The organism is Bradyrhizobium sp. WSM4872, from assembly GCF_055811715.1.
In genome coordinates this window covers 115,344-160,676 of record NZ_JBVVPT010000014.1, presented here as the reverse complement: position 1 = coordinate 160,676, position 45,333 = coordinate 115,344, and the positions used below count along the sequence as shown (strand labels likewise).

Annotated in this window: 40 protein-coding genes and 9 pseudogenes; 23 read left to right on the top strand and 26 right to left on the bottom strand. The window is 59.2% G+C overall.

Annotation, left to right across the window (positions count from 1 at the left end):
- Positions 1 to 283: 283 nt before the first annotated feature.
- The 4 genes and pseudogenes from AC0L3C_RS20400 to AC0L3C_RS20385 form a co-directional block, all read left to right on the top strand.
- Positions 284 to 415 (top strand): annotated as a pseudogene (locus tag AC0L3C_RS20400) (helix-turn-helix domain-containing protein); the annotation flags it as partial.
- Positions 416 to 895 (top strand): LysR family transcriptional regulator, encoded by a 480-nt coding sequence (locus tag AC0L3C_RS20395; RefSeq protein WP_473292093.1) that lies wholly within the window; start codon positions 416 to 418, stop codon positions 893 to 895.
- Between the two features lie 61 nt (positions 896 to 956).
- A complete protein-coding gene (locus AC0L3C_RS20390; RefSeq protein WP_473408811.1) occupies positions 957 to 1,406 on the top strand; it encodes a hypothetical protein in 450 nt (149 codons plus the stop codon).
- 241 nt (positions 1,407 to 1,647) lie between these two features.
- Positions 1,648 to 1,869 carry an SMEK domain-containing protein gene (locus tag AC0L3C_RS20385; RefSeq protein ID WP_456766219.1) on the top strand — a complete coding sequence of 74 codons (222 nt, stop codon included), beginning with the start codon at positions 1,648 to 1,650 and terminating at the stop codon, positions 1,867 to 1,869.
- On the opposite strand, the gene AC0L3C_RS20380 is transcribed toward AC0L3C_RS20385, so the two are convergent.
- Positions 1,864 to 2,196 carry a hypothetical protein gene (locus AC0L3C_RS20380; RefSeq protein ID WP_317245357.1) on the bottom strand — a complete coding sequence of 111 codons (333 nt, stop codon included), beginning with the start codon at positions 2,194 to 2,196 and terminating at the stop codon, positions 1,864 to 1,866. The two genes, AC0L3C_RS20385 and AC0L3C_RS20380, sit on opposite strands and share 6 nt — an antisense overlap.
- A gap of 1,482 nt (positions 2,197 to 3,678) precedes the next feature.
- Here AC0L3C_RS20380 and AC0L3C_RS20375 point away from each other — a divergent pair.
- Complete coding sequence (locus tag AC0L3C_RS20375) at positions 3,679 to 4,890, top strand: TlpA disulfide reductase family protein (RefSeq protein ID WP_473408810.1); 1,212 nt, start codon at positions 3,679 to 3,681, stop codon at positions 4,888 to 4,890.
- Between the two features lie 538 nt (positions 4,891 to 5,428).
- On the top strand, positions 5,429 to 6,724 hold the full coding sequence (gene dctA, locus AC0L3C_RS20370; RefSeq protein WP_317246483.1) for a C4-dicarboxylate transporter DctA: 1,296 nt from the start codon (positions 5,429 to 5,431) through the stop codon (positions 6,722 to 6,724).
- Positions 6,725 to 7,222: 498 nt separating this feature from the next.
- Here the strand turns inward: dctA and AC0L3C_RS20365 are convergent.
- Positions 7,223 to 7,500, bottom strand: a pseudogene (locus tag AC0L3C_RS20365) (IS256 family transposase); the annotation flags it as partial.
- 232 nt (positions 7,501 to 7,732) lie between these two features.
- On the opposite strand from AC0L3C_RS20365, the pseudogene AC0L3C_RS20360 reads away from it, so the two are divergent.
- Both AC0L3C_RS20360 and AC0L3C_RS20355 read left to right on the top strand, forming a co-directional pair.
- Positions 7,733 to 8,944 (top strand): annotated as a pseudogene (locus tag AC0L3C_RS20360) (IS110 family RNA-guided transposase).
- Positions 8,945 to 9,902: 958 nt separating this feature from the next.
- A pseudogene (locus AC0L3C_RS20355) lies at positions 9,903 to 11,123 on the top strand (tyrosine-type recombinase/integrase); the annotation flags it as partial.
- On the opposite strand, the pseudogene AC0L3C_RS20350 reads toward AC0L3C_RS20355, so the two are convergent.
- Positions 11,112 to 11,306, bottom strand: a pseudogene (locus tag AC0L3C_RS20350) (recombinase family protein); the annotation flags it as partial. The pseudogenes AC0L3C_RS20355 and AC0L3C_RS20350 sit on opposite strands and share 12 nt — an antisense overlap.
- 544 nt (positions 11,307 to 11,850) lie before the next feature.
- Between AC0L3C_RS20350 and AC0L3C_RS20345 the strand changes: the two are divergent.
- The 4 genes from AC0L3C_RS20345 (at position 11,851) to AC0L3C_RS20330 (ending at position 15,382) form a co-directional block, all read left to right on the top strand.
- A complete protein-coding gene (locus AC0L3C_RS20345; RefSeq protein ID WP_317245359.1) occupies positions 11,851 to 12,153 on the top strand; it encodes a hypothetical protein in 303 nt (100 codons plus the stop codon).
- Entirely contained in the window at positions 12,150 to 12,599 is a 450-nt protein-coding gene (locus AC0L3C_RS20340; protein WP_317245360.1) for a type II toxin-antitoxin system VapC family toxin, read from the top strand. Before AC0L3C_RS20345 ends, AC0L3C_RS20340 begins: the two co-directional genes overlap by 4 nt.
- Complete coding sequence (locus tag AC0L3C_RS20335) at positions 12,596 to 13,051, top strand: hypothetical protein (RefSeq protein WP_473292012.1); 456 nt, start codon at positions 12,596 to 12,598, stop codon at positions 13,049 to 13,051. The genes AC0L3C_RS20340 and AC0L3C_RS20335 overlap by 4 nt, the downstream gene beginning before the upstream one ends.
- A gap of 1,806 nt (positions 13,052 to 14,857) precedes the next feature.
- Positions 14,858 to 15,382 (top strand): DUF3037 domain-containing protein, encoded by a 525-nt coding sequence (locus tag AC0L3C_RS20330; protein ID WP_473408809.1) that lies wholly within the window; start codon positions 14,858 to 14,860, stop codon positions 15,380 to 15,382.
- A gap of 487 nt (positions 15,383 to 15,869) precedes the next feature.
- Here AC0L3C_RS20330 and AC0L3C_RS20325 read toward each other — a convergent pair whose 3' ends face one another.
- Positions 15,870 to 16,271 carry a hypothetical protein gene (locus tag AC0L3C_RS20325; RefSeq protein ID WP_438743000.1) on the bottom strand — a complete coding sequence of 134 codons (402 nt, stop codon included), beginning with the start codon at positions 16,269 to 16,271 and terminating at the stop codon, positions 15,870 to 15,872.
- Between the two features lie 54 nt (positions 16,272 to 16,325).
- On the opposite strand from AC0L3C_RS20325, the gene AC0L3C_RS20320 reads away from it, so the two are divergent.
- On the top strand, positions 16,326 to 16,544 hold the full coding sequence (locus AC0L3C_RS20320) for a hypothetical protein (protein ID WP_473408808.1): 219 nt from the start codon (positions 16,326 to 16,328) through the stop codon (positions 16,542 to 16,544).
- Positions 16,545 to 16,651: 107 nt separating this feature from the next.
- Here the strand turns inward: AC0L3C_RS20320 and AC0L3C_RS20315 are convergent, their stop codons facing one another.
- Positions 16,652 to 16,855, bottom strand: coding sequence for a hypothetical protein (locus AC0L3C_RS20315; protein ID WP_438742998.1), 204 nt, complete (start codon positions 16,853 to 16,855; stop codon positions 16,652 to 16,654).
- A gap of 135 nt (positions 16,856 to 16,990) precedes the next feature.
- Between AC0L3C_RS20315 and AC0L3C_RS20310 the strand changes: the two genes are divergently transcribed.
- The gene (locus tag AC0L3C_RS20310; protein WP_473255606.1) at positions 16,991 to 17,296 is read left to right on the top strand and encodes a hypothetical protein; all 306 of its coding nucleotides are present in this window, start codon (positions 16,991 to 16,993) and stop codon (positions 17,294 to 17,296) included.
- On the opposite strand, the gene AC0L3C_RS20305 is transcribed toward AC0L3C_RS20310, so the two are convergent.
- Positions 17,278 to 17,883: a methyltransferase domain-containing protein gene (locus AC0L3C_RS20305; RefSeq protein WP_473408807.1), complete on the bottom strand. Its 606-nt coding sequence runs from the start codon at positions 17,881 to 17,883 to the stop codon at positions 17,278 to 17,280. The two genes, AC0L3C_RS20310 and AC0L3C_RS20305, sit on opposite strands and share 19 nt — an antisense overlap.
- Before the next feature lie 156 nt (positions 17,884 to 18,039).
- On the opposite strand from AC0L3C_RS20305, the gene AC0L3C_RS20300 reads away from it, so the two are divergent.
- From AC0L3C_RS20300 to AC0L3C_RS20290, 3 genes are read left to right on the top strand one after another with little or no spacing between them, the layout of a single operon-like run.
- Positions 18,040 to 18,684 (top strand): hypothetical protein, encoded by a 645-nt coding sequence (locus AC0L3C_RS20300; RefSeq protein ID WP_438742997.1) that lies wholly within the window; start codon positions 18,040 to 18,042, stop codon positions 18,682 to 18,684.
- Between the two features lie 28 nt (positions 18,685 to 18,712).
- Positions 18,713 to 19,039, top strand: a complete 327-nt coding sequence (locus AC0L3C_RS20295) for a hypothetical protein (RefSeq protein ID WP_473408806.1) — start codon at positions 18,713 to 18,715, stop codon at positions 19,037 to 19,039.
- A gap of 43 nt (positions 19,040 to 19,082) precedes the next feature.
- Positions 19,083 to 19,292, top strand: a complete 210-nt coding sequence (locus tag AC0L3C_RS20290; protein WP_317245369.1) for a hypothetical protein — start codon at positions 19,083 to 19,085, stop codon at positions 19,290 to 19,292.
- 62 nt (positions 19,293 to 19,354) lie between these two features.
- Here the strand turns inward: AC0L3C_RS20290 and AC0L3C_RS20285 are convergent, their stop codons facing one another.
- The 8 genes and pseudogenes from AC0L3C_RS20285 to AC0L3C_RS20250 all read right to left on the bottom strand — a co-directional run bounded on the left by AC0L3C_RS20285 (position 19,355) and on the right by AC0L3C_RS20250 (position 26,576).
- Entirely contained in the window at positions 19,355 to 19,558 is a 204-nt protein-coding gene (locus tag AC0L3C_RS20285) for a cold-shock protein (protein ID WP_317245370.1), read from the bottom strand.
- A 109-nt stretch (positions 19,559 to 19,667) separates the two neighbouring features.
- Positions 19,668 to 20,342 carry a hypothetical protein gene (locus AC0L3C_RS20280; RefSeq protein WP_473408805.1) on the bottom strand — a complete coding sequence of 225 codons (675 nt, stop codon included), beginning with the start codon at positions 20,340 to 20,342 and terminating at the stop codon, positions 19,668 to 19,670.
- A 1,207-nt stretch (positions 20,343 to 21,549) separates the two neighbouring features.
- Entirely contained in the window at positions 21,550 to 21,855 is a 306-nt protein-coding gene (locus AC0L3C_RS20275) for a hypothetical protein (protein ID WP_473408816.1), read from the bottom strand.
- A 6-nt stretch (positions 21,856 to 21,861) separates the two neighbouring features.
- Positions 21,862 to 21,909: pseudogene (locus tag AC0L3C_RS20270) on the bottom strand (hypothetical protein); the annotation flags it as partial.
- Between the two features lie 372 nt (positions 21,910 to 22,281).
- Positions 22,282 to 23,628 (bottom strand): alpha/beta hydrolase, encoded by a 1,347-nt coding sequence (locus tag AC0L3C_RS20265; RefSeq protein WP_473408804.1) that lies wholly within the window; start codon positions 23,626 to 23,628, stop codon positions 22,282 to 22,284.
- Positions 23,629 to 23,639: 11 nt separating this feature from the next.
- Positions 23,640 to 24,794: a S1 family peptidase gene (locus tag AC0L3C_RS20260; RefSeq protein WP_473408803.1), complete on the bottom strand. Its 1,155-nt coding sequence runs from the start codon at positions 24,792 to 24,794 to the stop codon at positions 23,640 to 23,642.
- Between the two features lie 20 nt (positions 24,795 to 24,814).
- The gene (locus AC0L3C_RS20255; protein WP_473408802.1) at positions 24,815 to 25,390 is read right to left on the bottom strand and encodes a M12 family metallopeptidase; all 576 of its coding nucleotides are present in this window, start codon (positions 25,388 to 25,390) and stop codon (positions 24,815 to 24,817) included.
- A gap of 103 nt (positions 25,391 to 25,493) precedes the next feature.
- Positions 25,494 to 26,576, bottom strand: coding sequence for a hypothetical protein (locus tag AC0L3C_RS20250; protein WP_473408801.1), 1,083 nt, complete (start codon positions 26,574 to 26,576; stop codon positions 25,494 to 25,496).
- A 659-nt stretch (positions 26,577 to 27,235) separates the two neighbouring features.
- Here AC0L3C_RS20250 and AC0L3C_RS20245 point away from each other — a divergent pair.
- Together AC0L3C_RS20245 and AC0L3C_RS20240 are read left to right on the top strand one after the other, a co-directional pair.
- Complete coding sequence (locus tag AC0L3C_RS20245; protein ID WP_473408800.1) at positions 27,236 to 27,901, top strand: hypothetical protein; 666 nt, start codon at positions 27,236 to 27,238, stop codon at positions 27,899 to 27,901.
- Between the two features lie 127 nt (positions 27,902 to 28,028).
- Positions 28,029 to 29,158, top strand: a pseudogene (locus tag AC0L3C_RS20240) (IS3 family transposase); the annotation flags it as partial.
- 74 nt (positions 29,159 to 29,232) lie between these two features.
- Here AC0L3C_RS20240 and AC0L3C_RS20235 read toward each other — a convergent pair.
- Positions 29,233 to 29,481 (bottom strand): hypothetical protein, encoded by a 249-nt coding sequence (locus AC0L3C_RS20235; RefSeq protein ID WP_317245378.1) that lies wholly within the window; start codon positions 29,479 to 29,481, stop codon positions 29,233 to 29,235.
- 859 nt (positions 29,482 to 30,340) lie between these two features.
- Here AC0L3C_RS20235 and AC0L3C_RS20230 point away from each other — a divergent pair.
- Positions 30,341 to 31,213 carry a radical SAM/SPASM domain-containing protein gene (locus AC0L3C_RS20230; protein ID WP_473408799.1) on the top strand — a complete coding sequence of 291 codons (873 nt, stop codon included), beginning with the start codon at positions 30,341 to 30,343 and terminating at the stop codon, positions 31,211 to 31,213.
- Between the two features lie 91 nt (positions 31,214 to 31,304).
- A complete protein-coding gene (sugE, locus tag AC0L3C_RS20225; protein ID WP_007600067.1) occupies positions 31,305 to 31,619 on the top strand; it encodes a quaternary ammonium compound efflux SMR transporter SugE in 315 nt (104 codons plus the stop codon).
- Positions 31,620 to 32,291: 672 nt separating this feature from the next.
- On the opposite strand, the gene AC0L3C_RS20220 is transcribed toward sugE, so the two are convergent.
- Entirely contained in the window at positions 32,292 to 32,813 is a 522-nt protein-coding gene (locus tag AC0L3C_RS20220) for a thermonuclease family protein (RefSeq protein ID WP_473408798.1), read from the bottom strand.
- A gap of 433 nt (positions 32,814 to 33,246) precedes the next feature.
- Positions 33,247 to 33,999: an energy-coupling factor ABC transporter permease gene (locus AC0L3C_RS20215; RefSeq protein WP_473408797.1), complete on the bottom strand. Its 753-nt coding sequence runs from the start codon at positions 33,997 to 33,999 to the stop codon at positions 33,247 to 33,249.
- Between the two features lie 373 nt (positions 34,000 to 34,372).
- On the opposite strand from AC0L3C_RS20215, the pseudogene AC0L3C_RS20210 reads away from it, so the two are divergent.
- Positions 34,373 to 34,738: pseudogene (locus AC0L3C_RS20210) on the top strand (RMD1 family protein); the annotation flags it as partial.
- Positions 34,739 to 35,561: 823 nt separating this feature from the next.
- Here AC0L3C_RS20210 and AC0L3C_RS20205 read toward each other — a convergent pair.
- The 8 genes and pseudogenes from AC0L3C_RS20205 to nifH form a co-directional block, all read right to left on the bottom strand.
- Positions 35,562 to 36,092, bottom strand: coding sequence for a hypothetical protein (locus AC0L3C_RS20205; RefSeq protein ID WP_473408796.1), 531 nt, complete (start codon positions 36,090 to 36,092; stop codon positions 35,562 to 35,564).
- Positions 36,093 to 36,663: 571 nt separating this feature from the next.
- Positions 36,664 to 36,960 (bottom strand): ferredoxin family protein, encoded by a 297-nt coding sequence (locus AC0L3C_RS20200; RefSeq protein ID WP_473408795.1) that lies wholly within the window; start codon positions 36,958 to 36,960, stop codon positions 36,664 to 36,666.
- Positions 36,961 to 37,001: 41 nt separating this feature from the next.
- The gene (locus AC0L3C_RS20195; RefSeq protein ID WP_473408794.1) at positions 37,002 to 38,309 is read right to left on the bottom strand and encodes an FAD-binding protein; all 1,308 of its coding nucleotides are present in this window, start codon (positions 38,307 to 38,309) and stop codon (positions 37,002 to 37,004) included.
- 11 nt (positions 38,310 to 38,320) lie between these two features.
- Entirely contained in the window at positions 38,321 to 39,436 is a 1,116-nt protein-coding gene (locus AC0L3C_RS20190; protein ID WP_473408793.1) for an electron transfer flavoprotein subunit alpha/FixB family protein, read from the bottom strand.
- A 1,147-nt stretch (positions 39,437 to 40,583) separates the two neighbouring features.
- Positions 40,584 to 40,916, bottom strand: coding sequence for a nitrogenase stabilizing/protective protein NifW (nifW, locus tag AC0L3C_RS20185; protein WP_317245383.1), 333 nt, complete (start codon positions 40,914 to 40,916; stop codon positions 40,584 to 40,586).
- Between the two features lie 106 nt (positions 40,917 to 41,022).
- Positions 41,023 to 41,452 (bottom strand): annotated as a pseudogene (locus AC0L3C_RS20180) (homocitrate synthase/isopropylmalate synthase family protein); the annotation flags it as partial.
- A 160-nt stretch (positions 41,453 to 41,612) separates the two neighbouring features.
- Positions 41,613 to 42,341 (bottom strand): nitrogen fixation protein NifQ, encoded by a 729-nt coding sequence (locus AC0L3C_RS20175; RefSeq protein WP_473304855.1) that lies wholly within the window; start codon positions 42,339 to 42,341, stop codon positions 41,613 to 41,615.
- Positions 42,342 to 42,407: 66 nt separating this feature from the next.
- Positions 42,408 to 43,298 carry a nitrogenase iron protein gene (gene nifH, locus AC0L3C_RS20170; protein WP_007600043.1) on the bottom strand — a complete coding sequence of 297 codons (891 nt, stop codon included), beginning with the start codon at positions 43,296 to 43,298 and terminating at the stop codon, positions 42,408 to 42,410.
- A gap of 530 nt (positions 43,299 to 43,828) precedes the next feature.
- Between nifH and AC0L3C_RS20165 the strand changes: the two genes are divergently transcribed.
- Positions 43,829 to 44,383, top strand: coding sequence for a peroxiredoxin (locus AC0L3C_RS20165; RefSeq protein ID WP_456766229.1), 555 nt, complete (start codon positions 43,829 to 43,831; stop codon positions 44,381 to 44,383).
- 249 nt (positions 44,384 to 44,632) lie between these two features.
- Here AC0L3C_RS20165 and AC0L3C_RS20160 read toward each other — a convergent pair whose 3' ends face one another.
- Positions 44,633 to 44,803 (bottom strand): hypothetical protein, encoded by a 171-nt coding sequence (locus AC0L3C_RS20160; RefSeq protein ID WP_473408792.1) that lies wholly within the window; start codon positions 44,801 to 44,803, stop codon positions 44,633 to 44,635.
- Positions 44,804 to 45,333: the final 530 nt, after the last annotated feature.

The following is a 45,333-nucleotide window of genomic DNA, read 5'->3' as shown; positions in this document are numbered from 1 at the left end:
CCGCATGGCAGCCTAACCCCGGCAGAGGCTCCACCTATCGACGCGGAAACTCTGTTCAGACAACCGGGACCAGCTCAAGGCTCCCAACGGACGCATCATCATCGCGTGGACAATTATGCCATCATGGACGAGCGGGGAATCCCAGCAAGCAGCAGGTTTGCCAATTGATCCGCCCCGTCGGGGCCATCGGAATAGTATCGCGGACGAGGAGGCGCTGAAGCAGTGCAAGCAAGGCTCCTTTCAAGAGAACTCTTAGTCAGAGGCACCCCCCGTAGGGTTCGACGTGCCAGTGGAATTTCGAGCTCTGCGCTGGGCGATCGTCGCATCCCAGCATCGCAGCCTTCGCCAGGCGGCAGAGACACTCAGAATCAAGCAGCCGACGCTTAGTCGCTCTCTTCGAAATCTCGAGCACGCCTTGGGCAGCAAGATCTTCCAGCGCACGAACGGCGGCACGCAACCAACCATTGAGGGTGAGGAATTCATCGAGGATGCCCGGCGCATCGTAGGCGCAACTGACGCAATGACCGCTCGCCTCAAGATCCGCTCGCGTGGCGAGAGTGGTCGGTTGATCATCGGCATTCACACCTCCCTCTCAGCTGGCAATCTCCGGGCCACTCTCCTCGAGCATCGGCAGCGCTTTCCCCATGTCGAGAGACAATTGGTCGACGGAGCGAGCGACCATCTGATCTCGGATCTCGCCAGTTCCGCTATTGACGTCGCCTTCGCGGCCGAGTCCGCTCCAAGATGGAGCGGCAAGTCATTGTTGCTCTGGAGCGAACGCGTCGTCGCCGCCCTCCCCGCGAACCATCCGCTGACATGTCATGATGTGGTTCACTGGGGTAAACTGAGGCGCGAACCGCTTTTGATTCGCCGACGAGCTGCCAAAATGGCGTGATGATCCCAAGCGGCCGATCGAAACCGCCGAGACATCGCTGACGTCCCGGCTCTGCGCTCATATGAATAGCGCAACGAGGAAGTCTGGTGGATGGGATTTTCTCCAGTTTCATATCGAGGAGCCTGACGAAATCGTCGGTAGGCGAAAGGTCGACTTGGTTCCGGCCCCCAGCGCAGCGACGATCTGGATCGAAGGCCGCGAGTACTTGCAGTATTCGTCTCTCGTTCCTATCGAATGCAAGCGCCTGCCCATCCCCGCCAGCGCAACCCGCGATGACCGCGAGTACCTTTATAGCGCTCATTCCTCGACTGGTGGCGTTCAACGTTTCAAAGCTGCCCATCACGGTGCCGCTCACGCGATCGGCGCCATGATTGGATACATCCAGTCTCGTGAATTGACTTCTGGGACGCAGATTCGCGCCTGGCTTCAGGGGTTGGTCGCAACTCCGGTCGATGGGTGGAGTCTGAATGATGAGCTCCGCATCACTAAGCGCGATACGGCGGCAAGGTGAGCGCTGCTGGAATCTATGCACCAGCGAAACGGAGGCCTTCCAGATATACAACTTCATCACCTCTGGATCGACATGGCTGCCCCCGTCAGAGGGCACGACGCACTCGGCACAGCCTGCCCTGTCGAGCTGACCGCATGACATTGCTTTCCCTCTTCCCTGTCGTCCATCGCGATCCGAGCCTGAGAGCGCTAAGCGCTCATATTGATTCACGACGAAGCTGAGATCGAGAGCGGGACTACACATGCTCACACGGGGGTATTTCATTGGCGAGATCGTAGACGCCCTGAGCGACGTTGCGGGCCAGGTCTCGACCCGCGGTCGCCTTGGCCTAACCGACCTCAACAAGCACGCGGAGGACTTCTTCAAGACGATCCTCAACCATCTTCTTTCGATCTCGCTCGTCAATCTCAGCACCGATCGCAGCAATGAACCGGGACTTGTGGTGGTGGCTTCTCGCTCATGATCCCATCACCCGGCCGGAGCCTCGACATCGGGCGGGTTCATATAGGCTCGGAAACCGGCCAGATCCTCGTCGCTCGGATTCTCGGCCTCGGGAATGCACCGGATGGTCTCGGCGATGTCGCGACGCGTGACGTAGCTGATGATCGCGCCACCATTGCTCAGCTTCGTACTCCATCGAGCCGCACCAGCGGTTGGGACGGGCAAGGCCCGGCGCGAACGCAATGGGCTTCTTGTTGCCCTTCTTGCTCACCTCGTGCTTCGCGAGCGCCACCCGGATGAACTCAAGCGTGGTGAAGCCCATCTCCGTCCGCAGCAGGTCGATGCGCATCTGCTCGACAAGTTCGGGCCGCTCCTGGGCATCTCGCAATTGGGGCGCGCAGTTCGCGATCGTACTGGCGATATCCCAAGTCTCGGTCGAGATGGGCAGCCTTGAGATCGATTCCCGAATTCTCGGCGAGCTTGATAACCTCTTCGCAGCGCTGACGCCACGTCCGCAATAACGTAGGCGGCATAGATCCACATCGGCGAGAGCGCGCCCAACAGCGCGATCTTCCCACGCGGAGGTTCCCGATGAGTGAGTGGTCGCACCGGGACAGATACGTTTCAACGGCGCGGCACGCGACCCGTTGTAAGTCCTGTCGCACGTTGGGGTTGTATGCCGGACCTCGGCGAGGCGCGGTGTATTCGGTCGCGCGCATGAGCCGGTGCGCTTAGTATGACGCGCATCACTCCCACAGGAACAACGCCGGTGCGTCCCGTTCGCGCGATCACGGCGCGAGCGCGCCATCTAGATTGCGCCTGCGCCTGTTTCTGGGCCGGCAACTTTGTCGATTTCAAGCAAGGGTGCAGGCACCATCCGCGAAATCGCTCGTCTGCGGCGACCTGACTGTCTAGAGGGGCACGCGACTACGAGAGGTCTGGCGCGGTGAAGTCCGCCGTTTCTTTCGTTCGGTACGCCAGACTGCGACACAGGATGTCCCCGCGGTTGACGCGGCATGCGGTTCTTCGTCCCGTTTGTCATGCGGCATAGCAGGGCCGTTTCGACCGGACATCCCGACCACGCGAGCAAGTGCGGGCGATGTGCAGTCGCAGAGAGAAGCAAGCTGGAGTATGCAGATTAGCAGCGAGCGCCGGAAAACACCGAGCTCAAGTCGGAATGAAGCTGAGGTGGACGCGCAGCTGAGCCCAAGCGAAGCTCAGCGGACCAGAAAGATAACGATTCAACTTTCAGACAGCATTTTCCAGCGACTTGAAGCCGCGACTGACCGCCCGGGGATGCGCGAGAGGGTCGTCGCCCAGGCGGCTCTTGTGCGCTTCCTAGATCGGGCCGCCTAGGGATGCTTTTGTTTACACCGCCATCGATCGGAATGAGCAGGTGCTCAACTTCTGCATTTCGGGTGGGCTTTCCTCGTCCAGTACGGGACGGGGTGAATCTCGAGCAATGGCCGGCAAAGGAAGGACACTATCCCTCAATCCCCCTTGGCTAAAGAGTTAAATTGGAAGTCTCAGATTGCACTCAAGCGCAAGTCGACGGTCCAAAGCAGGTCAGTTCACGTCGCGATCCCGAGCGCCGAAATGGTCATCCTGGAAGCCGATCAGGACGTGGAGTGGTGAACTCGACCTTGCGCTGCCTGACTTCCCGCCTCTCCGACCGACTGATTGCCTGAGAAGCTCCAAGCAGCTGGTCGGATATGCGACATGCGTCGCAAGCACGACAGGAATGATACAAAAAAAGCGTAATTGCAATGAGCGCTGGCTGGCATGCGACTTGCTATTTTCTCCGCAGAGCCAGGTAAAGCGAATTTGAGCAATGACCAGTCTGACTGAGAGCGCAAGTCAAGTCGGTGCGGCGAACCTGCTGAGCGTCGGTTCGCGGGCCCCCTCGATCAAAGTGGAGAACTGGCTACGCGGCCAGCCCGTTAGAAAGTTCGAACGTGGGAAAGTATATATCCTCGAATTTTGGGCGACGTGGTGCGGGCCATGTATCGCCTCGATGCTAAATCTGGTGGTCCTGCAAGATAAGTACAGGAACAACGGAGTTGAGGTGGTGGGCATCGCGGCTCACGAACTAGCTTCGACGGAAAATGAAGCGCGAGCCAGCTTGGACGCCTGGTTGACAAAGAGCTTGTCAAATCTGAACTACGCGATTGCATTCGACTACGCCGGCGAAATGAACAAGCTTTGGCTGGATCCAAGCTTTTCTGTCGGGATTCCCACGTCATTCGTCGTTGACCGTGACCGCCGCATCGCCTTTATTGGCCATCCGACGCAGCTCGATCATGCCTTCCCCAAAGTTCTGAACGGATCCTGGGCAATGAGCGATGACGCCAAAGCGCTGGATGCGGAAAGCATAAACACGGGCCGACGCAGAAAGCGTGAACTATCGCAGAAGAGAGCTCTGGTGGAGCCGATCCTTGCCAGACTTGAGCCCGCCATGAAGAGAAAGGATTGGCCGGCAGCCCTTTCAGCTATCGAGGAGGCCCTCGCGGCGATGCCGGACGAGGTCACCTTCCGTGGGCTTCACGCGGAATTGTTGCTTCACAAGATACGCGACCTGGGGGCTGGCCTACCGGTGTTGCGCCAATTAGTTCGCGCCGCGATCGAGAAGAAGTCCGTGGTTTGGATGAGCGTCGCGATTCGCGAACTGTTCGACCCCGCGAAAGACTACTCCGATTTTCCACATGCGGAGCGGTTTGCCATGGGCAAGGAGCTCTCCGAACACATCCTGGCTGCGAATCCGCCCCGAGGCAGCGAGGGCGCGAAGTTCCTGTCGTACGGGGCGGTCGCTCAGTACTATTACGAGACCGGTAAGAGGGACCGCGCGGTCGAATTGGTCGAGCTGGCGCTGAAGTGGCTGGATGCAGCGCCTGCCGCGGATCTAGCGAAACGGGACGTCGTGCAGTGCTCTGTCCAGGCGTTGGCGAGCTACAGGCGTGAGAAGCTCTCTCAGGAGTGCTGTTCAGGCCCGCAAAACACGGCTCTCGAAAAACCGGAACCGAGATCGCCAAGGGAGGCAGCGTGAGCAATGCTGCTTGGCATGTCTTTTCGGCCTCGTGGTTTTGCGATCGAAATCGAAGCCTCTTGGGAATGTCGGGGCATTCACATGAAGTGAGGACAGGAGGCGCGAGCCGGTGAACGCAGGCGAGGCCGCACCACCATGAGTTCTTATGGCGAGTGTTTCCTCAAGGTTGGTCGCTTCGACGCTACAGCGGCGAGAGTGCCTGCTAAAGTGAAGAGTGGTCGGCGGCTGCTAAGATTGGCGTCTAGAAGATGCTGGATGGCATCTTCGAATAAAGAAAAAGATAGAAATGGGTGGTGACGCTGATGCTTTCCAGCTCTCAAGGAAGCTTTCTCAACGTTCTATCGCTGCTCTCGGAAGCGGTTCAGAACTTCGTTCCGCGTGGACGGCAAGCCGATTCGGGAGAGGCGCCAGTCCGTGGCTCTGGACTGTGCTGTTCGGAGCCGTCAGATTCCCCTGCGCCCGCCCGTGAAGGAACACTGAGCGAAGTTGTACCTTCATTGAGCGCCCTCTTTGCGAGCACGGCGCCGGGGCGAGCATGATGTACAATCAGCGCCAGCGCCGCTCTGTCAAACCGGCCGCCCTGTTCCGGCAATCTGGGCCCTGGTACAAAGTTCTTTATGTCCAGGTGCTCATAGCGATCCTGATTGGCATTCTCGTTGGCTGGCTATGGCCCGCTGTCGGGACGAGTAGCTGGGTCAAAGCGCTTGGTGATGGCTTCATCAAGCTGATCAAGATGGTGATCGCGCCGATCATCTTCTGCACTGTTGTGTCCGGAATTTCGCATGTTCAGGATGCACGAAAGGTCGGCCGAGTCGGCGTCAAGGCGCTACTTTATTTCGAGATCGTGTCAACCTTCGCGCTCATCCTGGGTCTTTTGATGGGCAATCTCGCTCAGGTCGGTCGTGGGCTCGCTCCCAAGGGGGATGCCGCGGCCGTAGCCACCTATGTCAAGACGGCGGAAGCGCAGAAGACGGTCGATTTCCTCCTCAATATCATTCCGGATAGTGTAGTTGGCGCCTTGGCCCGAGGTGACGTGCTCCAGGTGCTACTGTTTGCGGTCCTATTCGGGTTCTCGCTGATGGCGCTTGGGGAGGGGGGTGAGCGGATGCGCGGTCTGGTTGACGATGCCGCACAAGCGGTGTTTGGAGTCATTAGGATCGTAATGAAGGCAGCGCCAATCGGAGCGTTCGGCGCCATGGCCTACACTATCGGCGAATTCGGACCGTCCGCGCTCGGTAAACTCCTCGGATTGGTTGCCCTGTTTTATGTGACAGCCGGGCTCTTCGTGATCATTGTGCTTGGCCTGATCGCGCGCTTGGTAGGCTTTTCTATTCTAAAGTTCATCAGGTACATCAAGGATGAGCTGCTGATCGTGCTCGGAACATCGTCGTCCGAAAGCGCGCTGCCGCAGTTGATGGAAAAACTGGAACGGCTCGGCTGTTCGAAGGCGGTCGTTGGCCTGGTGGTGCCGACAGGATATTCTTTCAATTTGGACGGGACGAACATTTACATGACGTTGGCGACCTTGTTCATCGCGCAAGCGCTCGGGATCGATCTCAATTTCGGCCAGCAGCTCACGATACTCATTGTGGCGATGCTCACCTCGAAAGGCGCAAGCGGTGTTACCGGTGCCGGCTTTGTCACCCTGGCCGCGACCTTGACTGTGGTCAGTCCTGAACTTGTCCCTGGCATTGCGATCGTATTCTCGATCGATAAGTTCATGAGCGAGGTGCGTGCGCTGACCAACGTCATCGGGAACGGTATTGCCGCGGTGTTTGTGTCCTGGTGGGAAGGCGAACTCGATAATGTTTCGCTACACGCGCAGTTAAAATAAATGTGCGAGCTCAGCCTAAATCGCTGACGAATGCCGCGGGCCAACAAAGCCGTACCGTTCAATCCCGATTGGGAGCAGGCGACCATCCGGTTGAGACATTTGTTTTATTCGAAAGTGCCACACAGATCAATGATTCCCCTTAAGCTGTCGATTTCGAAGCGAGCCGGCTTGACGTTCCCTTATGAGCATCATTTAGATCACGCATGATTCAGGCGTAGTAGCCAGGATCGCCCGATCGGGGTGATGGTCATTCATGGCGAACTCTCGTGACTAAAACCCCAGGATCAGGCCGCGGGATAACCCTGTAGCGAAGATCACAGTCCATCAGTTTACGAACTACGACATCGGTTCCGATCACATGGTTAGGTCGAGACGTTGCAGCGCGCGTGGGCTATCGTTGTCATCAAAGCAAACGTCCTTGAGAACACCGCTGTAGAGGTCGACAACGCTGTGCTTGGGAGAGAGCTATCGCCAAATTTCGGTGACGGCCTGAGCCGGTTAGGCGGCGGCGGTTGTGGGCTGACGGTCGGTGACTTGTCGATGACCTCGATCCCGTCGTTGAATGTCACACCGAGAACGGGTTCTGAGAACTGATTATGACCGTCGAGGCGGCGCCAGCTTCTCTGTGCGCCCGCGACCAGTTTGAAGACCATCGCAAGCGCGGTCTTGTTGGCTAGGCAGCCCTTCGATCGGATGGTGCGGTGGCACATAGTGGAGAAGGTACTTTCGATGGGGTTGGTAACCGGTATGAGAGTTTCTCGGTGCCGATGTTCCGCTGCGATATTCAGGATCGTAGCGTATGGTGCGACCATCGGGACAGAGGCACCGGGAGCACGAAAGGTGCGGGCAGGCCGATGCATTCGATGAGCCGCGAGCTCGAGTTAGTAGCTGGCCGCCTCTGCGACTCGCCCGGTTGCGCTGAGAGCGCGAATCCGTAGTTGTCGTGTCGCCCGTAGCTCCCGTTCTGTGTCTGATTGGCAGGAGATGCGAATGCGACGGGTGATTGGCATCGACGTCCACCGAACTTTCGGGGAGGTGGTGGTTTGGGAGGATGACAGGCTCCGACATGCGGGCCGCATTGATATGACGCGGACTGCATTGGAAGGATTTGGCAAGACCCTGCCAGTGATGAGGTGGTGGTCGAAGCGACCGGCAACAGCATGGCGGTATCCCGGGTTCTGGCTCCGTTCGTGGCACGGGTGATTATCGCCAATCCGCTGCACGTGAAGGCGATCGCCCAGGCTCACGTCAAGACCGACAAGATTGATGCCGGCACGCTCGCCAGTCTGCAGGCGGCCGGGTACCTGCCGCAGATCTGGACGCCTGACGCGGAGACGGAACGCAAGCGTCGGCTGGTGGCGCGGCGCTACCAGGTCGTGCGGCATCGCACGCGGCTCAAAAACGAGGTCCCATTCGATCCTGCACGCGCACCTGATCCCGAAGTGCCCGCATGCCGATCTTTTCAACGGCCGCGGCCGGACGTGGTTGGCCGCCCAACCGTTGCCGGACGATGAGCGCGCAGCGATCGATCGGCACGTGCGTGAGCTTGACCGGCTGGCGGAAGATCTGGCCCTGCTCGACCGCGAGATCGCGCAGGACGCCATAGACGATTCCGCGGTCAACAGATTGATGGCGATCACCGGCGTCAACTTGGCGGTCGCTGCCGGCATCATGGCGGCGATCGGCGACATAAGCCGGTTCAACAGCCCGCAGAAGCTGGTGAGCTATTTTGGGCTGAACCCGCGGGTGCGGCAATCCGGACTGGGCGCCGCTCATCACGGCCGCATCAGCAAGATCGGCCGCAGTCACGCGCGCGCCATGCTGGTCGAGGCGGCCTGGGCAGCGGCCAAGGCGCCCGGTCCGCTGCATGCGTTTTTCGTGCGCATCCGAGCCCGGCGCGGCCATCAGATCGCCGCGGTGGCCGTGGCCCGGAAGCTCACCGTGCTTTGCTGGCATTTGTTGACGAAGCGCGAGGATTACCTGTGGGCGCGCCCGGCACTGGTCGCCATCAAGACCCGCGCGATGCAGCTTCAAGCCGGACATCCGCAACAGAAAGGCAGCCGACGTGGGCCAGCGTATGCCTACAACATCAAGGCATTGCGCGACCGCGAGATGTTGATTGCCGCACAGGCGGAGCAAAGCTACGAGCGCTTGGTGACGCAATGGAAACCACGGCCAAAAACCGGCGCGCGGGCGCCTCAGGTCGGCAAGACAAAATAGGGCAGCCTGGTGGCGCTTGCAGCCGATGCGCCACGCTTCGCCACGAGGTCGCCCGCGCCCGCCGAGGGTAATCCCGTCTGACCGCAAGTGCCAGCCAGGAATGTATTCCCGTTCCACGCCAGCATGCCGCCGTGCTCGGGCCGGTCAAGGCCAAGCCTTGCGGTGGCCGCAAACGCGGCCAGCCTTGACCGCCCCTGCGCGCGGGGGCTCGAGATCGATGGCCGGGACGGAAGAATGACCCGCGGCGCAGCCGAACAAAAGAATGGACGTAGCGATGTCTGCAATCGTCATCTCGGTCATGAACAAATCGCTTGTCCATCTCATCCGTCGTGCGTAGGTGTTTCCAATGCTCGGCCAGGAGGTCGTAGAAAGCCAGCAGCGTGTCCCCATCCTTGCGCAGGCAGTCGGCGGTTTCCTGCAGCGGACGAACCGATTGGCCGATCAAGGCCGAGCTCCTCGGGCGTCTCTGTGAGCATTATGCGGCTAAGGGGCCTTAGTGGTTTTGTCGCACTTGGCCAGATAGTCACGCACTGCATCTGTTCGATAGAGTGGCCGGCCATCGACGTAGCGCCATTTCAGCGGTTGGTTCGGGTCGCGCCGGCTCGAGTGCACCGGGCGTGCGCCGGATAACCGTGGCCGCCTCTAATGCGGTCAAGTTGGAGCTGCCCGGCAGCTTATCGATGTTGAATGTCGCGGGCGGCGGCATGCGATGGCGCTTCGTGGCGCGCGGCATTTTCCTACTACCTGGGGATCCAAATGCCTCGATTTAAGTCTTTTCTTCCTTGCTGCCCATGGCCTCGGCCCCGAACCGTGATCGGTCTGAGGCAATAAGATCGTAGGCATCCCCAGCAAGAACCACAATCCGTAGACCCTAGCTAACCAATTCCAGCCATAGTTGAGATCGAGGGCTGATCGCCCTTCTTGCGTGGCACACCGGCACAGAGAGAGGGAAGGAAGCATGACGGAGCCGGCTAACCAGCTGACACTTACCGATGCGGTGATCCGCAACGCAACTCTGCCGCCGGGCAAGGCGCAGCATTATCTCCACGACGACAAGCTGCCCGGCCTCGCTTTGCGCATGCGCGCCACCGGCGGCCGGACCTGGGTCTACCTCTTCACCAAGCCCGGGGTGAGGGGGACCCAGCGCGACCCTCGGCGCGTGGCCCAAATATAATGAGAAAGCCGCGCTGCAAGGCCGCCACCATCGCGGCAGGCGAGGTCGTCAAGGGCTTGGACCCAAACGACGCCAAGCGCGAGGCGAGGCGAGGCGGCAACAGGCAGCCGAGAAGCAGCGCACCACGCTCGCGACCCTCATTGTTGAAGATGGTCCCTAACAGACGTCCCTGGCCGAACGTCAAGTGGTCAATTGGAAGCCAGCAATGTCGGCGCTGCGGCGCGGGCTCAAGGATCACGCCGAAGGCGGTGTGGGGGACCTAACGCGACGCCAGATCATGGCTGCGGTCGACAAGATGCCAAGACCGTCAAGCGCGGTGCAGCTAGGGACTTGCGCAAGCACGTGCATACCTTCCTCGAATGGAGCGTCGGTGAGGGCTATGTCGAGCACAACGTACTCGCTGGCTATCGCGCTCCCAAGGAACCGCGCGCGCAAAGGGTCGGACGCCGAACGAAGGGTCGCGCGCTGGCCGATGAGGAAATCATCACGGTCTGGGATGCATCCGGCAAGCTCGGGGCTTTCGGTCTCCTGGCACGCATGTGCCTGCTCGGTGGTCCGCGCCGTAGCGAGCCAACCATGATCGAGTGGCGAAAGCACATCATGGATGGCCGTATCACGTTCGATGCGGCATGGACAAAGATGGGGCTGCACCACGATGTGCCGCGCACTCACCTGGTTGACGAGGTGCTCACGGCCGCGAAACATTTCCAGCGGGCAACCTCGGACTATGTCTTCCCGTCACCAAAGACCGGCGGCCAGATGTCCGGGTTCACCAAGATGGTCGACCGCCTTATCAAGGAAGCGAGCGTCGCCAAGTTCACCATGCATGACCTAAGGCGCAGCTTGCGCACCATCATGTCACGCTGTGGTTACGACAACGAAATTCAGCGGCTGTGTGTTGGGCAAAAACCAAGCGGAATCGATCAGGTCTACAATCATGACGGACAGTGGATCATCCGCAAGATGGCGTTCGAAGCGGCTCACGACTACATTGCGCAGCTGGTCACTGATCAGCTCTTGAATACCGGCGCGCAAGAGCGACGCGCCGGAGATCGCCCGGTCGGTACAGCTGTCAACGACAGTCCAGCCTTGTTTCTCGGCATGCAGGCGGCAGAGCCGCAACTGATCCTCCATCGAGGCGTCTCGTTGATTGTCCGATGAGTAGCGGGCATAGCGCGCGACCTTCATGAGGCGACCTCCTTACTCCGAGAGGCGGTCTCGCGTCCGGCTGTCTGCTTCGGCTTGAACGAAGTCCCGCGCGGCCTGTGGCGCCAGCAGTCGGACCAGATTGGCCGAGGCGTGGATCGGGCTTCGATGACGCAAGCACAGGCGGTTCGTGGGACGCATCGGCGACCACACGAAGCTTTTCGGCTGTTGTACGTCTCGGTCGCGCCACGATCGCGTCCTTGTCCTCGTGCGGAACACTCCGCTTCGTGACAATGATGCCAACTGATAGCGCGTTGGCAAGATAGAAAGATCTTGTAAATCAATGACTTGAATGGAAACGGAGCGAATGCTGGAGGGTGGCAGCGTAGCGGCGAGGCACGGGTCGACCGTCCGTCGTAGCGATCATATTTTGTGATCGCCTCCCTTGAAAGGGGGACGTCTTGCTATGATGGCACTCCCCAGCACCTTGGAGAGGCCGTCTTTGCCGGCACCGATAACAATTCCACCAGCCTTGCACTCCAAGGAAAACGTGGCTATATATCTGGATATAGCACGGAGGCAGGCGATGAGCAACAGTGCGCAGAAGAGAGCCCTCGAAAATTATCGGTCTCGTCTGACTGAGCGCGGCATCGCGCGGTTCGAGATCCAGGCGCTCGACGCCGACCGCGATCTACTCCGATCCCTTGCCCGGAAATTGACGGAGGAAGGTCCGGAAGCCGGGCAGCTTCGCCGCACCATACAGCAGGCAGTGGCGGGCGAGCCTGCGAAAGCGGGCGGGATTCTCGCCGCTTTGCGTCGCTCACCTCTGGTTGGCGCGGATCTCGACCTCGGCCGGCCGCGAGAAGAGGGACGTAAGGTCGATCTGTGACCCGCTATCTCCTTGACACAAATATCATCAGCAACGTCATAAAGCCGGAGCCGTCGGGCTCGCTGCTGGCTTGGATGGGCGCGCAGAAGGACAACGACCTCTTCATTGCTTCGCTTACCGTCGCCGAAATCTGTCGAGGTATCTTGGAGAAGCCGAAGGGCAAGAAGCGGAGCAGCCTTGAAACTTGGTTCGCCGGCCCCGAAGGCCCGCAAGCCCTGTTCGCCGGCCGCGTCCTATCGTTCGACGAGAAAGCTGGCCTCGTCTGGGCGCGGCTGATGGTCAATGGCAAAGCCAAAGGCCGTTCGCGAAGCGTCCTAGACACAATCATTGCCGCCGTAGCCGAAGCTAACGACTGCGTTGTCGTGACCGACAATGAAAAGGACTTCGAGGGCGTTCAGATCATCAACCCGCTCCGTAGCTTTGGAGGCCAGGAGGCAGGCAGGTGACGATAGCTCGAACGGTCCGGCCGATTCATTTCAAGGATTTCGGCGGCAGCGAGTTCGAGCGCCTTGTGTTCGCCTACCACCTTTGCGACGGCTGGACTGATCTTGCTTGGTTCGGCCAGACGGGAAGCGACCAAGGGCGCGACATCATCGGTGCACGTCCGTTCGACGACCAACCGGGCGAGCGCACAGTGATTCAATGCGTCAATCGAGGCAGCCTGACCCAAGCGAAGGCTGAGAAGGATATGACGGCAGCGGTCAACGCCGCGACGGGCAAACCTGACGCTTTCAAGTTGTATGCCGCAGCTGTATCTCGGCCCAGCGTCGCGACGAGGTTCGCTCGGCAGCCGCGAAACTGGGCTGGTGATCTGGTCCGGCGCGGAGTTCGAGGAGCATCTGCGGCTTCGAGCCGAATTTCTCCTACGGCGCCTAGTCGAGGGCGTTCCATTTCCTGATAGCGAGGTCGAGCTGCGCAGTTTCGTCGATAAGTTGCAGGACGTCGATGACGACTAGGCCCTGTCGATGTTCGTCCGCGCCTTCGATCAACCGGCGTTTCGGATGCCGTTTCAACAAGAGAGCAATCTCCGCGCATTCCAACAGGCCATCGACGACACAATCCGGGTGCTCAGCACGGGGATATGGCAAACGCGAGAGGGTGCCGAATCCACCGACTTCCCTCGCTTCACCACATCCGCGATGCCGGCATCCGCAGCGCCCTGGAACTAACGGTCCGTGAACTGGATCAGCTCCGACGCCGGTTCAAGGCGCTACTTTCCTCTGGCGAAATCCGGCCTTTCTGCTGCGGCGATCCCGCTTGCCCAACCTTCATGCTTACCGACGCGGCGGCTCGTGAAATGGACCGAGCGCCTAGGCATTCAGGCGAGCCAGCTTTGCCTCGTCGATAACACGCTGAACGCGCTGGAGCAGGAGGTCATGCGCCATCAGTTCGATGACGGCCCTCGCGACCTTGAGATCAACCCGCACCATGTCGCGCCTCGAACTCCGCTAGCTGTTTGTCGAGATCATCTAGGCCTGACGCCGTGCCGGCCGGCTGTATGATTGATCCTTCCGCTCTTGTCGATCATGACGGAGCCGATCTGCATGCCGGCCGCCGTTGCCGCCACGATCGCTCGCTTGACGTCGTTCTTTCTGAACGTGCTCGGGGCGCGAGGCATCAAAAGTCCCTTTCCGCTGCATTTGCTCGGAACATGCCTGCGGAGGCGCGGGCAGTCATAGGAATTCTTCGGGGGCGAACTTTTACCTACAGTTAGAGATGGGACTTAAGGCGCTTCCAGACCGAGTCCTCGCCAAGCCCAAATTGGCCTGCAACGATGGAGCAGGCGCTGGTAGGACCTCCCTTGGCTCGCACCGCCGCCCCACGTGTCGCCTTAAGGCTGAAGGGCGGTTTACAGAGCGCGTCCACAAGGGCGACAATGGCGGTATCGCGGAAGAGATAGGTCTGCTGGCTATCACCGGCTTTTGCGGCGCGGGGGCGCAATCGAAATCTGAGCGGCGTGCTTCGTCAGCAGCTCGCCTGCTTTCCATCTCTCGCCAGAGCTCCAGCAAAGCGTCCTGGGCGAGCCCATCGCCCTCCATGGCGGCCGTCATCATTACAAGGCGGTGGTCGACGTGAGCCGCTGCGAAACGCTTCATTTGCTCTTTCGCAAAGCGCCGTCCGCCGCCTTCACTCGCGAAGCCGATGCTCACGCCGAAAATGTCGACCTTGTTCGATCGAGCCCACGCAAGCCAGTCCACGACGTGTTGGACTGCCTGTTCTTCATCAATCGTTGCCGGCAGGGTCATCGGTTATCCCTTATTGGGAAGTGCCGCCGGTTCGTCACCGGCGGGCAGAGCTTTATGCGAGGCGAGCGACGGTCTCCGCAAGCGGCTTGCCCAGGATCGTCACACCCCAATTCTTGTTGCCGGAGTGGCTCTCCGTGCCAACATAGGCACATAGGACACGTGCCAACACGGCCGCACCGGCCAAGGACGCGCCATCCCGGGCCTTGACCCGCTAATTCTTCTCAACTCTGCCACGCGAGTGTGGTTTAAGACTGTCGTTGCCCCATTCAGACAAGACGTGGCATCTGCCGCGGAAACAGTTGATCGTCTGGCGCAGCTACCGGTCGCCGAAATTGAGGCCATATTAACCTCGATACCGCTGGATTGGCTGTCACCAGCCGACCGAGACGGAATCGTTGTCTGATGGCGAGATGGTGGTCGTGACGCGCGGGCTAAGTTGCTTTTGCAGGCCTTGAAAAATGGCACATACATTTGACTTTGCCGTTCTCCGCCTCGTCCCGGATATCGCGCGCGGCGAGAGTGTCAACTTGGGTGTGGTCGTATTTCGAGATGGCGAGATAGACGTTCGCCTGGGGGAACTTCTCACCCGAGCCCGTATGCTGTTTCCAGAGATCACCGACACTGATCTTGAAAGCGCGGTGGGAATTCTAAGCCGCTTGGGTAGTGTTGCCCTCTCGTCTCGGGAGCGACACAGCGCGCTCTCAAGCGTTGGAGCATTCACCCTTGGGGATCTCGGATCGTTTACCGTCAATGACGAAAAGCCCGAAAGCTACCAATCCCAAATAGACATGCTGTTGGCAACGTTCGTTGTTGCACCGCGCTCGGCGATTGTAAGAGCAAAAGGCCCGTCACGCTTGGCAACGGAAGTTCGAAAGTTTTCCGCAACGAGAAGGTGCTCGCCGCTATCGGCGACGTTGGAGCCATCTCTGAGCATAAGATCGCTCCGGAATGGCCCATACCGAGCCGCCCAGCATTCGAGCTGATTTGGCGCTCCGCAATAGTGTGATGCGCGTCTGTGAACTGGTCGACCTCGACTTGATCGAGGATGGACCGCCCCTCCGGCACTCTTCGAGGGGGTTATAACACTCGACGTCGCGCAGCAGGAAATACAGGCAGAGCAGCGAGTTTTCGCATACCGGGCAAAGGGACCCAAGGCGAGAATCGATGAGGCCTTGGCGATCGCTCGCATGCATGCTTCGGAGATCGTCGACTGGAATAAACCTGATCAGCGCGAAGGTTTTATCCATCAGTGGGTGATGGCAGCCCGCTAGTTCATAGCTCGCTAACCTGCTGGTGCTCTTAACCAGTTCGGGCTGATATTTCGTCAGCTCAGCGTGGTAAGGTCCGAAGCATGTCCGACAAGGGAAAAGCAATCGTCGAGATCAATCGACAGCTGGCGGCTGGTAGATGGCCGGTTGCTATGCTGGAGTTGCTGAAGGTGCTAGAAAAGCGAGAGCGAGAGTTCGGCTTCTAAGATTGTCCGCGCTTTCGACCCTTCAAAGGGATCACATTCCCAGGTCCCATTTGTCGACCCACAAACGGCGGATCCGGCTGCTCGGTGAAGTGTGGATCAAAAGCTATCCAGTCCTCCTCACGATAGCCGTAAACCCCATCCCACCAGCCTTCAGACAACTCTGCAGATACCCAAGGGATCTGCTCAGCTTCTTTCCCCTCATCCTCATTGCCGCGTTTCAGCGGAAGGGCGGTGGCCGGACTTGTCCACATGATGCCGCCTGAGGGCAGCTCCAGGTATTCGCAATAAGGAACGTCGGTGCACTCGTCGACCGCCTCGGCGAGCTCCTCTAAGTCGGCGGCGGAGAAGAAACCGACGATATCCTGATTCTTTATTAGGCGGACGAGGTAGGCTGGCATGGATCTCAGATCCTTTCTACAGAACGATTTTCTTTTTGACCTTTGGTCTCTTAGATGACGGACGAGCCTTCTCCTCCCGACGGCGCTTTTCAAGCTGTGCTCGCGCACCTGTTGGTATTCGCGAAGTCCGTCGTGAAATTCGCGGCTGCCGGCAGCCTTCTGCGTGCTTTGTCCGATCATTTCGGACGCTATGAGCTGCAGCGCTCCGCAAAACATTGTGTGTTCAGCTGCCATCCTATCGAAAGTACCGTCTTCGTGCCAACGATCGAGTGAGTCTTGATCGAGGGCGCCTTCTCGAGCTTTGCTAAACCATTCGCGGCCTCGTCCTCGATCCGGAGATCATTCACAATGACCTCCTGCGGCCAATAGCCGTGGACCTCCTAAAACTTTGCAGAAGTACTGAGCGCCATCTGCATCTGTCTCATGAGCTCGTAAGGCTTTCCTGCGCCCCGGATGATACGAAGCATGTTGGCAGCACAATCTCGGATCGCCCACGAAAATTCGTCGCGGGAAAACTGCTGATCCTGCTTACGATCGCTCTCTTCCCTGCCCGGCCCGTCGCCGTCGATAACCTTGAATGACACTTATACCTCCCGCCACCCGGTAGGGGACTAGACTGCACCCTCACGGCCACACCGCCAAGCTCATATTGTTGCGCTGCCTCTTGCGCTATCGCCCTGGTTGCGCTTAGCTCAAGGAAAGGCTGGGGGGAACTACTCATGGCAATGACAATCCACGATGCAAAAATCGCGATCGGGATGTTGGCCCGCGGAGATAATCAACACGACGTAGCAGCTTGGTTCGGAGAAAACCAAGCGCGCATTGTCGAGGCATCTCAAGGAAAGTTCGGCACGAACGAAGCGGCGCCAGCTGCCGAATTGCCACCTAAAGGTCCACCCGGCATCAAGGGGCGCCGCCTGCACGCCTTTGTCGAAAAGGCAATAAAAGCACTTGAGGCGAGCGATAATGCTTCCGCTCTCCAGAGCCTGAAAGACGGTATGGATCGCTACGATCGATCAGAATAGTCGCTGTCGCGCTCAAGAGCCTTGCGGCAAGGTGGGATCCAGACGAGCGCCGGATTTTCAGGCTGCATTTCTTTCGACCAGACAAGCCATGCGTAGCCGGTTGCGGTGGAAGCCAACCGGTCCACTCTGCCCTTAATCATCGGCACGCGTTCCGAGAATTGCGCAAATCTGCAGGGCGGATGTTGGACAAAGAGATTACGATAGCGGCCGACGCTCTCGATGAATACCGTCCTTGCAAGGATCGCTACCCCCTTCCTTGCCACGATTAGCGACCGCAGGACGAACTCCTCCGCAAGCCGAAACGGTGGATTTGTTATGACCCAATCTACTGCGTTCGCTTCATATGGGACCGCTAAATAGTCCCGCACCGCCCCGAACCCATAGGCATGAATGTCCGAGGCTAATACCTGCCCGAAGCTTTCAGCCAACGGTCGCGCCATGTAGCCAACTCCGCACGCGGGCTCCAAAACAGACTGCTGGTTAAAGGGCCCGAAGTCTTTCAGCACCTGAGCAAGGAGTGCCCGCGTTGCCCACGGCGGGGTCGGAAAATCGTCCCGACTATCTGAGGCTTCGGTACGCTGCGCCATGACAGCGTGAGATCTGTTCTGTGCCATCACATGACCATACGCGATTTGTGGAGGAAGGGAATCCCCCGATTTGAGCCCCGGGTCAAGCCGACGCACTGCGGCTTGCGTTCGCGCTCCGGTTGCGATTGAATTCGGGCCGGTGATGGGGGAATCAGAATGAGGTCGATAATTGCAGCCGGCGTGATGGCACTCTTGCTATTGGCTAGTTCGGCGCCGACGGCTGAAGCTCAGTTCGAACTGTTGGCATTCGCCGTCTGCAAGAAGATCCCGGGCGACGCAGACAGATTGAAGTGCTTCGATGCCATCGGGAAAAAAGGCGAGGATGAAGACTCAAGCACCGAGCCCACTCCGGTCAGAGGTAAGTGGACGTTCCGAGAGAGCAAATCCCCGATCGATGACAGCGATCAGCTCGTCGCAATGCTCCAGGGCGAAGCCGGTGAATCGTTGCTGATCCTCAGATGCTGGGAGAACAAATCGGAGGCCGTCTTTATCCCGCCCGATCTCGTTATTTCTGGCACCGCAAACCGCTACGACCTTCTAATCCGGATCAACGGAGATTCACCCGCAAGTGTGGCTGGTGTCGGCAGCACGAACGGAAGGGCGATTTTTATTCCCGGCGCTCGAGACTTTATGAATTTGCTCCCGGACCAAGGCAAGCTGTTCATCAGAGCAACTGGCTTTCAAGGCAGATTCAGCGACGGCACTTTCCTCTTGAATGATGTCACAGCCGCACGGAATCGGATCGCAGTGACCTGCCGCTGGACGACATCTAAGTCGAGCTCAATGAAGCCGAGTAAATGAGCTTGTTGACGCATTTTGGGGCGACATCATGAAAGCATGGCTATCTGTTCTGGCTGCGATCGTTGCGCTGATCATCGGCGCACAATTCATATCGATCTTTGTCATTCAACCGATCGGCGCCCTTCCGGAAGGCCGCACGGTCATTTTGATGCGCAAACCCTGGACCAGCGCAAAAGGGCTGGCATTCATCGATAGCCCAGACGCGTTCTGCGCACGAAACAGCGGAGGTGTTACGCTGCTGTGCCGCGGCATCACAGCAGGAGCGATAGCGAAGAACGCGACAATTCTGGCTCGAGTTCCTTACTCAGCGACACTTTATGGCATTAGCACTGGCGGCCGGACCTACGAGCGGTAAGGGTTCGTCCGGTACCCGTCCATCTTGACTAGAGAGAACGCTAATGGACGAATTCGCAATGCTTCTCGCGGAGTTGGACCGGTGCAAGGCAGAATTCGAGCACCTGCAGAAGGACCTCAGTCTTGCGACCGGCACGGGGCGGACCGATGTAGCTGCGCTTCAAGATACGGCACGCCGGATGAGCGGCATCGCAGCCCGTCTTGAGGCTGTGACGCGTGCGATCTCAAAAGGCACGGCCAGCGGAGTACATTGAGCACTCGCGCTCCTTGCCTGCCGAAACGCTTTAAGTCCGCGCTGGACCGGATCTCGGGCGCCTCACCCGACTCGCAGATTTTCCGCCGAGTCTTTTCCGCGGTTGTTCACGACATCGAAGCTAACCTTAGCTCCCTCTGCCAAGGAGGTGTAACCAGCCTTCTCAACCGCTGAGATATGGACGAAGACGTCCTTGCCGCCGCTGTCAGGTTGAATGAACCCGTAACCCTTCGTCGGGTTGAACCACTTCACAGTCCCCATAGCCACTTCAACTTCTCCATTTTGCAGAAACGAAAACTAGTACCGGAACTCAGACAAAAGCAAGGCTATCGTCTGGACGCGCGCACTCCCTCGGCTCGGCCCCTGCGGGCGAGCTTCACGCTGCCAACTTCGCCGGGACAACATCATCGTTCCAACGATGGATGATGCGCGTGGCAATAGTCTCTGCCGAAATGGTAGTGATCTGAGCGAAGCCGCCCACCCAACATGGCGTCCGGCCCTCAGCGTAGTCTCGGCCAGCGATGTCACGCTGTGTTTTCAGCGCCGCAATTGCGTGCGCTTCCAGCGTTGCCGGCGCCTTCTCTATTGCCGCACGGATCTCTCGCTCGTCCGCCTCGCTGTTGCACGGACATGGGTTGAAGCCCCGCGGAAAATCGATCACGCGCCATGGTTCGAGGTGCTCGCCGCCGGCCTGCAGCGTCGTCATCCGGAAACCGGCCGGGCCGTGCTGTTCTGAGATTCCTGCGACCGAAACTTCAAGTGGACTCGCAGCACCCATTGCGGCCATCCTGGCATTCAGCTCCATAAGCGTGGGACCGATTGCCTGCTTGAAGTCGTCAAAGCCGCTAGCCGCCATCGTCGACAAAGCGAGCGACACGGCCTGGAAAACAACAAATAGCTCAGCGCGGACCGTTGCGGCTGCTTTGAACTGGGGCAACAGGACAGCCTTGTTGCAAATCGCAGTGATTGCTTGATCTGCTGTGTTCCAGACAAGCCCGTCCGAGACGAGATGCGCGCCATCAGAGGCGACGATAAGGTTAGCTGCCGACACTATAAAAATCCTTGAACTGAAAATTGACAGTCCGTACGGCACTGACCGGCCGCGAGCCGCCAATTGCGAGGCCCAATCGACCGGCGAACGCCGCCACCGCAACAAGCGCCACGAAGCCTATAACCTGCTTGGCTGTGTTGCCACCGCCCCACCGAGCGGATAGGAGACAAACCGCACATTGTTTTTGGCATCAATGCGGCGACGTCGCCATTCTCGGCGCAGGATGGCCTTGCCGAACGCTCAGTTCATCGCCGAGCAGCTTCCTTTCTTGATCTGTGCTCTTCGTGGGGCCCCCCGTTTTCACCGGTTTGGACCCTATCCGGCTGGCTGATGCCGGCGCGCTGGATCCAGTCCGCCACTCGCGGGAGACGATCTCGACAATATTCGGAAGGTTCTTTCGGCCTGGTCGCGGTCGCTCTGAAATCCGGATTAATCCTAGCCGTCGCGCTTCGTGGAAGGCGGTCTGCACAGTGGTGCGACAAACACCTGCCAATGCGGCAAGCTTGTCGATCGGGAGGTCGCAGAAGCCATGGCGCTTGATCTCGCCCGCGAGAATGCACAAGACGGACCGCTGCCCCTCGGTGAAGTGGTGCCGCAGGTTCTCCGGCAGCGCGCTGGAGCCACCGAGCATTCTCCGTCGCTCGCGCGATGCCTTGCGATCCGGAGACCGCTGCGGGCGTCGGGGCAAGAACCGGCTTAGGCGCCGTTGACCGCCAGCACCGACTGGCTTCGCCGCGGAGAACCGTCGGTGCGGCCTGCGGCCCTCGATGCAGGCGGCAGGGTGCGATGCTTCGCGGTCGGAGAGCTTGCCGGCGCCATACCGCTCCCAGATCAGCCGGGGGTTGGCGTCTAGCTGTTTCGCACTCTCGCATGATGCGAATTGAGCATAGAGGCCAGAAGCCTCGACACCCAGCGTTTCGACCGCTGCTTGCGGGAGATCAGCAGCAGATGTAGAATTGTTGATCGTGGAACTGCTCTGCGAAGATTTGGCCTCGTCATCTGCCAGGATGGCGGGGCTTCGCATTTTGTAGGGGTCGGGTGGCCCATCATCGTTTTGTTTTGTGGCCGCACCCCATTGATGCCGCTCATGGCAGTTAAGGGCAGTTTTGCGCGTAAAGATTGATTTAGCTCGATACCGTCCAGCTTCCCAAGCTGAGTACTGGCTTATGGAGGTCCACAAGGACTGCTACGCGCCAATTGGACTAATTCAACAAGGCGGCCCTCGCCGGAGGGAGACCCGGGGCTCGATGAAATCGGGACAGCGGTTGGCCGCGATGATCTGGACGTCGAGCTTAGGGTAGAGCTTGCGAAATGCGGGCAGCATCGGCGCCATGTAGATCATCGCAAACGACAGCGAACTCGTAACGCGCAGCATGCGCTTGGGCGACGGCGTGCGGTCCCTCACGCCATCCTCGGCTTTGGCGTCGTTCAGGAGCGGGCTGCAACGCTGCAACAAATCCTGCCCTGCCTCGGTCAGCCATTGCCGGCGCATGTTGCGCTCGATCAGCCGCACCGCGAACCGCTCCTCAAGTCCGCTCAGGTGTCGGCTCGCGGCCGCGTTCGACATCCGCCGAATGTCCGCAGCCCTTGGACAGGCTGCCGAGCTCGGCGGTCTTGGCGAAAATCTCTAGCTGGAGCAGCCGATCCAGTTTTGGCACATATCGGAAAAGAGACCTACGAGTTTGGTTGCCGCTTTCCGCAAGGCAAATTATTCGACACGCCGAACTCAGACGTGACTCGAGCCAATGGCGCGCCAGTAACTGCCGCCCGTTATTTTGATGGGCGCACCAGACTCGAACCTGGGACCCGCTGATTGAGAAACCACATCCGCCCTCAATCGATCAGTTTTCGCCTCCGTGCGTTCTAATTTTCGCGTTGAACGCGCACACATCTGCCAGGTTTGTGGCCCACAACTCTGCAAACAGCCGAAGAGCGATTCTTAATATGGATACATCCAATAAGTCGTATTCGAATCGTCGGGCATCGATCGCAGGGTCGGGGTCCGCTGCGGGGGTTTAAGATGCGTCGAAGACGAGATGATCCGGCCTATGTCATCGAGAACCGCGCGGCTGGTTGAGTACGTACTGTGATTTAGAGCAAACATTTCGCTTCCCACAGCAGAAACATCGACCGTTTCGATACCGGGCACGAGAGTTGGCCCGCTCTTGGTTACGAACCCCATTCGCGACGTGGATTGCGCTTTCTCCATGGAGGCGAGCAACGCGAGATCCGTCGAGGACGCGTATAACGTCACCGCGCCCGCCGCTGCCTTGATTTGGCTCGCGCGCTGAAGATAAATGTCGCGATCCACGTCCGGGGCCGCAAAAATCAATTCAGTAATCCCGAGCGCCGTCTGGCTCAGCGCGGCTTGCTGCAAGGCGCCCAAAACAACCTCGCTGCCCAGACTATGGGCAATCACGATAATCCGTGAGACTTTGCCCGCCGATTTAATGAGCTGGAGGAGATCGAACAAGCCATCCGGAGCGTACAAAGCACTCTCCCGATCGTAGTCATAGTCCTTCACTCCGCCCTTGGACGGCCAGGAGTACATCATGACACGGCCTTTGTAGTTCGCGTCGAAAGCAATTTGAGCCGCCTTGAAGGCTGCGTCGGAAAAGGCAACGTTGTAGCCGTGCACAAAGAGCATCAGGCTGTCGGCCGGATTTGCGATAGCGGAAGCAAACTCCTCACGGGAAAGACGATCGAGCTTCTGGATTCGGAAATGCTTTCCATCGGCCTCCGCCTCCTTGCGCATCCCGAACCAGCTTGTCTTCGGCGTTTCGACTTCTCCCATCTTGTGAACGATGGGAATGCTAACCGTCACGCGGCCAAATGTGTTGGTGGCCGCACGACTATAGGAGATCTGGGCCAATTCCAGACCGGACCCACCCGTCACCACGCGATTGGTGGCGAAGTAGACGGGTACCAACCCCTTAATCACCGGTCTATTGACCACCACCTCGGCTCCGGTGCTGCGTTTGTCGGGAGGCGCTTCCTCGCTCGCCTCACCGGTTGTCTGCCGCAAAGGGCGGTAGGCATGATAGTGCCGGACATGGTGGTAGTACCCGGGGCCATAGCGATAGCCGTATTTTTTGAACGCGCTCTCATGTTTCTGGGGCGCCTTCTGTATATGCCGGTTGGCCTGCTGCGAGGCCGGACCCTGGTGGGCGCAACCGGTCGCGAGCGCGCAAAACAAGACAATGAGCACTGTTCGAAGCTGCTGGAAGGCCTGGCCGAGCCGATGCAACCGGTTCGAACCTCGAATTGGCAAGACGAGCATGACCATCGATCAGCTACCTACTTTGCAAGGGTTTGGGAAACGTTGACCGTAGCGCCCAGCCATCCGCGATACCTATCGACAGCAGGTCCGCTGGTAAGCCTGTAGGTGAAGCGAACCTCCGCCCCGCCGCCGTTGATCGCGCAACCGATATTGCTGGCACCATTGGCGGTCTCAACGTGCCACGTGCACCCTGTGATGCGGTAGCCGGGCTCAGCCGGGAAAATCTCGGCATAGTCCGCCGAATGCTCCGCAAATACGACCGGGTGATCGTCCTTGGTTTTGTCTACCGTATACGCCCGCTCGATCAGCTTCGGGTCGACGAGCTGCGACACCGGGACGTTCACGATGAGGCGGCGGTCTTCGGGCAGAAGCGTATGGATCGCTCCGGAGAGGATTTCGGGGATCTTCACACCGGCATTGGCTTGCGTCTGCACATGCGTGGAATTCAGTTTGGTCCAGTTCTCAAACGAGATCGTTGTCTCGACCCACTTGGTCCAGCAAACAGAAGGCTTTGGAATGGCCGCGATCATGCTGTACAGAGGGCTTGCAGCAATCACGGTGGCGGGAATGATGAAGTTGACGCCAACAACATCCGCCTCGTTCCACTTGACGATGCCGCCAACTGCGATCCCCAGCAGGGCGCCGAACTCGTTGAATGCGGGGCCGCCGCTGTTGCCGACGTTCATGATCGTGTTCGTTTGCCAGCGACCGTTCGGGCTAGTCTGGTTGCTTATCAGACCGCTCGATATGCTCAGATCCAGATCGAGCGGATAACCGAGCAGATAAAGCTGAGTCCCCATCGGGGCTTGCTGGTTGTCATCGATCACGGGCATCGGACAACGAGAGGCGCCTCCGCTGTTTCCGGCGGGCTGCGACAGCTCGAGAAGAGCCAAGTCTCTGGCATCGTCGCGATGAACCGCAGTGACCTTGATCGGGTTCGCATTGCGCGACCCGAGACGGGCATTGACTTCGAAGCTCTTATAGTTCTCCTCGCGTCCGATCACATGACTGTTGGTCAGCACGAGGCTGTCGCCGATGAGCAGCCCGGAGCCGCCGCCGACTTCCTGCTTGTCGTTGTACATCACGCCAACGAACTGGACGTGAACCGTCCTGACGTTGTAACGCGCTGCAATTTGCACTGCCGCGCGATCCGCCTGCGCGGGAGCGCTCATGGATACCAAAAGACCGAGTGTCAGGACGGATAGAATGTCCTGACAGCGGCGATATCGAGAGGGCTGAGCTGTCCGTTTCCGTTCCATGCTGGATTACAATAGTTCATTATGGAATTGGGGTCGTACTTGGTGACTTTATAATCGCCGACCGAGCCAGAAGCTTTCTCGTTGCGGCACTGCTCCGGCGCATCGTCGCGGTTCTGTTCATGCGTGAAACCAAGAGCATGTCCGAACTCGTGGACTGCAACCGCACGGATGCAGAACTCGCGTCTATGCCGACAGCCTTTGCTCCAATGATCGAAACTGAAATTGAGAGTCATGCCCGATGGCTTGCCGTCGAGATACTTGCCGATGATGTCGGTGTGGGCGCCTTCATCAGCGCCCCGCACGTGCACACCTGGCGCGCCGCCCGTACAGGACGGCCAAGTCTTCGCAAACCACACGCCACCTTGCGCCGCAGTCTCCCACGTTTCCGCAACCGCTTTTCGAACAAGATCGGCATACTTTTGATCCTTCGGCTGCAGGTTTTCCCAGCAGACCGGTATCTCTTTGATGTCCCATTTCGAGCCGCGGATGACCGTGCCGTACAATTCCATTTCGGAGACTCCCGAAGGAAGCGCAGGTTGAGCGTTCGCCGCCCAGCAGAACAAGAGAACGAGCAACAGAACGAATCTGGGCAGCCACAGGCGAAACATTTTCCTACTGCGTCGGTGTAGGGGTCGGCGGGAACACAGGAACTGGCGCCACAATGAAACCATTTGTCCGAGGCCCAGCGCCCGTACGGCGCCCGGTGGACCCGGCTCCTCCTTGGAATTCCTGCGACTTTTCTCCTCCCGGCGAGGGTGCCGTGTAAATTGGATTGTCCTTTGATCCAAGCGGCGGCGTTTTGTCCGCATAGCCGGCGGACCCGGATTTGGCTCCGTTAGCAAGGACGGCATTCGGACCGTTGATGTAGATTCCGAGATTACTGAACTGCTGAGCGGAGGCCGACGCCTGGACTGAGGCAGGCGTCCAGCGCGAAGAAGTGAGAGAGTATTTTGCCTCGACGCCGCCAGTAACCTGGACTGAAAACGTGTACGTCATTTGCGCCGGCTCCGCGCTCTCCGAAGGCATGGCCGGCGTGAGATTGTTGGCGGCTATGAGGATCGCGTTGTCCCGTAACCAAGCTGCGAGCGGCTTGGATGCATCGACAATGATACGCTTGTAGGCGGCGGGCTCCGGATACTTATGCTCGGCGAGGCCCTCGAGTTCGATCAAGTCCGCAGGCGCTCCTCGATAGCAGCCACGCTCATACCTTGCTGGATCCGCCGGCGCCGGCGCCGTATCGGAAGCTAGCTGGGCGTTCTGCTTCATCAGAAATGACCAGATCAGGTCATAGGTATCCTGGGCTGAAGCAGTGGGGCCCACATGGGTCACGTCATTACTGCTCACGCTCAGAATCCTTTTGTAGTCGAATGCCGTACCGGATCCGAGCCCGCCGGTATCGGTCACCTTCAACTCCAGAAAGAATGTGCCGTACAGGAAGGGGTCGATGTCAAAATGAGCGTACCTATCGAACGCCTCTTCAGGCCGCCTCTTGTAGATCTTCAGGTATTCCTTTCGCCTCTCGCGTTCGAGCTGGTAGAAAGTCACGACCTCACACCTGATCGACTTGAGAAAGTACGGCAGCTCACCCGCCGTGATCACACCTGTCTGCGGGTCATGAATATGATACAGGCTGGTGCACCCGCTCACGGCAAGGCAGATGCCAATGCCAGCCGCGGCTCGGCTGAATATCCCCATATGAACGCCCCCGTCCGCGTGCCTGAGCACCGCGGATCTCCCGTGCACATTGAAAAACAGTCCGCATGGGTTCGTCAATAGCATCGTGACAACAATGCAGCTTTTCGTTGTCCCCGCAGGATTTTGCGCAGGTTTTCACTGCGGCCGTACACTTCTGCGAAAGCGGCTCGGTTGTGGCGGCTCGGCACCGGCGATGAAGTGTGAGCAACTGGTCGGGCCAATTGCAAATTGGTCGGCGCACGCCTATCGATGGAATATATTGGTGGTGGTGATTGGGACGAAAATTTTGCCTGGGCGCGTGGACAACCGAGCCGAAACGTCAGTTTTTGATGCCTGGAAGAATTTTTTGATGCCTGGAAGAAAGAGGCGCGGGAGCTTGCCGAACGACAGGAGCTAATCACGAATGCCAGTCGGGATGATCTCAGGAAAGCTCTGATTGAGCTCGACGCGCTGTTTCGGAATGCTCCCGGAAGCGTGCACAAGGCCTACCGAAATCTTACAGAAAAGCGAATCGAGGACGCACGAGAGAGCTTCACCGGCTCAATAGGAGATGGCCATCTCTCGTGGTCGCTATCCTATGAGACGGCTGAACTGGCAGCCGTAAGAATGGGCGGCCTGATACGGGAACTTGATCGCGCGCTTGCTGATCGGCGGTCTCATTGGCCGATCAGCCGAGTGAGTGGCACGTCGAGCAGCTTAGATGCTGGTTCATTCCGCGGCAGGGCGTGAGCGCATTGCGTCCGGCTCGAAGGCTGCAAGCCTACTCGAAACGGGGCCTGCTCTTTCATCGGATCCTGCCCTCAGTGATAAAGGGCTACCCGGTGCAGGTCGTGGATACTCGCACATTGCATAGTACCGCATCGGATGCGAGTGAATGGAAGGTGGGCGCTTGCCTGTTCAAGGCACCAGAGCTCCAGCCGGAGCTCTGTTCAACAGAGTGCGATAAGCGCTTCATCATCTCTGGCACTAACGCACCGTCAGCTGAGGACACCATTTCTCAGCAGATCGATCAGGCTCTGAAGGAGAACTGCATCGCGATTGTGTGGCCCGAGTTAACCGTCTCGCCGGAATTGCGCGAGCACATCCTCAAGCTCGTTCGAGATCGCGACATTACGGACGAGCTGGAAGCTCACGAAATTCTAATTCCAGGGACCTGGCACGAGACAACCGACCATGGGATCGTGAACCGAGCCCGGATCTACAACGGCTATGGAGAGGAGCGCCTGATCTACGACAAGATCGCCCCTACGCGCACGATGGTTGGGGAACGGAAAACATCACTGCGGGTGACCGTGTATGTGTCCTGGCCACCGAAGGTGCTTTGATGGGGGTCGCCATTTGCCTGGATTTCTGTGACGTCTGCGAAAAGAGCCGGCTCCGCAAATTTGAACAAGACGATAAGTGGAGTTTCTGCCTGAAACGCGGCGATAATCGCCGTGAACAGGAGAGACCATGAACAGACGATCGCGCCGGACCCACACACCGGCGTTCAAGGCAAAGGTGGCGCTTGCCGCCGTCAAGGGCGACCGGACGATAGCTCAGCTTGCCGAGCAGTTCGACGTCCACCCCAATCAGATTACGGCGTGGAAGGCGCAGTTGGAGGGTGGCGCTTCCGGGGTCTTCGGCTCTGGGAGCATGTCGCCTGCCGCGCCTGCGATCGACGTGAAGTCGCTGCACGCCAAGATCGGAGAGCTGACGCTGGAGAACGATTTTTTACAAGAAGCGCTCACCAAGGCGGGATTGCTGAGCGCAAAGCGATGATCGACCGTGAGCACGATCTGTCGATCACCAAGCAGGCGGAGATTCTGCAGATCAGCCGCGGCAGCGTTTATTACCTGCCGCGTCCGGTGCCGGACGCCGATCTCGCGATCACGCGGCGTCTCGACTGGCTGCATCTGGAGTTCCCTTTCGCCGGTTCGCGAATGTTGAGAGGCCTGCTGGCTGCCGAGGGGTGCAAGATCGGCCGCCGGCACGTCAAGACGCTGATGCGGCGGATGGGGATAGAGGCGCTCTATCGCCGTCCGCGCACGACTAAACCCGAGCCCGGCCACAAGATCCATCCGTATCTGCTGCGCGGCATGGAGATCACACGGCCGAACCAGGTCTGGGCGATGGACATCACCTACATCCCGATGGCGAGTGGGTTCGTCTATCTCGCCGTGGTGCTGGACTGGGCAACACGCCGGGTTCTGTCGTGGCGGCTGTCGATCACCATGGAAGCAGCCTTCTGCGTCGAGACGCTGGAGGATGCCTTGGCTCGTCACGGCAAGCCGGACATCTTCAATACGGATCAGGGCTCCCAGTTCACCGGACAGGCTTTTACCGGCGTGCTCGCCGACAACGGCATCGCGATCAGCATGGACGGCAAGGGCGCATGGCGGGACAACGTGTTCGTCGAGCGGCCATGGCGCAGCCTCAAATACGAGGAGGTGTACCTACGGGCCTATGATAGCGTCAACGAGGCGCGCAATTCGATCGGCCGATATCTCGACTTTTATAACAGTAGACGTCCCCATTCGAGTCTTGACGGCAGCACGCCCGATCAAGCCTACTTCACCTCGCTGCCGCTCCGCCTGGCAGCATACCCCCGGCAGACGCGCTCCACTTATCGATGCGCAGATTCTGTTCAGACAACCGGGACCAGCTCAACCTGACTTCAAGCGACTGGGCGAGACAAAGAGGCTTTTAAGCGAAGCCAAGGATATCGAAGTCGGTTGAGGATGTCGTTGTACGCGACACCGAGCGAGAAGCGCATCAAGGTCGGCAGGATGCTCGGAGTCGAAGCGAAATTGCGCGTGCCACTCGAGTTTTGTCCGATGAACACCGCAATGAGGTTGTCGGTGAACTGATCCCCCGTGAAAGACGATGAGCGAACCGCGCCCGAGCCAACCGTGAAACTGCTCATCGCGACACCGTAGATATAGGTGAAGTCGCCCGTGCCCTACTAGCGCCGCCGACTTGCTCCAGCGGTTTAGAAAAGTCGGAAGCCCGTAGGGCGGAACATTCGTACGCAAGGCCAGCGCGGCCCCACTCCTGTTCTGGACCCATCATCGAGAAGACGCCTCGCAAGTCCGACCGTAGCCCTGGCGCCCGGATATTTATCCAGCCGCCCTCCCGAGCATACGAAGAGCATGACGACGCCGTTCCCTCGTATAGCGTTTCCAACTATTGAGATTCACGACTTGGTGCATGAAGTGGTGGTAAAGAATTCGCACTGTTGACTGCGGCAAAGTGCATTCCCAGTCGGCACTTCGCGCGGCCGATCCCGATGCACGTCGATGATGATGACTTGGCCCTTGGGGCGGCGGCAACGGCCTCACATTTCATAGGAAGGCTGCGATTCAACTCATTTCGAGAGAGCTTAAATCGTACATAGCGTCATATTGTACGCTTTCGATCGCAGCTGCGCCTCCGTTGTGCCATTGCGAAGACAGTTATCGCGGATGTGTCGGCTTATGGACAATACCGGCAATGGCATGAGTGATGCTTGTTGGAACAAGCGAGAGGTTAGATCGATGCCGTCGATGCATGTGCACTCGGCAGCCACCGGATCCTGCTGGACTGGGGGCGCTAGGGTGAGTGAGCCGTCGGCGCTGTCTTCATCTATCGCGGCCGCGGCTTGCGACCGTGAAGTGTTGCGGTGATGGGCGACGAACCGAGGATGATGCATGAGCGAACCGACATGAGGGATGCAATGCGAGGGTGCCCCCTTAAGATCTCTTTGTTCCCAATGGCGGAGCGCGGACGTGGATAATATACAATCGATGACTGCACAGGAGCTGCGCTCTGCAATTAGTGGCGGCAGGGTCTTGGAGGTAACCACGACAACGGGCTGTGTCGTCGGATGTTCTTATTGCCCGCAGGACAAGTTCGCCGAACGGCAAAGAGCTATATCCGACGTGAAGCATTTTTCTTTGCAAGATTTCAAGCGATGCCTGGCGCGCGTACCAGCAACTGTGGACATCAGCTTTTCCGGGTATTCGGAGCCTTGGCTCAATCCGGCTTGCACCGAAATGGTTGAGCATGCCTACGCGTGCGGCCATGGAATCCGGATTTTCACAACCCTCGTAGGAATGAATGGGCGGGATCTAAGACGCTTGCGTGCGTTGCAGTTCCGCGGTTTCCTGGTGCACGTTTTTGACGACGGCACGCATATGGACAGTGGTCTCGTCAGGCGCAACTATGTCGATTTGATGCGTCAACTTGTTGATGCTGGCATTTCGTCACTGCTCTTCATAGTCATGGGCGAGGTGCATCCCGAACTAGTCGACATAATACCTGACGAAGCGCTCGTTCGCTCGCGTCCCCCGCGCAGCAGGCCTGCGAGCGGCGAGCTTAGGATGGTTGAAGCACGACAGCCAATCGTTGGAGCGCTGACATGTCCTGACGAACGGCAATATCGGAATGTTCTTCTCCCAAACGGCGACGTTACTTTCTGCTGCATGGATTTTGAGCGACGGCACGTTCTGGGCAACCTTCTCCGCGACAGACACAAGGATCTCTTCGAAGGGGCGACATTTGGCAAGATTGCCAGTCGCATGAACGGCGCGGACGGTTTTCTGCTTTGTCGAACATGTGAATTCGCCGAGCCACTGAGGTCGGAATGCTCATCCTTGAGAGCAGTTGACCCTGACTGATCGAAACGAATCGGGAGCCCAGGCGAGGACGGCCTTGCCGCTCATCATCACATCAGCCGCGGGGACGACCCCGCCATGAACGGAGGTCGCCATGGCCTGGAGCATTTTGTTGGTCGCCGGCCTCCTGGAAGTCGCCTGGGCAATTGGCCTCAAATACACCGAGGGCTTTACCAAGCTCGTTCCGTCCGTGCTCACGCTCGTGGCCATGGCTGGCAGCGTGATCCTGCTCGGCCTCGCTCTGAAGACGCTGCCCATTGGAACTGCCTATGCGGTCTGGACCGGCATCGGCGCGGTCGGCACCGCGGCGCTCGGCATCATCCTGTTCGGGGAGCCGGCCGCCGCGTTTCGCTTTGCCAGCATCGGACTGATCGTGGCCGGCATTGTCGGGCTGAAGCTCGTGTCCTGACGAAAACGTCGAAAGCATTGACCCCACTAGGTCGACGCCGCAAGGATCGGAGACTTGCCGCCGTGATTGTCCGGCGTGGACAATTGAGCTGGGCGCGTTCCAGCGCACCGCCGAGGGCGCTGCGCCGACAACGGCCCCGGTGATACTGTGGCCGAAGAAAGTCGCCGTGAACCAGATGCCGATGCAGGCCCTCTGGGCCGAGACCCGTTGACCGCTAGCCTCAGTGTCGCAACGCGAACGCCCATGGTGAGGACGATACGCCCGTCGGCAACCGGCGTGCCCACGGCCATGGCGTCTGGCCCGATGTACCACGCGGAGCGGCACGAACAATTCGCCACCGAACTCGCGAATACGAATAGAACAGTAATGGATCCCAGGTATGCCGCTGATGCTCCGGGGCGCCGGCTAAGAAAGTTCGCTTGCCCGAGTCATACGATGTCTGCCCTACGGAGCTGCAGGGGAGAAGATGCATCACAGAACGATATGATCGGCAGAGCGTCTTCATTTGCTCCGAACTGCTTCCGACCATCCCGCCCAAGAGTACGAGACCATCCTACTCGTTGAGCATGGTTGGGCGGCAGTGGTGAGCTTGACTCACTCCCGATCGAGCCAGCTCGCCCGTGACTGTCACCTCACGCGGAGCAACCGCGTATTCTGGTGCAGGGGTAGCCATCAAGGATGTGCGTTCGCGTCGTCAGAACAGCTGGCTGGTCGACCACCCAACCGAATGCAGGCTCGATATAACCAAGGTACGGCAAAGCTGCCCGCCCATAAGCCCAGCCCGGCACGATCGGCCGCGCGTTGCGCAGCATAGTATCGTCCCCTGGAGTATTGCTTCCACTCGAGCACGAGACCGTTGCGCACCAACCATTCTCCAATATCGGTGCCACCAGCTGAACAGGTCGCTATCGTCCGTCCACACTCATCCTCCAGGACTGGCACGCAACTGACTTCGCGATCTTCAACGAAGCTTTCAAGATCGCGCGCGGCCCTGAGGCCACATTGATATGGATTGCCCTTGATATCTCGACACATTTGGGTCTCATCCGGCGCGTCAATGCCCCAGAGTCGAACGCGTGTTCTGTTGATTTCAAGGGTGTCGGTGCTGATGACCTTTGCCGGCCCCGTCAGCCCGCCGGCCAGGACGATGCTGAACAGTGCGAGCATGGTCAACACCACGATCAAGCCTGGCATGGCGATTTTCTTTGTCGGACCGCAACCATTCCCGACGAGCGCAGCAGAGCGCTGCCAAGTGGCCAAAGGCGCTCGATCGCAGCAGTGCTAATGTTCCGTAGGTAAGATCGCTCGACAGATGATTCCTCCTGAATCAGCAGCGCACCCCTCCTCTCACCTCCAACCTCGCCCGCGATGCTGTGCGACCCGGCTGCTGCGCTGAGCGAATCGGGCCCGTGCTCCACGTCATTGCGGCAGTCCGCCTCGGCTGCATCGCGCACTGGCAGGACGCACTCCGTCGTGCGCGTCCGCTGATTAGCGACGAGGCAGGCGCAGACGGCCGGCCGCAAGTCGGCGTGATAAGATTTCCCGGTGGCCTTGTCCGAAATGAGCATAAGCTCGGCCGCCTTTCTGGCACCGATAGCAGCAAGCACGCGCCGTCCGCGGTCGCTGCTCACGGCAACTGTAAGGGAAAGCGTATGCATCGCTTGAGCAAAACGGGCGCTCCGACGGCCATCGTTGTTATCAACGGCAACATGCCTTCTACAGGCGGTTGGCGACAACTCCGCCCGCAGTCACGCCGCCCAACTTGTTTCGCGAGCGCCAGCACAGCCATCTCAACCTCTAGCTGGACCAGGGACACAAGTGCGTAGGAAACCCCGAACCATGCGATATTATAGAGATTGGCGGCGCCGAAGCCGGCGCCGTAGAGGGCCCAAAACGTGACGCAGACAACAATACCAGACTGATACGCCGTCGAGAGGGCAAGCGCCTTGCTGTACTGCAGATCGCGATGCGCGGTGTTGGACGGGATGAGCCGACTGGCGAGCGCCTGCATCGCAAACAACGGCACCAGAAGCGTCGTGGCATTCATACCAAATTGCGGCAGGTCGGCCGGAACAAAGAGTATGTTTTCCAGCAACAGGCTGAGCGCAAGACCAAACGCAGCCGCCGCTGCGCCGAACAACAGAAACAGCATCGAGCCGGGGACGAAGCGCACCTCGGAGACGCCAACCGCAAAGTGCGGCAGGATCTCGAAGAACATGAACACAAGCGTCGCGGCGATGGCTTGCAGGGCAAATGACAGAGCGCCCCGCTCGCGCATAGCCTCGACCAGAAGCTTGGCGGCGACGCAGCACGTCGCAAGGCCTATGGCGTAGCTCAACACAAGCTTGGCGCCTGTTACTATTCCCGGTTCGATATGCATGGTCCAGGTCCCTCTTGCCTTTTTACTCGGGCCTTGTGTGGAGACCGCTCGAAACGGCATTTCAGTTTCCGCACCTGGGTCGACCGCTAACGTCCTGCTTCCGCCATGTCGGACCGGGTGTGGACATAGCCTCCGCTCGGTCTGCGGGACTTCGATAGCAACAGCTATGCCACCCCCGCCACCGCGCTTAAGCCTCTGATTGCGCATTGAAACGTTCCGTCCCCGCAAGGCTCGCCGTGTGAGTTAGCTGACATACTCTGGATGAAATTGGACACACATGGGTGCCCCGTCTTTGCTCAACCTGTGCCGTTTCGAACAATCGTTCTACCTCCCTCCTTGAATCGGAAATCCTGCGGCCGCCGGCGCGAAGACACCCTTTGCACGCGAACTAGCCGAGCGCGGCCGACCACGCGAGGACCCAAGGGCATTCTCCAGCTGATCGGCGATGCGCTCCTGGTCCAGCAGCGTGTGGCGGGCCGCGCAGCCATTGCCGAGAAGCCCGACGCACTCTGGGGCAAGCCGGCGCTGGAGCGGCTCTATTCGCGCCTGAAAGACGGATACGAATTGAAGGAGCGGCTTGAGATGCTCCAGCGCAAACTGCGGGCCATCTCCGGAACGGCCAACGCGCCGACGGGCATCATCAAGACACGGCGCTCGCTGCGTCTGGAGGGTTATAGTCGTGCTGATCGCGATGGAAGTTGCGATCGGATGCGGTCAGACTATTGCAGCAGCTCAGTGAAGTGCGGCTGGTCACAGCACGCGAGGCGCTTTCCTGGCGTCTGAGCGGGCCTACTAACGTATCAGGCCCGGTAGTTGCGCGGAACACGCTGTTCGGCGCACGCGGCGGCGTGTTTTGGCCAAGCCTTCGCCGTGCTCGTGCACGCGAGGTTCGACGAAATCCCGGTGCGGCTCGCGACCCAGCAAATAGGCGAGGCGACTTCCGGCGCAATTCTCCGGAAATCGATCAACGATCATGAGTGTATGGCAGACGCGCGGCAGAGCGTTCACCCCGACGATCCAGCGTGACCCGAGAAGACCCTTTGTCAGTTTGCGGCGGACCGCCACTGAGCTTGTCCGCTGTTGCCGAGTAGCTCGCGGAATACTTGCCCTTCCCCCGTCGTTCGCCAGCGCGCGGCCAGTGATGACCGGAACAAGGACGGTCGATTTCACCAGAGCGCCTCGCTATGAGCGATCGCCTTTCGCCGCTTTTGACACATCGCCGCGGCTCGGTCGACGTCTCCTTCGGTGATTTCCCTTGCTTGGCTGTTAGCGAAAGGCTCCAGGATCGAGGAGCGCAGCGCACCGCGCGTGCTACAACTGAACATGAAAGCTCCGAACCGCGGTCCTCGGGTTGACTAACGCGACGGTCGCCGAGCTATACGCGCTCGGGACTGCCATGGAGCGTGCATGGCAGCTCCGCGTCAGCGATAAACGGACGACAAGGAACTGCGCCGCGAATTTCAAGCGGTTTTGACCTCGCAAGCAGGCGCCGAGATATCCGACGTCGCTGTTGCCTGTAGACATTCCATCTGCAGGGATTGTCCTCAAAGCGCCCTCGCCACTCACGTGCGGGCGGCAACTTCCCCCAAATCCACTTCTGAACAGAACCCGCCATGGCGATGCTTAGCTGGCTCGTTCAGAAGGCCGGCGAGCCTGAGGCCTTCAAGGACTCCTTCGAGCCGCTGTTCGCGAACGATTGCGGCGAGCAGCGAAACGGCCTCCTCCCGATGGACGGTGAAGCCGACGTCAGGCGCTCGCTGAACCAAGAGGTCCATCAAGGTCGGAAGTTCAGCAACGTGGTCGCGTAAGGTCGAGACCACATCATTGGCGAGATAGGTCGCCAAATCCCCTTTCGCCGGCGGATCAAAGTCCAACTCGACCGCGGCGCGCTTCTCGATTGCCTCTCGTATCAACTCGCGCTGGCTTCGTGCATTCATCGAGAGCATGAACGCCGCATCCGCGAGCTTCTCGCGCGGCAAGCTTCTCAGTTCGACTATGCCAGCCTGAATGTCGCCAATCGAACTCTCACGCCCTGCATCTGCTCGCCACGCGTTAGCTCCTGCCCTGCTATTTTGTACCCGAACCATCGTCATGCTCTCCGGCGGACGATATATCCCGGCGATACAGCGGAATGGAAGTGCAAAGTTGTGTGGTGCATGCGCGCAGTCCGCCTGACGAACGCGGAACCGGCGGTCGCGCGAAGGACTCAGAATGGGCTATTTTCGTGATGCGCTCGTGCTTCTCTAGTCTACAAGGCGCGGATGGCATGTTGTCGGGTCGTGGCTACGGCGAGCGAAGGCCTGCTTCCAACATTCCGTCAGTAGGTGATAGGCAGCGAGCCGGTGGCGGCGGGCGGATCACCGCCAACCTTCCAGGGAGGACGAAACCGGCCAGATATTCCGGAAGACAACCAGACCGTGGACCAGATCCGAGACGGACGAGGTTGCGTTTGCACCCTTGCTTCGGATCCGCTCGCTTTGGCTATCTTCGGGAATATTATAGCGGAAACCGAAAACTGCGTTTGTCCACATGCAAGGGCCCGCCGGGTAGATGGAAAGATTGGGACACCGGTCGAACGTGACCGGGTTAACGCCGATTTCACGCGTGATTTAGTTGCATCGCGAGAACGACGTAGCCGCCGTGGCAGGGCTCTCACCCGAAGTTTTAACCGAACTTGAATAGGACACCGTAACCGCCGCGTGGGTAACTCCACTCGACATCACCACTTTCTTCGCAGATCACCCTGCAGGTGCCGCATTCGATACACCCGTCGACTGTCACCTCAACATGACCTTTATCGCTGAGCTCGTAGCACCGTGCAGGACAGGCCTTCAACATCGACAAGAGCCGCGAGGATGGCGTGGTGTGCGGACGCACCTTGATATGGGCACGGCCGGAATCGACAAGATAACGGTTGTAGAATAGTTTATCCTCGACACGTTGGGATGGCTCGCTCGGCATTGTTTCTGGCTCCGTCGTTTCGTCGTTGTCTTAGGTTTGGATCACCGCCAGGCCCGGGCAATGCGCAGGGCATCGCTAAACAGCCCACTCCAAGACCGCGCCTTGATGAATGAGCTCAGCATCAGCTTCTCTTTCTCGAGCTTTGGTGTGCCGTCGACGCGCACGTAATCCTGCATCGCCCTGGAGAAGAGCTGCGGATATGTGAGAAAGAAGTTCTGCGAGTGGGTATGCAAGAGTGCCGGCATATCCTTGTACTTTTTCAGGTCTTTGATCACGAAAGAATCAGTTAGCATTTTCTTGTAAAGTGAAAGATTTTTGGCCGTCATCGGATCTTTTCGCGATCTGATAAGGCAGATCGCTTCCGCCGCGATACGGCCCGACGTCATCGCCAAATTGGACCCCTCGCGATGGATCGCGTTGTTAAGCTGGGCGGCGTCTCCGACGACCACCCAGCCCTCCCCGCAAAGCTGCGGGATCGCCCTGTACCCTCCTTCGGGTATCAAGTGCGCAGAATATTCCTTGACTTCCGAACCTTCGATGAGCGGCGCGACGGAGGGGTGACGCTTGAAACCCTCGAGCAGGCCGTAAGGTGTCTCGCCGGTACGCTGGAAGTCGGCAACAAGACAGCCAATACCGAGCGAGATGCATTCCTTATTGGAATAGATGAAGCCCATACCGGTCATGCCGCGGGAGATGGTTCCTGCCGCTTCGATGACGAGCCCCTCGTCGCCTTTGAGATTGAAGCGAGCATCGATTGTCTCACGCGACAAAAAATGCATCTCCTTAACCGCGAGTGCGACCTTGTCCGGTTTCGGCCGCCCTCTTAAGCCCGCACCCGTCCCGAGCACTCCGTTCACCCCCTCGGCCAGCACGACAACATCTGCATGGATTTCACCCCCATCGCGGTCTGTGCGCACCCCGACGACCCTGCCATGGGAATCCTGGAGGAGCTCGGTCACCGTGGTCTCGCACAGCACCGTAGCGCCGGCCTCGCGGACCTTCTGGGAGAACCATTTATCGAACTGGGCACGGATGATGGTGTAGCGGTTCGGCTTCTCCTCGTTGAAATCATCGGATCGATAGTGAATCCCGGTGTGCGAACGCTCGTCCACGATCCAGAAGCGTTGCTCGACTAGATGCCGCTCAAGCGGCGCATCTTCTCGGAAATTCGGGATCAGCTTCTCCAGCATATCGGCATAAAGGATGGCCCCTTGCACGTTCTTCGACCCGGAATACTCGCCGCGTTCCAGCTGCAGCACTTTCAGACCCCGCTCGGCCATTGTAAGCGCCGCCGCGTTCCCGCCCATGCCAGCACCGACGACGATGGCGTCGAATCTTTCCTGAATCATAACAAGCTCCCCTAGCCAGCGATGCGGTCGTGCGAGTGCGGCGATAGCTGCGCGCGGAATGCAGAGGTCAATGCCGGCAACAGTCGAATGGCGTCGGTGACGATGCCGATATGGGCAAAGTCGAAGATCGGAGCGTTCTTGTCAGTGTTGATGGCAACGATGAGGTCGCCGCCCTCCACGCCGACGCGATGCTGGATAGCGCCGGAAATGCCGGCCGCGATATAGAGCTTTGGCCGGATGGTTTTCCCGGTCTGGCCGATTTGTCGGTCCGAGGTGGCCCAGCCCTTCTGGACCAGCGGCCGCGAGCAGCCATATTCGGCGCCAAGCAAGTCCGCGAGCTGGTGTACAAGTTGGAAATTTTCAGGCGATCCCAGACCGAGCCCTCCAGCGACGACCACGTCGGCATAGGCAAGGTTGGACTTTGCAGAATCGCGGTCTGGCAGGAAGGACAGGACCTTTGTGACGATATCTTCTTCTACAAGCCCGAGCGGATGCGAGATGACGCGCGAGACGGCGCCTGTCACGCGCTCGGGCATCGGCATCACGCGCGGACGGACGGTTGCCATCTGTGGACGATAGTTGAGTGTGTAGATCGTGCACAACAGTGAGCCGCCAAACGTCGGCCGGGTCGCCGCAAGCGAGCCGTCGGCATCGACATCGAGCTCGGTGCAGTCCGCAGTTAGGCCGGTGAGCAATGTGGTGGCCACTGAGCCGGCGAGATCGCGGCCGAGTGTTGTTGCCCCTAGGAGTAGGATTTCCGGCTTATAAGTGTTGACCAGCTCTGACAGGGCTTTCGTATAGGACTGGTTGCGATAATCGGCCAAGAGATTGTCCGCGACGATATAGGCGAGGTCGGCGCCGTAGCAGAAGGATTCGGCGACCGCCTGCTGCGTTGTCTCCCCGACCGGGCCGATGACAACCGCGGCGAGGTCAACATTGAGCTTGTCGGCGAGCCGGCGGCCGGCCCCCATCAGCTCCCATGAGACGGGGTGCACAACCCCGCGTTCCTGCTCGATGAAAACCCAGACGTGCTTATACGGCTTAAATCGCTCGGGCAGTTCCCTCTTGGTCGCCGCGCGACCACCACCCGCGGCCGGAGCTGCACTTTTCGGTGCGGTGCTCATCATCTGTACTCCCATTCGCATTCAGTAGCGGCTCGCCAGCGGCGCATGCTCCGCCTCCAGGTTGGAATTTGCCTTGAAGATTTCTTCAGTTAAGCGTCGGGCCGGATGCCGGCCGGCATCGCGTCAGCACGGCCTGGCAGCAGCGTGGGGCCGATACAGCCGTTGCTGGACCTTGACGACGAGCCCGGAAGCACGCGCTTCCGGTTCGTTCCGGATGCGGCATTCTGGGACGACGGTTTGGTTCCCGGCACTCCTAAGGCACCGACCGGGCCGGTCAGGCGTGCCGATCGATTGGTCCTCCTCATCTTAGAGATGCAACCGAGGTGCAACAGATCAAGGACCTGCGAGGGGCTCGGCTGGTACGATTGTCGGCCGCGTCGTTGCCGGTGGAAGCGCGATCTCATTGCTCCGAGTGCGCTTGTTTCTTGCCGATCATAGCGACAGGCCCGCAACTCCTGGCGAGGACAGGAGGGGCGGCGCTCAAGGCGCCCGGTCAACAGCGCCGCACGGCCGGCGCTGTTGAGCAACGGCTCTCCCCGCGAAACCTCGGCCAGGGATCGGCCAACGGGGGCGCACGAATCAAACGCACCTTTCAGCTCAGCCAGGTATGCGACCATCGCTTTGGCGCCGCGACGCATTATGGTGCCGGCAGGCAGCGCGCGCGAACCTGCGCGGCGTCAAAAATAAAATCGATGCGAACCAAGACGTGCATGCGCTGCTCCAAACTAGCTGAGCATATGTCAGCAATTGTCGTACCAATTGCGCAGGCGATGAAAATTGGCCGCTATTTCAAATCTTACTGAAGAAGTAAGTCGGATTGGCGGCCTCTCACGAGGTCGAAACATTCGAGACCGTACTGACCCGTGTCCGGAATGCGACAGAAGACACTCATCTGAACCTTGCTGAGTTTTCCGCGCAACATGTGCGGTCCCGCTGCCGGCGCATGATTGCAGGAGATAGGCACACCTGCGTACCAGCTCGAAAGGATGGAAATATCGGCGGCGAGTCGTGATTGGCCCCTAAGGAGCCGTGGTGATGAACTGCGGATCCGCGAGGCCGCAACTGCAGCTTTCCGCTTGAATTCGAAGCCATGGCTTGCTGTCAGGCTCTCGGGACCTTCACGGTCCAGAGCACGACATATGAGCTCAATTCACTCCAACAAATCGAGCTGGACCAATGCGGGATGCATGTTCGCTTGTGGTGCGGTCGCATCCTTCAGCACCTTGAATACGCGCTGTTCGATCGGGGAGGACGTGACGAAGTCGGCATAGGCGCGCTCAAGCGTGGTCTTGCAACGCGCGGTGATCTCAGGATCAGATGCACCAGTCAACTCCTCGCCTGCGAGATATTGGCCCATGCGACGCAGGATGTGAAGCCGCGCCACATCGACGATTTTCGCATCGTACTCGACGCCGAGCAGTGCAAAAAAATCCTCTGCCGCCGAGGCCTTGTTCAATCGCGCAAGGATCCCATCCGTCGTCATTCTCAGCCTCCATCTCGATCCGCGCCCAGAAACGACCAGGCTGGAATGTTTCAACCGATCGCGCGACGCGCGTGGCTGATTCGCTGTTGACGAGCGAGCTCTCGTGAATGTCGCGCCAAATCGCCACCACCGTTTCCTGCGCAACCAGACCTTGGTGCTCGATGGCATGCTTGCGGACGGGCGCGGGGATGGTTTCGCTTTGCTCGGCGCCGAAAGAAAGTTGCACGATAGCAGCAAGGTAATCGCGGCGAACCCTGAATGCTTGCCGATCATAATCCGGGGGGAGCGCTCGAGCAGCCCCGGGTCTAGCCCTTCGTAGCTGCGCCAGGTCCTTTAACAGCCCGTGGACGTGGATGCCGGATTCATTGGTCAAGACATGCTCGTCGACAATCGCCTTGTTGAGCGGGACGGTACGGGACGCAGCGGCTGCAACGACGACCGCGACTTTTTCCCAGTTCGGATAGCAGCACGCCGGTATCAACGCAACAGAGCTGTCTGAGTGCGACGGCAACTTCCTTCAGCGGCGCGTTGTCGGCTCCGCCAGATATCAACCCGCGATCATCAGACGCCGCCTCGGCCCGTGGGTCGGGTACGCGCAATCGTTTGCCCCGGTCTGTTTTCACCCCATGCGACAGGTGGCCGAAAGCTCGTAGGATATACCCGCAATGGCGCCAAAGAGGGGTATCAATAATGAACTCAGCCTTTCAAGCTTGGGACGGCTTGGACGGTGTCATCAAGGCGGCGCAGATGATCCCGCCGACGTCCGGCCATCCGGCTCTCCCCGCTCTCTTCGCCGAAGCAAAGATCAAAATCATTGCATTCCGTGCAGACCGGCGTGGTACACATCACCAGGCCGTCATCTTCGCATAGCATGCGATAGAAGAAGCGCTTCCAGCGCATGTTCTTCGTATTGCGAGCCGCCAGCGGCCTGAAATGGCGCATGAGGACACGGGACAATTCATCCCGCTTCCGCAGACCGAGATCTTCCCACAAGTGATTAGGCTCCATGGCGCGCCGCGCGATCATCGTCGCGAGCCAGCCGCCAACCTCGCCATGAGTGGAACGTTGCGCAAGCAGGAGGTCGCGTACCATAACTGTCTCGTCAGGCGCCGGTAAGGCGGACTGATCGCGCCAGGTACAGCTCCTGACCGGGGTGGATGGGAAGTATTGCACCAACAGCGCATTGAGCTCCTGGTTGGTCAAGCCAGCCCGCTCGGGAAGTTGGCCGCCATCCATGGCTGATGTGGCCAGAATGCAAGCGAGCACATGGTGATCGAAGTCATCATTGTCGCTGATGTCGACTTCTGCCGGATGGCGCCCGGTCAGAAGCTGGTAGAGCTCACTCGCGTCGCGCTGCTCGGCGGCGTGAGCTACCGATACGCGAGATGAGATCGTGTCGGCTGTTTTTCCTTGTGTGCCGATCATAACTTTCGCACAGCTTCTGAGTGGACGATGTCGGCCTTCCCGGATCGAGAAGGCCGACAACATGAACTATGCCGAAATAGCGGCGAGCTCGGCAGCGGTCTTGCCGACCTGGCTCTCGTCGACGGGCTTGATGATGCCGTGCTCCATGAGCATATCTTCGAGCTCGTCCATGCTGATTGGCGTCGGGATAGCGCCTTGTCCGGCATTATTGTGGATCTTGGTCGCGAGATTGCGATAGTGATCCGCCTGCTTCGAGTCCGGCGCGTATTCCAGCACCGTCATTCGGCGCAGCTCCGCGTGCTGCACGACATTGTCGCGCGGCACGAAGTAGATCAGCCGGCTACCGAGCTTCTTGGCAAGAGCATCGGCAAGCTCCAGCTCCTTGTCGGTCTGCCGCTCGTTGCAGATCAGCCCGCCGAGACGCACGCCGCCGGAATTCGCATACTTCAGAATACCCTTGGAGATGTTGTTGGCGGCATACATCGCCATCATCTCGCCGGACATCACGATGTAGATTTCCTGTGCCTTATTCTCACGGATAGGCATCGCGAAGCCGCCGCAGACGACGTCGCCGAGCACGTCGTAAGAGACGTAGTCGATGTCCTCATAAGCGCCATTCTCTTCCAGAAAGTTGATGGACGTTATCACGCCCCGTCCGGCGCAGCCGACCCCCGGCTCCGGACCACCGGACTCGACGCATCGAATGTCCCTGTAGCCGAGCTTGATGACGTCCTCGATTTCGAGGTCCTCGACGCTGCCGGCATTCGCCGCCAGGCTCAGAATGGTGTCTTGCGCTTTGGCGTGCAGGATGAGGCGAGTCGAGTCCGCTTTGGGATCGCAGCCGACGATCAGAATCCTTTGGCCCAGCTCAGCAAGGGCCGCCAGCGTATTTTGCGACGTCGTCGATTTGCCGATGCCACCCTTGCCATAAAACGCGATTTGTCTCAGCGAAGACATGTTGCTCTCCATCAACCGATTGCTAATTTTTCGCGCCGAATGCGCGAGCCTGTTACTCTCGTAGAAACCATGGGCACACGAGTTTCGGGAAGGAGGCCATCGCTCGCCATCAGCGTCGGCGTGCCCTCAGCCCTCGCTCGTTGTTGCTCCATCCAGTTAGCAACTGGCGTGCCATTTCCTTCGCACCTGCATTAAGCCTCTGATCACCCTCGACTAACAGCGTGGCCTCGGACGCCGGCGTGCTGTGGCGGACCGGACAGCCGCAAGGGCTCTGACAGAAACCCGACAAAGCCTCGGCGCTCGGATTCCACTGCGAGCGCCGGCCAAGGAGCACAAACGGGAAATCCCGCGCCTTACGCCCGAGACAATTGAGGAGACGACATGTTGCAGATCGGGCTCGAGGACATCGCCACCATCAAAGGCGAATGTTCCACGACGGGCATGGCGGGCACTTGCCGCCAGATCGGGTGGCATATTGCTTGCTCAGTCGTGGAACGATGTTCCGTGTGACCCGATGTTGTGAGGACAATATGCTTGGAATTGGAAGTAAGTTGCCGCCGTTCGACATCATAGGCGTGAAGCCCGGCTTTCACCTGCAGGAGGAGGATGGGCAAAGCGCTTTCGAGACGCTGACTGAGAGAAGTTTCCCCGGCAAATGGAAAGTCATCTTCTTTTACCCGAAGGATTTCACATTCGTCTGCCCGACCGAAATCGCCGAGTTTGCCCGCCTGACGAAGGATTTCGCCGGTCGCGACGCAATCGTGCTTGGTGGGTCGACCGATAACGAGTTTTGCAAGCTCGCCTGGCGGCGTGACCATAAGGACCTGCACCGTCTATCCATCTGGCAGTTTGCCGACACCAAGGGCGCACTGGTCGATGGCCTTGGAGTGCGCTCGCGTGATGGCATCGCACATCGCTATACCTTCATCGTCGATCCTGAGAACACGATCCAGCATGTCTATGCGACTAGCCTCAATGTCGGCCGCAGCCCCACCGACACGTTACGCGTTCTGGATGCGATACAGACTGATGAGCTCTGCCCTTGCAACCGCGAAATCGGCGGCGACACGCTTAAAATTGCCTGAGGCAACATATCGATCGTGCAGTTGGACGAGCGTTCCGGCCGCGGGACGTCAGACGCAATCGTTCTTCGATGATGTCAGGTGAGACGATGCTGCCGCAAACACTGCTAGCGCGTGCGACCCGCAATTCAGGTCTCTTTACCGGTCGTGAACTCTGACGCCGCCGCCACGATATTCGCGCGGCAGTCGCGGCGGCGATATCCATGGTCTCGATCACGACGATGAACAGCGTTCACGGCCGCTTCGCTCACCTCACATCATCCCGAACACAAGCGGATGCCAGCGCGGCTGCCCATGAACATACAAACGCTTGTACGCTTCTGCGCCTGCCGGACGCACATCTCCCGCCGGAGTTCCTTTTACTTCGTCGTAGGCCGGACCGCGGTTCTCTTTTGTCTGCGGCTTACCGGCATGCAACTTCAAGGGGGCGATCCAGCGCCCACGGGGTCGGAAACAGGGTACCAATCTCTCCCGCTTGGGGCATTCTAGGTTTCAGTCGCCGCGCCTTGAGAAGGATGGACGCAGCGGCAGATGGCTTAGCCGCGAACGACGTGTGCCTGCCGTCCATCGACGCGCTCGCACAACGTATTTTCCGGGCCCGGCAAATCTATATTCAGCGCCTAAGCAGCACGTTGCGACGAGCGATTCGCTTGAGTCGCTGATTGAACACGACAATCGGTCGGGTTTAGGTCAAGTAACCGGACCGACGGAGAAGCCGGTCAGCTCGTTCGCCGCGCGACCTAACCGTCGGCGCCGAGCCTGAGACGACCAACTGGCCAGTAATCGCACGCCGCCTGACGGTCTCGATCATCACACCGGTCGATTTCCGAAGCTTGATCCCATCTCAGCGCTGGTGACCCAAGCCAATCCCCAAGGTGGACGCTTTCTGCCTTAGGGAGCCTTCGGATCGCTTCATAAGCTTTGAAACCCTAGCTACAGGGGTGCGGGCCCTT

Excerpts from the sequence above, each read along its gene's own strand:
- AC0L3C_RS20390 (WP_473408811.1), top strand. The coding sequence starts at position 957 with ATGAATAGCGCAACGAGGAAGTCTGGTGGATGGGATTTTCTCCAGTTT.
- AC0L3C_RS20385 (WP_456766219.1), top strand. The coding sequence starts at position 1,648 with ATGCTCACACGGGGGTATTTCATTGGCGAGATCGTAGACGCCCTGAGC.
- AC0L3C_RS20380 (WP_317245357.1), bottom strand. The coding sequence starts at position 2,196 with ATGCGCATCGACCTGCTGCGGACGGAGATGGGCTTCACCACGCTTGAG.
- AC0L3C_RS20375 (WP_473408810.1), top strand. The coding sequence starts at position 3,679 with ATGACCAGTCTGACTGAGAGCGCAAGTCAAGTCGGTGCGGCGAACCTG.
- dctA (WP_317246483.1), top strand. The coding sequence starts at position 5,429 with ATGTACAATCAGCGCCAGCGCCGCTCTGTCAAACCGGCCGCCCTGTTC.
- AC0L3C_RS20345 (WP_317245359.1), top strand. The coding sequence starts at position 11,851 with ATGAGCAACAGTGCGCAGAAGAGAGCCCTCGAAAATTATCGGTCTCGT.
- AC0L3C_RS20330 (WP_473408809.1), top strand. The coding sequence starts at position 14,858 with ATGGCACATACATTTGACTTTGCCGTTCTCCGCCTCGTCCCGGATATC.
- AC0L3C_RS20325 (WP_438743000.1), bottom strand. The coding sequence starts at position 16,271 with ATGCCAGCCTACCTCGTCCGCCTAATAAAGAATCAGGATATCGTCGGT.
- AC0L3C_RS20320 (WP_473408808.1), top strand. The coding sequence starts at position 16,326 with ATGACGGACGAGCCTTCTCCTCCCGACGGCGCTTTTCAAGCTGTGCTC.
- AC0L3C_RS20310 (WP_473255606.1), top strand. The coding sequence starts at position 16,991 with ATGGCAATGACAATCCACGATGCAAAAATCGCGATCGGGATGTTGGCC.
- AC0L3C_RS20305 (WP_473408807.1), bottom strand. The coding sequence starts at position 17,883 with ATGGCGCAGCGTACCGAAGCCTCAGATAGTCGGGACGATTTTCCGACC.
- AC0L3C_RS20300 (WP_438742997.1), top strand. The coding sequence starts at position 18,040 with ATGAGGTCGATAATTGCAGCCGGCGTGATGGCACTCTTGCTATTGGCT.
- AC0L3C_RS20295 (WP_473408806.1), top strand. The coding sequence starts at position 18,713 with ATGAAAGCATGGCTATCTGTTCTGGCTGCGATCGTTGCGCTGATCATC.
- AC0L3C_RS20290 (WP_317245369.1), top strand. The coding sequence starts at position 19,083 with ATGGACGAATTCGCAATGCTTCTCGCGGAGTTGGACCGGTGCAAGGCA.
- AC0L3C_RS20265 (WP_473408804.1), bottom strand. The coding sequence starts at position 23,628 with ATGGTCATGCTCGTCTTGCCAATTCGAGGTTCGAACCGGTTGCATCGG.
- AC0L3C_RS20260 (WP_473408803.1), bottom strand. The coding sequence starts at position 24,794 with ATGAGCGCTCCCGCGCAGGCGGATCGCGCGGCAGTGCAAATTGCAGCG.
- AC0L3C_RS20255 (WP_473408802.1), bottom strand. The coding sequence starts at position 25,390 with ATGGAATTGTACGGCACGGTCATCCGCGGCTCGAAATGGGACATCAAA.
- AC0L3C_RS20250 (WP_473408801.1), bottom strand. The coding sequence starts at position 26,576 with ATGGGGATATTCAGCCGAGCCGCGGCTGGCATTGGCATCTGCCTTGCC.
- AC0L3C_RS20235 (WP_317245378.1), bottom strand. The coding sequence starts at position 29,481 with ATGAGCAGTTTCACGGTTGGCTCGGGCGCGGTTCGCTCATCGTCTTTC.
- AC0L3C_RS20230 (WP_473408799.1), top strand. The coding sequence starts at position 30,341 with ATGACTGCACAGGAGCTGCGCTCTGCAATTAGTGGCGGCAGGGTCTTG.
- sugE (WP_007600067.1), top strand. The coding sequence starts at position 31,305 with ATGGCCTGGAGCATTTTGTTGGTCGCCGGCCTCCTGGAAGTCGCCTGG.
- AC0L3C_RS20220 (WP_473408798.1), bottom strand. The coding sequence starts at position 32,813 with ATGCCAGGCTTGATCGTGGTGTTGACCATGCTCGCACTGTTCAGCATC.
- AC0L3C_RS20215 (WP_473408797.1), bottom strand. The coding sequence starts at position 33,999 with ATGCATATCGAACCGGGAATAGTAACAGGCGCCAAGCTTGTGTTGAGC.
- AC0L3C_RS20205 (WP_473408796.1), bottom strand. The coding sequence starts at position 36,092 with ATGACGATGGTTCGGGTACAAAATAGCAGGGCAGGAGCTAACGCGTGG.
- AC0L3C_RS20200 (WP_473408795.1), bottom strand. The coding sequence starts at position 36,960 with ATGCCGAGCGAGCCATCCCAACGTGTCGAGGATAAACTATTCTACAAC.
- AC0L3C_RS20195 (WP_473408794.1), bottom strand. The coding sequence starts at position 38,309 with ATGATTCAGGAAAGATTCGACGCCATCGTCGTCGGTGCTGGCATGGGC.
- AC0L3C_RS20190 (WP_473408793.1), bottom strand. The coding sequence starts at position 39,436 with ATGATGAGCACCGCACCGAAAAGTGCAGCTCCGGCCGCGGGTGGTGGT.
- nifW (WP_317245383.1), bottom strand. The coding sequence starts at position 40,916 with ATGACGACGGATGGGATCCTTGCGCGATTGAACAAGGCCTCGGCGGCA.
- AC0L3C_RS20175 (WP_473304855.1), bottom strand. The coding sequence starts at position 42,341 with ATGATCGGCACACAAGGAAAAACAGCCGACACGATCTCATCTCGCGTA.
- nifH (WP_007600043.1), bottom strand. The coding sequence starts at position 43,298 with ATGTCTTCGCTGAGACAAATCGCGTTTTATGGCAAGGGTGGCATCGGC.
- AC0L3C_RS20165 (WP_456766229.1), top strand. The coding sequence starts at position 43,829 with ATGCTTGGAATTGGAAGTAAGTTGCCGCCGTTCGACATCATAGGCGTG.